Source organism: Bradyrhizobium sp. HKCCYLRH2015 (assembly GCF_051168215.1).
GTDB lineage: Bacteria > Pseudomonadota > Alphaproteobacteria > Rhizobiales > Xanthobacteraceae > Bradyrhizobium.
In genome coordinates this window covers 1-56,398 of sequence record NZ_JBNPUO010000017.1, presented here as the reverse complement: position 1 = coordinate 56,398, position 56,398 = coordinate 1, and the positions used below count along the sequence as shown (strand labels likewise).

The window sequence follows — 56,398 nt, the reverse complement described above, 5'->3', positions numbered from 1 at the left end:
CAATCCTTCCAGCCGGGCATAGTGCCGCTCGGAGATGATCGACGTGTAGTCGGCATTGGCCGAGTTGGTGCCGAACATCCGCAGCATGTGCCGGTGCAGCTTGCTCGCGAATGCGTCCGCGTGCTGCTCGGGCACGAACACGTAGTCCGGCGCGATGCAGGTCTGGCCGGCGTTGAGCAGCTTGGCATAGGCGATGCGCTCGGCGGCTTCGTCGATGTCGGCGGAGACGTCGACGATGGTCGGCGACTTGCCGCCGAGCTCGAGCGTCACCGGGGTCAGGTTGCGTCCGGCGGCCTCGGCGACGATGCGACCGACGCGGGTCGAGCCGGTGAAGACCAGATGATCGAAAGGCAGCGCGGCGAAGGCCTCCGCGACGCCGTCCTCGATGCCGGTGACGATGAACTGGGTCGGGTCGAAATTCGCCGCGATGAGCTCCTTCAGCAGCGCCGAGAACTGCGGCGTCAGCTCGCTCGGCTTGATCATGACCCGGTTGCCGGCGGCGAGCGCGCCGATTGCCGGGGCCAGAGTCAGTTGCAGCGGGTAGTTCCAGGGCGCGATGATGCCGACCACGCCGAGCGGCTGCGGCATCAGGCGGTTGCGCGCCGGCCAGAACTGCAGCGCGGTGGCGATGCGTCGCGGCGCCATCCAGCGCGGCAGCGCCTTGAGCGTGTGCCTGATCTCAGCCTGCAGGAACAGCGTCTCGGCAATCGTCGTCTCGACCGCGCAGCGGTGGCCGAAATCGGCTGAGATCGCCTGCTCCAGGCGGGTCTCATTCTCCGACAGCATGGCCCGCAGCCGCTTCAGGTCGTCCAGCCGTGCTGCGAGGGCGGGCGGAGGCGCATTGCGTGAGGCTTCGACCTGCGTGTGGAACGCGTTGTCGAGCGCCGAGAGGGCGGGGCTCTTCAGGGACTGGTCCATGGACGTCTCCTCGCGTGTAGCGCGGCCGCGTGCAGGGCCGTCATTCTGGTTGGCTTAAAGCTGCCGCGTTGCGGAACCCTTGGCAAGCGCGGCGTCGGTTTCGCGCCGCCTGGCGCGCGCGTGGAGCCGATCCATTTCGCGGGCGAGTGTCGTCGGTCCCTGCCGCCGCCCTTCGAGGAACTTTTTCCTTGTCCCCAGCCCGCGCCGTGCCCCTGGTCCCGGCCGGCAAACAGGCCGCCACATAAGCGTCTGTCATATCGATGTAATTTCTGAAATGAGTCCCGCGACAAGCGGTGTCACAATCCGGCAAAAAAACTTCCCGAAAGCCCTTTCCAAACCGGCCTCGCATTGGTACATACCGCCCGCACCCGACGGCCGGCTAGGCCAACGGGCTCAAGCCTTCTCAGGAAGCCTTTGGGATGGATCGGCAGCGCCTCAGGTGTCTGCCAGGACCGCCCGGCACTTCCCTGAAGGTGACGCACAAGTTAACGCGGGGTGGAGCAGCCCGGTAGCTCGTCAGGCTCATAACCTGAAGGTCATAGGTTCAAATCCTATCCCCGCAACCATTGAGACCGACACTCCCGTAGCCGATGAGGCTGCGGGAGTTTTGGTTTGTGCCTCTGCATCCCTGTTTCATCCCCGTAAGCTGCTGTGCAGCTGAGGAGGACGGTGCCGCCTCGTGAAGCGTGGCGTCGGACGATCCGAGGATTATCAGGGGGACTGCGCTCCAGACGGCCACTGGGAGTGGGCAGTCAATTTGCGAAGCTTGCGTTGAACTGAAAATGTCGAGGGAACGGACGAAATCCACGGTCCGCTTGCCTGCGGCACAGCGTCATTGGCCAGGCGTGGGAGCAAGTTCGCACATTGCGCGAGCGTAGCCGCCCGTCACGACGTCAGACGCAGCAGGTTGCGCACGGCAGGGCGCCATTCGCCGGTCATGGTGTATTCGAGGCCGAGACGTGCGCCGCAGGTGATCGCCAGCATCGTCAGCGGTGCCGAGACCGCCAGCGTCGAGAAGGCCGAGAGGCCCTGTCCGATCGTGCAGCCCATCGACATGATGCCGCCGGTGCCCATCAGCAGTGCGCCGGTCATGTGACGCTTCAGCTCGCGCGCGTCGTCGCAGGCTTCCCAGCGGAAAACGCGCGAAAACATCGCCGCGACGAACGAGCCCAGGATCACGCCGGCGACCGAGCCGATCGCGAAGTCGGCGTGCGTGCCCGAAAGCGTGGCGATGTAGAGCACGGTGTTGCCGAGCGGGGCAACGAAGGTGAGGGATGCCACGCGCGCCGGATCGAAATCGTCATTGCCGAGCCAGCTGGTGGCGAACCAGCCGAACGCCACCGCGAAGCCCACGGCGAGGCCGGATAGCAGCAGGCGCGGCGATCTCACGAGGCGCCCGTCGGCCAGTGCCCAGGCCGCGAGCGCAACTGCTGCGACGGATACGGTCAGCGGCCGCGCATATGAGCCGAGTGCGGACGACAGCAGCGCATCCATGCCCTGGGTCATGGTCTCGGGCAGGCGGATGGAGAGCGGCTCGATCAGCGAGATGCGCAGGAATCCCGTGAGCCCGCGCATCGCGGCTAGGGCCGACACGCCCAGCACCAGGAACACGACGATGGCGCGCAGGTCGCCGCCGCCGATCCGGACCAGCGTGCCGAAGCCGCAGGTGCCGACGAGGGCCATCCCGATTCCGAACAACAAGCCGCCGATGATGGCGCCGCCGAGCGGAATCGAGGATGTCAAATAGATCGAGCGCGACAGGTCGATCAGGCCGAAGCTGGCGAGCAACTGGGTTGCGACCAGCGCCACCGCGGCCGCGAGCGCGAACGATTTGAGCCGGCGGGTATCGGCGCCGAAGAACGCGTCCTCCAGCATCGCGAGCGTACAGAAGCGGCCGGCGCGGCCGGCGACGCCGAGGACGGCGCCCGCGAGCAGCCCACACATGAACGTCAGTGCTGACGGGCCGAGCATTCCTCTCCGACGTCCTCGTTGGTTTCCCGGTATTGTGCTCCAGGAACGGCGGGGACGCCAGACCTCTTGCGCCGCTACAGGGCGCGCCGATGCGAAGCCCGAGACCGCGAGGGCGAACCTGTCAGCGGCGGCGCTTGCGGACCGGCTCGCAATAGACGTCGTAGATCGCCGTCAGGATCTTGCGGACATCTTCGCTCGCAAGGCTGTAGTAGATCGTCTTGCCGTCGCGCCGCGTCGTGACCAGCCGGTCGAGCCTGAGACGGGCGAGCTGCTGCGAGACGGTCGACTGCCGCTCGCCCAGGAACTGCTCGAGCTCGGTGACGGATTTTTCGCCTTCGGCGAGGATACAGAGCAGCAAAAGCCGGGACTCGTGGGACAGCGCCTTCAGCATCTCGCTGGCTTCCCGCGCCTTCTCGATCATCTGCTCGAGCTCGGCAGAGGTTTCGATGTCCTTCAAGTTCGGCAGCGGCATGAATTCGGGATCCCTCGGTTGGCGTCAGGAGCGGGCCGGCGCCCCGCTTGTAGCATTCATTATACGACCCAGCATCCCAAAGAAAAACGCGTCGCCGGGATAGCCGCGGATGCGTCCGATCTCGCGGCCCTGATCGACCACCACGAAGGTCGGGGTGAACGCTCCCGGATCGATACCGGACAGGTCCGTCGGCAGCGGCTTGGCAAGGTCGACCCGTCGCAGCGGCAGCGCGCGCCCCTCGTCGGTCTTGTCGTAGATCGGACCGATTTCCGCGTTGAAGCGGGCGCACCAGCCGCAGCCCGGACGTTCGAACATCACGAGCTCGGAGGCGAAAGCCGGCGACGAGAGGCAGATGCCGGTCACCACTGCTCCTGCGAGCGTTGCGAATCCGCGCGATGCAGTTCTGCCGGTCATGCCGAGATCCTCTCTGGACTTGTCGGCCAATCTATCATTAAATTCGAATATGTACTAGTGCGCGATTTCCGAATCCTGCCCGGCAGGCCGGGCACGCAGCGCTGGCCGACCGGGAGGAAAGATGGATCTCGACGTCACGCTGGGCGCCGCGCTGGCCGCGGGTCTGTTGTCGTTTCTGTCACCGTGCATTCTGCCGCTGGTCCCGCCGTTCCTGTGCTACATGGCCGGCGTCTCGGCGGCCGACGCGATCGGCGAAACCAGCATGGCCCAGCGGCGGCGGACGGTGCTGACGGCGCTGTGCTTCGTCGGCGGTTTTTCGCTGGTGTTCGTCGGTCTCGGCGCCACCGCCTCGGTGTTCGGACGGTTCATCGCCGGCCATCTCAGCCAGCTCGGCATCCTCGCCGGCCTCGTCATCATCATGATGGGGCTGCACTTCCTCGGGGTGCTCCGGATTCCGCTGCTGTACCGGAGCGCGACGATCGACGTCGGACGCAAGCCGGCCGGCCTGCTCGGTGCGTTCGTGATGGGACTGGCCTTCGCCTTCGGCTGGACGCCGTGCGCGGGGCCGGTCCTGGCCGCCGTGCTGATGATGGCCGGCGCGGAGGCGACGGTGGGGAAGGGCGCGCTGCTGCTCGCCGCCTACTCGGTCGGGACCGGCATCCCGTTCCTGATCGCCGCTGCCTTTACGGGGCAGTTCATGACCATGCTCAAGGGCATCAAGCCGCATCTCCCCCTGGTCGAGAAGACGATGGGCGGCTTTCTCGTCCTGACCGGCGCTGCCTTTCTCGCCGGCGTGATCCCACGGATGTCGGAATGGATCTTCGAGCGCTTTCCGTCGCTCGCCACCATCGGCTGATCAGCCGAAGCGGAAGTCCAATAGATTGACGAAGGACTGCAGTTCGATCTCATAGCGATGCACCAGGCCGGCGTCGCTCTCGCGCGCAGCGCGGCCGATCTCGTTGGCACTCGTCGTGGCGCCGTCGATCAGGCGGCGGAATTCGGCCTGGCTCGCCACGTCGGGCGTGGCGAGGCCGTTGCAGCGTTGCAGCCGGTCGCGCAGCGCTGTGCCGGCCTGGACGACCTCGCCAGGCTCGGCCTTGCCCGCTGCGAACCGCGCCGCGGCGTTGCGCAACGCGTCCATGACGGGTGACAGGTCGAACACGCAATCACTGAGCTCGACCACGCCGGCGTCCTGCCTCAGGGCGTGAAGCGACCGGCGCAACGCGGCAATGGCCGCCGCAGCGCGTGCCCCGTCACCTGCGGTCAGCGCTTCGTCCGCCTGCTTCAGGCGATCGTTGCCGGTGGCGATCAGCTCTGCAAAGGATCTGGCCGAATAGGGCGCATGGGAGCGCTCGGCGAGCCGGCTGAGCCTGCCCCAGGCGATCCGGGCGTCGTCGAGCTCGATCTGCGCCAGGCCCACATTGCCGGTGCGGCCATAGCTCGCGGCTGTGCGCAGGCTGGCCATCGCCGAGTGCATGAAGGCAGCAACATCCGCGTTCCCTTCGGCGTGCCCACGGACGCCATGCGTGAGGCATGACAGCACGAGCGACAGCATGATGACGCGGCGCAGCATCGAATGTCCTTTTCACATTCTGTTATTCGAATATCATGTATCGAAATTCCGTGGACTTGGCAAAGTGGACTTGGTGCCAGTGACTTGGCAAAGCGCGCGAGCAGGCTGATGACGACGAACCGGACGATGACACGGCGCAATCTGGTTGCGCTGCTGCCTGCCGCGGCGGCCGTCGGCCTGGCCTCAGCGCCGGCGCAGGCCGACGCGGTGCTGGGCGACGACGGGCTCTATCACCAGTCCTGGTTTCTCAACAGCTTCCTGGACCTGCGCGAGGATCTCGAAAGCGCGGCGTCGGAAGGCAAACGGCTTGCGATCATGTGGGAGCTGCGCGGCTGCCCGTATTGCCGCGAGACGCATCTGGTGAACTTTGCCGATCAAGAGATCACGGACTACATCCGTGCCAATTTCGAAGTGCTGCAGCTCAACCTGCTCGGCGCGCGCAAGGTGATCGACTTCGACGGCAAGGAGCTCACCGAGAAGGAGCTCGCCGAGCGCTACGCGATCCGCTTCACGCCGACGTTCCAGTTCTTTCCGCCATCGGCCGAGGGCGTCTCTGCGAAGGAGCCGCTCGCGCGCGAGGTGGCGCGCGCGCCGGGCTATCTCAAGCCGCCGCATTTCCTCGCAATGTTCCGCTTCGTGCGCGAGAGGGCCTATGAGCGCGGCACATTCCGCGACTATCTCGCTTCGACCAAGGGTTGAGTGCACTGCGGCATCGAAATACGCTTGACATCAATCACATTATCAAATCATAATTCTTGAATATGATGGATCGTAAGTCCGTCGTGTCATCGTAAGGCGAGGGGACGCCTCGTCGGTCAGGGTGGAAACATGCGCCGTTTGATTCCGGCCGCCTTGCTGTGCGTGTTGCTGTCGGCAACCGCGCGAGGTGACGAGCCGATCAGGCTCGATGTCGTCGACTATGCCATTCCGAAATCGCTGACGGGCGCGCCCGGCAATGCCGATGCCGGCAAGAAGGTGTTCTTGACGCGGACGCTGGGCAATTGCCTCGCCTGCCATCAGGTGTCGTCGCTGAAGTCGGAAGAGTTTCACGGCGAGTTCGGTCCGTCGCTCGACGGCGTCGCGACCCGCTACAACACGGCGCAACTGCGCCTGATCGTCGCCGATCCCAAGCGCATCTTCACCGACACGGTGATGCCCGCCTTCTACAAGAACGACGGACTCAATCGCGTCAGGCCTGAGTTCGTCGGCAAACCCGTCCTCACCGCCGCGCAGGTCGAGGACGTCGTCGCCTATCTCGAAACATTGAAATAACCGCCTCTGGAGGATGATGCATGGGCGCAATCAACAGACGACAGGCGTTCCTTCTCGGCGGCGGTTTCGTCGCTTTGACGGTGCTGCCGATGGCCGCCAACGCCGAGCCGAGCAACGACGCGGCCGAGATGATCAAGAAGTTCACCGGCGGCAAGGAAGCGGCCAAGGGCAAGATCACGCTCGATCTGCCTGAGATCGCCGAGAACGGCAACACCGTGCCGCTCGCGCTCTCGGTCGAAAGCCCGATGACCGCCGAGAACTACGTCAAGGAAGTGCTGTTCGTGGCCGACGGCAATCCGAACGGCGGCGTCGCCACGCTGATGTTCACGCCGATGTCCGGCAAGGCCGAGGCGTCGATCCGTATCCGTCTGGCGCAGACCCAGAACGTGATCGCGGTCGCGAAGATGAGTGACGGTTCGCTCTTCACAGAGCGCAAGACCGTCAAGGTCACCATCGGCGGCTGCGGCGGCTGAGACAGGGAGAGACGAACATGGCAGACAAGCCGCGCATCAAGCTTCCGAAGGAAGCCAAGAAGGGCGAGATCATCCAGATCAAGACGCTGGTCTCGCATCTGATGGAATCGGGTCAGCGCAAGGATGCGCAGGGCAAGCCGATCCCACGCAAGATCATCAACAAGTTCACCTGCGAGTTCAACGGCAAGCCGGTGTTCTCCTGCGCGCTGGAGCCGGCGATCTCCGCCAACCCGTACATCCAGTTCGACGCAAGGATCGACGAGGAAGGCACGTTCAAGTTCGCATGGACGGATGACGATGGCTCCGTCGTGACGGCCGAAGAGAAGATCGCGTTGAAGGCCTGATCGGCAGCGTGTGATCGCTAGGAGGAGTGACGGATGTCCATTCGCTACGGTTCTCTCGCCGTCCTGGCGTCGGCCGCGCTGGCCCTGTCGGCAGTCGCGACGTTCGGCCAGGAGGCCGAACGGAAGGGCATTCCGGCGCCTCCCGGCCACGTCTTCAAGACCATCATCTCGGGCTATCAGTTCCGCACCAAGGAAACGCGCGCGCTCCAGGATGACGATCTGGAGAATCCCGGCTTCCTCGCGGTGGAGCGGGCCGCCGACGTCTGGAAGACGGTCGACGGCGGCGAAGGCAAGTCGTGCATGAGCTGCCACGGCGAGGCGGAAAAGACCATGAAGGGCGTCGGCGCGGCCATGCCCAAATGGAGCGAGAAGCTCAACAAGCCGGTCAATCTTGAGCAGCAGATCAACATCTGCCGCACCGAGCACATGAAGGCGCAGCCCTGGCCGTTCAAGTCCAAGGAGCTGACGGACATGACGACCTTCGTCCGCTATCAGTCGCGCGGCATGCCTGTGGCGGTGAAGACCGACGGCCCGATGTCGCCGTGGTTCGAGAAGGGCAAGGAGATCTACTACACGCGGGTCGGCCAGCTCGATCTCGCCTGCGCCTCCTGCCACGAGAAGAACAACGGCAAGTTCATGCGCGCCGATTTTCTGAGCCAAGGCCAGACCAACGGCTTTCCGACCTACCGGCTGCGCGATCAGCGCCTGGTCCCGCTGCACGAACGGTTCGAGGGCTGCATGTTCGACGTTCGCGGCGTGCCCTACAAGCCGCTGTCGGACGAGTTCCTCGCGCTCGAAATCTACGTCGCCTGGCGCGGCATCGGGCTTCCCGTCGAGACACCGTCGGTCCGCAACTAGCCGCGGCCACAAGGAAGACACATCATGATATCGCGTCGCGAATTCGTTCAGGTCGCATTGGCGGCGGCTGCCTTGACGGGTGGCTCCGGTCTTGCGGGTGCGACCCGCGCCTTTGCTCAGCAGAAGCTGACCGAGAAGGAGCTGCTGGCGTTCGATCCGGTCGGCAACGTCACCTTGGTGCATGTCACCGACATCCACGGCCAGCTGATGCCGCTGTATTTCCGCGAGCCGTCGACCAATCTCGGCGTCGGTGACGCCAAGGGCCAGCCGCCGCATGTCACCGGCAAGGATTTCCTCACCCGCTTCGGCATCGCGCCGGGCTCGTCGTCGGCCTATGCGCTGACCTCGGAGGATTTCGAGGCGCTCGCCAAGACGTACGGGCGGATCGGCGGGCTCGACCGCGCCGCCACCGTCATCAAGGCCATCCGCGCCGAGCGCGGCGACAAGGTCGTGCTGCTCGACGGCGGCGATACCTGGCAGGGATCCTGGACGTCGCTGAAGACCCGCGGCCAGGACATGATCGACTGCATGGCGCTGCTGAAGCCGGATGCGATGACCGGGCATTGGGAGTTCACCTACGGCACCGAGCGCGTCAAGCAGGCGGTCGATGGTTTGGGCTTCCCCTTCCTCGGCCTCAACATCCGCGACACCGAATGGAACGAGCCGGCGTTCGAAGCCTCGACGATGATCGAGCGCGGCGGCGTCAAGATCGCGGTGCTCGGCCAGGCCTTCCCGTACACGCCGGTCGCCAATCCCCGCTGGATGATTCCGAACTGGTCGTTCGGCGTGCGCGAGGAGGATGTTCAGACCCAGGTCGACAAGGCGCGCAAGGACGGCGCCGGCCTCGTGGTGCTGCTGTCACACAACGGCTTCGACGTCGACCGCAAGCTGGCCAGCCGCGTCAAGGGTCTCGACGTCATTCTCACGGGTCACACCCATGATGCATTGCCTGAAGCGGTCAAGGTCGGCAAGACGCTGCTGATCGCGTCGGGGTCGTCCGGCAAGTTCGTCTCGCGGCTCGATCTCGACGTCAAGGACGGCGAGGTGAAGGGCTATCGTTACAAGCTGATCCCGCTGTTCTCCGACGTGATCACGCCGGACCCGGCGATGGCGGCGAAGATCGCCGAGGTGCGCAAGCCGTTTGCCGCCGATCTTGCCCGCCCGCTGGGACGGACCGAGACGCTGCTGTATCGCCGCGGCAATTTCAACGGCACGTTCGACGACCTGATCTGCCAGGCGCTGCTGCAGGAACGCGATGCCGAGATCGCGCTGTCGCCGGGCTTCCGCTGGGGTACAAGCGTGATGCCGGGCCAGGACATCACCTTCGAGGACGTCACCAACGCCACCGCGATCACCTATCCCGCCGTCTATCGCATGGGCATGACCGGCACGCGGCTGAAGGAGATCATCGAGGACGTCGCCGACAACCTGTTCAACGTCGATCCCTACTACCAGCAGGGCGGCGACATGGTCCGCATCGGCGGCATGTCCTATGCCATCGACGTCAACAAGCCGCAGGGACAGCGCATCTCCGACATGCGCCTGATCAAGACCGGCGCCGCGATCGATCCGGCGCGCGAGTATCAGGTCGCGGGCTGGGCCAGCGTCAACGAAGGCACGCAGGGGCCGCCGATCTGGGAGGTCGTGTCGAGCTATCTGCAGCGCCAGAAAACCGTTCGTCTCGAGCCCAACCGGGCCGTCAAAGTCTCCGGAGTGTGACGACGATGTCCAAGGACAAATCACTTCCCTCAGCCCCACGCGCCTCGCGTCGTGGTTTCCTGACTGCGGCCGGCGGTCTCGCCGCCACCGCGCTGGCCTCGCAGGCGCGAGCCGGCGCCGGCAATCCCGCCAACCAGCCGCCGAACGTGCCGGAATGGACGCGCACCCTCGGCGAGGGCGTCGCCGTCCGGCCCTACGGCAAGCCGTCGAAGTTCGAGAAGGACGTCGTCCGCCGCGACGTCGAATGGCTGACGGCTTCGCGCGAATCCTCGGTCAGCTTCACGCCGCTGCACGAGCTGGAAGGCATCATCACGCCGAACGGACTGTGCTTCGAACGCCATCACGGCGGCGTGGCCGACGTGGATCCGGCCGATCACCGGCTGATGATCCACGGCCTGGTCGAGCGGCCGCTGCTGCTGTCGCTCGACGAGCTCAAGCGCTATCCGCGCGTCAACCGCATCCACTTCATGGAATGCGCTGCCAACTCCGGCATGGAGTGGCGCGGCGCCCAGCTCAATGGCTGCCAGTTCACGCATGGCATGATCCACTGCGTGCAATATACCGGCGTCTCGCTGCGCACCCTGCTCGAAGAGGCCGGCGTCAAGACCAACGGCAAATGGCTGCTGGTGGAGGGCGCCGACTCCGCGTCGATGGATCGCAGCCTGCCGATCGAGAAGGCGCTCGACGACTGCATCATCGCCTATAAGATGAACGGCGAGGCGCTGTATCCCGAGCAGGGCTATCCGATGCGCCTGGTCGTACCCGGATGGCAGGGCAATCTCTGGGTCAAATGGCTGCGCCGCATCAAGGTCGGCGACCAGCCCTGGCACACCCGCGAGGAGACCTCGAAGTACACGGATCTCTTGCCGAACGGCAAGGCGCGACGCTTCACCTGGGCGATGGATGCGAAGTCGGTGATCACGAGCCCGAGCCCGCAGGCGCCGATCAAGCATGGCAAGGGCTTTACGATCGTGTCGGGCCTGGCGTGGTCGGGCAACGGCAAGGTCAAGCGCGTCGACGTCTCGCTCGATGGCGGCCGCAACTGGTGGCCGGCGCGGATCGACGGCCCGGTGCTCGACAAGGCGCTGACGCGCTTCTACTACGAGTTCGACTGGAACGGCGAGCCGCTGCTCTTGCAGTCGCGGGTCCAGGACGAGACCGGCTACGTCCAGCCCTCCAAGGCCGAACTGCGCAAGGTGCGCGGCTACAATTCCATCTATCACAACAATGGCATCCAGACCTGGCACGTGCAGGCAAACGGTGAGGTCGAGAATGTCGAGGTCGCCTAAGCTCATCATTGCCGCCGCAGCGCTCGCAACCCTTGCGGGCTCGGTGGCATTCGCCGGCGGTCCGAGCGAGAAGACAGAGGCCAAGATTGATGTAAAGGCGCCGCAGCGCTTCAACATCGGCCGCGCGCCGAGCGCCGAGGAGATCCGCGGCTGGGACATCGATGTGCGTCCGGACGGACAGGGGCTGCCCGTCGGCAAGGGCACCGTCGCCCAGGGCGAGAAGCTGTTCATGGACAATTGCGCCAGTTGCCATGGCGAATTCGGCGAGGGCGCCGGCCGCTGGCCGGTGCTTGCCGGCGGCAAGGGATCGCTGACATCAGACAATCCGGTCAAGACGGTCGGCTCCTACTGGCCCTATGCCTCGACGCTGTTCGACTACGTCCGCCACGCGATGCCGTTCGGCAGCCCGCAGTCGCTGAAGGTCGACGAGTACTATGCGCTGGTCGCCTATGTGCTCTATCTGAACGACGTGATCACCGATCAGAACTTCGAGCTGAGCAACAGCAATCTCGCCACGATCAAGATGCCGAACGAGGGCGGGTTCATCATGGATGACCGGGCCACGAGCGAGAAGGCGTTCTGGCAGAAGGATCCCTGCATGAAGAACTGCATCGCGCCGGTCAAGATCACCGGACGCGCGACGGCGGTCGACGTCACGCCGGAAGAAAAGGACGGCAAGCCGCGAGGCGTCGAGTGAGGATTGCCGGATGCAGCCGCCGCGAGATGCTGTTGGCGGCCGCATCCGTCGCCCTGGCCGGAAGCGGGGTTGCATCCATCGCCGCTGCAGCCGAGCCACATAGGCTCGCGTTGCAGATCAGCGACGAGGATCCGGCCAAGATGCGCGCGGTGCTCGACGTCGCCGCGAATGTCTCCCGCCACTATTCGGGCGAGGGCGCGGAGGTCGAGATCGTGATCGTCGCGTTCAATGGCGGCCTCGACATGCTGCTGGCCGACCGCTCGCCGGTGAAGGAGCGGGTGCTCGGCTTCGCCAAGTCGATGCCCAATGTGAGCTTCATCGCCTGCGGCAATACCTTGGAGACGCTCGCGAGCAAGGAGGGACGGCGGCCGCCTCTGCTCGATGGTGTCACGGTCGTCAAGACCGGGGTCGCGACCCTGCTGGAGCTGTCCGAGAAGAACTGGACGATCGTGCGTCCCTGAGGAATTTGCGATGCGGTGGTGGCTCGCTCTTGTCGTCTCGTTCATTGCGTCGATCGCATTCGCGGCCGAGGAGCCGCGCGAACTCACGATCGGCGGGCGTACGGCGCTCGGCACGCTCCGACTGCCGGCGCAGTCTGGACCGGATGTGCCGCTGGTGCTGATGACGCACGGCACGCTCGCGCACAAGGACATGGAGACCATCCAGGGCCTGTCCAAGGCGTTGGCCGAGCGGGGCATCGCCTCGCTCGCGCACAATCTCGTGCTCGGTCTCGATCGCCGCACCGGCATGTACGATTGTGCCAAACCCCATGACTATGTGACGGACGATGCGGTCGTGGAGATCACCGCCTGGCTGAGCGAAGCGCGCAAGACGTCGTCGCACGTCTTCGTCCTCGGACATTCGCGCGGCGCCAATCAGGTCGCGCGCTATCTAGCCGCCAATCCCAAGGCCGCGGTCGACGGTGCGATCCTCCTGGCGCCGGCGACGGCGAGCATCGAGACCGGCTTGAGAGACGCCTATGCGGAGAGCTACGGCCAGCGATTGGCGCCGCTGCTCGACAAGGCCGAGGCTGCGATCGCCGCCGGGCGCGGCGGTGATTGGATGTCGGTGCCGGGCTTCATCTATTGCCGCGGTGCCAAGGTGACGGCGCGCGCATTCGCAGCATTCTATCGCGCCGACCGGCGCCAGGATACGGCGGCGCTGATCGCCGATGTGAGCCTGCCGGTTCTGGTGCTTGCGGCAGCGCAAGACAAGACGGTGCCGGACGTGGCAGCGTCGTTCGCGCCGCTGGCCTCACGCGCCGGCAGCCGTGTCCGACTGGAGACGATTGACGACGCAGATCACTTCTTTCGCGATCTCGCCGCCGAGGATGCCGCTGATCGCATCGCAGGATTCATTGCAGCCGCGCGCTAGGAGCCACCATGGAACGTCGATCTTTGATGCAAGCTGGTCTTGCCAGCCTGTTTGGAATCTTCGGTGTCAGCAGCGCACGCGCGGCGACGGAATCTCCGCGCCAGCGCGTCGCCTATCATCTCGCCGATCAGGACCGCGCCCTGTTCGTTCTCGGCAACCTCCAGAACCACGTCGATGGCACCGGAGGACCTGGACGCGCAGACATTCGCCTGGTGATCCACGGTCCGGGCTTGCGGGCCTTTCATGCGATTTCGGCCGACCAGACCATCTCGGCTCTGGCCGAGCGCCTCATGAAGGCCGGCGTCGGCTTCGAGGCCTGTGCGAACACCATGAAGGCGCAAGGCGTGAAGCTCGACGATCTCTTGCCAGGCTTCGCGGTGGCGGAGAAGGGCGGCGTCGTGCGCCTCACCGAGCTGCAGCAGAGTGGATACGCCTACCTGCGCCCGTGACGGGCACATGCGTCCTTGCCGATGCCGCCCGGCAGGTTGAGCGGCAGGCCTGAACGACGGGAGCGCCTGTGCTCACCGCATTGATCGACCTTCTGGGTGAGGAGCTGGTGTCGCTGCTGTGCGGGCTCGCGGCCGGCGGCGCGTTCGGCTTCTTCGCCCAGCGCAGCCGCTTCTGCCTCCGGGCGGCCACGATCGAGTTCGCGCGCGGGCAGGGCGGTCCGCGGCTGGCGGTGTGGCTCCTCACCTTCGCCTCGGCGCTGCTGGGCACCCAGGCGCTGGTGGCAATGGGCCTGCTCGACGTCTCCGAAGCGCGCCAGCTGGCGCAGCAGGGCAGCATTTCCGGCGCGATGATCGGCGGCACGCTGTTCGGCTGCGGCATGATCCTGGCGAGAGGCTGTGCCAGCCGTCTGCTGGTGCTCTCGGCCAACGGCAATCTGCGGGCGCTGCTGTCCGGCCTCATCTTCGCGGTGACGGCGCAGTCCGCCTATCGCGGCCTGCTCGCGCCGGCACGCGAGTGGCTCACCAATCTTTGGCTCGTCGACGGCGGACCGTCGCGCGACGTCATGAGCCTGTTCGGCGGCGGTACGCCCGAGAAGCTCGGCTTCGGCATGCTGTGGTTCCTGGCCGGGCTCGCCGCCGTGTCGAAGTTTCAGGTTGGCCCGAAGATCCTGCGCTCGGCGGTGGCCGCGGGCGCGGCGGTCGCCGGGGGCTGGCTCCTCACCTATCAGCTCGGCCAGGCCTCGTTCTCGCCGGTGCCGCTGAAGAGCCTGACATTCAGCGGTCCTTCGGCGGAGCTGCTGATGCAGGTGCTCGCCAGCCCGCAACTGAAGCCGGGCTTCGATCTCGGCATCATTCCGGGTGTGTTCATCGGCTCGTTCGTTGCGGCCGCGCTGGCGCGCGAACTCAATCTCGAAGGCTTCTCGGATGGGCGCGGCATGCGCCGTTACATGATCGGCGCCGTCCTGATGGGATTCGGCGCGATGCTGGCGGGCGGCTGCGCCGTTGGCGCCGGCGTGACCGGGGCATCGGTGTTCGCGCTCACAGCGTGGATCGTGCTTGGTGGCATGTGGTTGGGTGCGGCCGTCACCGATTTTGTCGTCGACCGCTGGCTGTTCGCCACCAAGCCGGCGCAGAGCCCGGTTCAGTCGCCCTCCGCCATGCCTTCTTGAGGCATCCTGCGGAAGCGAGCCTGCTTCTACCGAGCGGCATTGAAAATGCAGCATCAAAGAGCAGCATCCATGAATCTCCGGTCACAGGCTCGTCGGTGCCTGGCGTGTCGGCGCACTTCCAGCCTCTGACGAAAAATACTGTCTGATCAGATCGAACCTGAAGACACGCGTCTTTGCATCGTCACGCCGGCGCGCAGATCGCGTAGTCCGCGGTTGGCTACAGGAGATGCGTGCCGAACACGGCATTCGGACCATCACGCCCGAACATCACGTTGGTAGATCCCGGTCTGGAGATCCCGCATGTTAACCAATTTGCGAAGGTCGGGTGTTACCGTCGCGCGGGGGACGGCGCAATCATGCGGCGGACCGATACGAATCGCCGGGACGACGAAAGGCACGCGAGATGTCGCAACTCTCCATTCGAGCAAAGATGGCGGCCGTCATTGCGCTGCTGCTGGTGGCGATGTCCATCGTCGGATTGCTGGCCGTCCGCGGCATGCAGACAATCAATACGCATACCGAAATGATCGCCAAGAACTGGCTGCCAAGCGTGCGCGTGCTCGGCGAGTTGCGTTCGGCGATCAACCTCAATCGGGCGCAGCTCCGGGCCTACATGACGGCTGATACGACTGAGGAGAAGGACAATCTCGACCGCAACATGAAGGCAACGCTCGTCGTCATCGCGACGGCGCGCCGCTCCTATGAGGCGATGATCTCGTCGGCCGAGGAGCGCAGCCTGTTCGAGAGCTGGTCGCGGGGCTGGGAGCAATACGTCAAGGCTGCCGATGGTGTGCTCGAGGTGCTGCGCGCAGGGAACGGCAATACGACCAAGCAGGCGAGCGATCTGTTCAACAAGACGGTCCGGAGCGTCGCCAATCAGTCGGACGAATTTCTTCGAAAGCTGATTGACCTCAACAATCGTGGCGCCGACGCCGAAACCAGGATCGCCGCGGATGGCTATGCGGAGGCGTTTGAATTGATGTCGACGGTCATCGTCCTTGCCGTTCTCGCCGGCATCGGCATCGGAAGCTGGTTCGTTCGCGACATTTCCCGGTGCATCGCTTCCATCATCAGGCCGATGCAGGCGCTCGGTGAGGGCAACCTGGCGATGGAGATCCCCTATCGCGGCCAGAAGACCGAAGTAGGCATGATGGCCGACGCCCTGGAGGTCTTCAAGACCGCCCTGATTGCGAAGAAGCAGGCCGACGACATCGCTTCGAAAGAGGCGGAGGTGAAACTGGAACGCAGCCGGCGGCTCGACGAGATCACTGGCCGCTTCGAGGCCGTGGTCGGCGAGATCGTCGACACCGTGTCCACGGCATCGAGCACTCTGGAGGGTCACGCCGGCGGGCTCAGCAACACGGCGAGCCGAGCCCAGAACCTCGCCACGTCCGTCACCGCGGCTTCCGAGGAAGCCTGCACCAATGTGCAGTCGGTGGCATCTGCGACCGAGGAGCTCTCCGCGTCCGTCAACGAGATCAGCAGGCAAGTCCAGGATTCCGCCCGGATGGCCAATGAGGCGGTGGCACAGGCCCGCAAGACCAATGAACAGGTCAGCGAGCTTTCGAAGTCCGCTGCCCGCATCGGCGACGTCGTCGAGCTGATCAATACGATTGCCGGACAGACCAATCTGCTCGCGCTGAATGCAACGATCGAGGCCGCACGCGCCGGCGAGGCCGGCCGCGGATTTGCGGTGGTCGCATCCGAGGTCAAGGCGCTGGCCGAGCAGACGGCGAAGGCCACGGGCGAGATCGGCCAGCAGATCTCCGGCATCCAGTCCGCCACCCAGCAATCGGTCGGTGCCATCCGCGACATCAGCATCACCATCGAGAAATTGCAGGAGATTTCGTCGACGATCGCATCGGCCGTGGAGCAGCAGGGCGCCGCGACGCAGGAGATCTCGCGCAACGTCCAGCACGCGGCGGCGGGAACGCAGCAGGTCTCGGCCAACGTTGCGGATGTGCAGCGCGGCGCCGTCGATACCGGAACCGCCGCGTCCCAGGTGCTGTCCGCCGCGAAATCGCTGGCCGACGACAGTGCCAGACTGAGCATGGAAGTGAAGAAGTTCATCGCCGGCGTGAGAGCCGCCTAGGAGCTCGCAGCGACCGAGAGCCGCAGAGATCCGATCTCGCCGCCATTCGCCGGGCCGCGTCGGGGGTGCTGGACAGGTGCGCAGGCCCCGGCCACCCCTCGCCGGCCATCGCTTCTGCGTTGGCCTGCGAGCCCAATCTCGATGACTTCTCCCTGCGGCCGCGGCAAGCTGCGCGACCGAGTCGCGTGGTGACGATGGGCTTGCGAGGCCCGCGCCGACATGAATAGAGCGCGTGGGGCCGCGGCGGATCAAGCTCCGCCGCGGCTTGCGCGGGGCTGCCGTTCCCGAAGTCGTCAGTGCCGCTGTTTCCTCACCGTCACGCTGCCGCAGAGCCCCGCCTCTTCACCTATCGGCACCCGCTGAATTATAATTGCATAAATTCGAATATATGCATATAGTGGCGTACGTCGGTCGCGGCGCTGGGCCGCGTCAGCAGGAGGACCCGTCGTGGCAATGATGAACGACGTCATGGTCAAGGATCTGGGCACGTCCCGGGGGATCGACTGGTCGCCTTATCTGGTCGGCGCCGGCATCGGCATCCTCAGCTGGGTGGCCTTTGCCGGGTTCGGCGACCCGCTCGGCGTGACGACGGCGTTCTCGCGCATCGCGGCGCTGTTCGCCGCGCCGGTGATCGGATCCGACGCCGTCGCCGCCAACAGCTATTGGAAGTCGATGCCGCTGAAATGGGACTATGGCGTCTGGTTTCTGGTCGGCATTCCGCTCGGCGCATTCCTGTCGGCGGTCATCTCCGGCACGTGGCGCCTCGAGCTGGTGCCGGAGGTCTGGAGGGAGCGCTTTGGTCCGTCGGTGTTCAAGCGCTTCGTCGCTGCGTTTCTCGGCGGCATCGTCATCATGTATGGCGCGCGTCTGGCCGGCGGCTGCACCAGCGGACACGGCATTTCAGGCGGTCTGCAACTGGCGCTGTCGAGCTGGCTGTTCCTCGCCGTGATGTTCGCGACCGGCCTTTTCGTGTCGCGCCTCATGTTCCGCAAAGCGTAGGAGAAGGGCCATGACGTCGCTGATGAGCATCGCCGGCCCGATGTTGATGGGCGCCGTGTTCGGCTATCTGCTACAGCAGGGCAAGGTCACGAGCTGCAACGTGATCGAGAATCAGTTCCGGCTGCGCGACTTCACCGTCTTGAAGGTGATGGGCACCGCGATCGTCGTCGGCGGCATCGGCGTGCTGCTGCTGGTCGACACCGGCAACACCAAATACTACGTCAAGGACGCCAACATGCTCGCGGTCGCGCTCGGCGCGGCGCTTTTCGGCATCGGCATGGTGGTCTACGGCTACTGCCCGGGCACCGCGCTCGGCGCCATCGCCAGCGGCAGCGTGCATGCCGCAGTCGGCGCTTTCGGCATGATCGTCGGCGCGATCCTCTACGCGCTGAGCTTCGACTGGGTGAAGGCCCACGTCCTGAATGTTTGGGCGCTCGGCAAGGTGCGGCTGCCCGACATCACCGGCGTGCCGGATGGCGTCTGGTTCGCCGCGCTCGCGATCGGCGCAGGTGCGTTCTTCTTCTGGGTCGAAGCGTCCGGGGCCAAGGCGAAGCGGACGCAGGGCTAGACTGAGTCGCCCGAGTGCCCCTACGTCAAACAGTGAGAGGTTCCTCCCATGCTATCAGGACTGTTCAGCAGGTTGACCGGGTCGACCAGCGTGCCGGCGATCGAGCATGATGAGCTGGTGCGGGCGCATCAGCAGCGAAGCTGCGTCATCGTCGACGTGCGCGAGCCGCATGAGTTCAAGGGCGGCCACATCCCGGGCGCCGTCAATCACCCGCTGTCGCGTTTCGACCCGGGCAACCTCGTGCACGACAAGCCGGTGGTTCTGATCTGTCAGGCCGGCGGCCGCTCGGCCACCGCCCTGCGGCGGGCGCTGTCGGCCGGGCGGCAAGATATCCGCCACTATGCCGGCGGCATGAGCGGCTGGCGGGCGCGGGGCGGCCCTGTCGCGTAGGCTCGTACTGTCCCGACCAGCCCGACATTCAGCGATGTCATGGCCTGAGATCGAAGATATGCGAAGTTGAATGTCGGCATGGCTGCAATCAACGGGGATTGCGGCAGGTTAATAACAAGTCGGGGGACGGGAGTTTCGCTAGCAACGTCGCGCCGCCCCGTCGCGAGAGTTTGCTGTTAGTCCGCTACAATGGCTGACTCGTTCAGGAATAATTAGTTGCAGCGCTGCAATACTCGGACACCAGTCGACGTTCGAGGATCGCATGTTGAAGTTTGTTGGCTTGAGAACCCGGATCACCCTTTCTCTGGTGATCGGTGCGGCAGCGACGGCCCTCTTCGTGCTGCTGGTCGCCATGTGGATCATCGGCGGCATCATCGACCGCGCCAATGAGCGCGAACTCCACGCCCAATATGACGCCTTCAATTCGCGCCTGCAGCTGGAGTCGACCCGCGCGGAAGCGATGAGCGCGGTGGTCGCCAAGATCCCCGCGGTCCAGGACGCCATGGCGCAGAACGACCGCGACGCCTTGATGCGGCTGTTCGGTGCGGGCATGGCCAGCCTGAAAGCCGATTACGGTGTCGACCAGTTTCAGTTTCACACGCCGCCGGCGATGTCCTTCCTGCGGGTGCACCAGCCGGCCAAGTTCGGCGACGATCTGTCGGGATTCCGCAAGACGGTGGTGGCCGCCAACACCGACCGCAAGCCGATCGTCGGGCTGGAGGGCGGCGTTGCCGGCCTCGGCCTCCGCGGCGTCGTACCGATCGTTTCCGCCGGCAAACATCTGGGCTCAGTCGAGTTCGGCCTGACCTTTGGCCAAAACTTCTTCGACGAGTTCAAGCGCAGCCGCAGTGTCGACGTCGCGTTCCGCCTGGCTGGCGACACCGGCTTCAAGCTGTTCGCGACGACGATCGGGGAGACCTCCTTCTTCGCAAGCGGCGACTATCGGGAGGCGTCGGCCGGCGGCTTCCTGTCGCGCCAAGGACAGCTCAAAGGTGTTCCGGTCGTCGCGTTGCTGGGCCCGATCAAGGATTTCTCCGGCAAGCCGATCGGTGCCGTCGAGATCGTCATGGACAACAGCGAGTTCATCCAGGCTCGCAATCGCGCCGGGGCGTTGGCAATCGGGATGACGCTGGCCGGCCTCGTGCTGATCGCGCTCGCCGGGCTGTTGATCGCGCGCAGCATCTCCCGTCCGATCGTCCAGATGACGAGCGCGATGCGCGAGCTCGCCGACGGCAACCTGGACGTTCGCGTCCCGGCCGACTGGCGCAAGGACGAGGTCGGACAGATGGCACGCGCCGTTTCGATTTTCAGGGACAACGCCGTCCGGATGAGGGATCTGCAGGCGGAGCAGGAGAAGGCCCAGGCTCGTGCCGAGGAGGACCGGCGCCGCATGCTGATGGAGGTGGCCGATGGCTTCGAGGCCAGCGTCCGCGGCGTCGTCGACGCAGTGTCGGCTGCGGCCATCGAAATGGAGGCGACCGCCCGTTCGATGTCGGTGACGATCGATCAGTCGAAACAGCAGGCCCTGACGGTATCGCAGGCGTGCGGCTCCGCATCGGACAATGTCAACACCGTTGCCTCGGCGGCCGAAGAGCTGTCATCCTCGATGAACGAGATCAGCAAGACGCTCGAGCGTGCGTCGTCCGTGGTTCGCAAGGCGGCGGACGAAGGGCAGCAATCCAACGACAAGGTGCAGCGGCTCAACCTCGCGGCCGGCAAGATCGGCGAGGTCGTCGCGCTCATCACCCAGATCGCCAGCCAGACCAATCTGCTGGCGCTGAATGCGACGATCGAGGCCGCGCGCGCCGGCGAGTCGGGCAGGGGATTCGCCGTCGTGGCCAGCGAGGTGAAGACGCTGGCGACCCAAACGGCCAAGGCAACGGAAGAGATCGGGGCTCAGATCGCCGCGGTTCAGGCCGAAACCGCCGCTGCCGTCCACAGCATCGGCATGATTTGCGCCACGATCCAGGAGGTCGATGAGATCTCGACCATCATCGCCTCATCGATCGCGCAGCAGGACGCGGCGACCCGCGAGATCGCCGGCAGTGTGAACGTCGTTGCCGGCAAGACCCAGGACGTCACGCGCAACATCGCGGGCGTCACGTCCGGCGTCGTGCAGACCGGCCATGCCGCCAACGAGGTGCTGTCGGCGGCCGGCGAACTCGCGCAGCAGTCGACCCGGCTGCGCAGCGAGGTCAACCAGTTCCTGGCCCATATCAGAGCGGCCTGACCGCTCGTTGGGCGGCTGACGTATCAAGGTTGCCGACACGCCGATCGCTCCGGCGTATCCGCCACGGGCGCGAGCCGGGGCGGGGCCTCCTGTCCCGTGGCTCACGCCTGCTTCGCGGCCGCCTTCTCGAGCCGCTTCGCCATCACGCGCCAATAGGTGCCCGGCATGAACCGCTGCAGGAGATCCATGAAGCGGGCATCGCTGCCGATCAGGATGCGGGGCTCATTGCGCTCGATGCCCTGGATGATCCGCAACGCGGCGTCGCGTGGGCTGGTCCTGGCGAGCCGCTCGAACCGCTCGATGGCCTGCACGCGGCGCGCATTGTCGGTCATGCCGTGGCCAGCGCGAGCATTGCGCGCAATCGCCGTGGCGATCCCGCCGGGATGCACGACCGACAGCCGCACCGGACTGCCGGCGGCTGTGAACTCGTGGCGCAGGCTCTCGGAAAATCCCCTTACCGCGAACTTTGCCGCGGCGTAGGCCGATTGGCCGGGCGGAGCGATGATGCCGAAGATCGAGGACAGGTTGACGACATGCGCTTCGCGCCGGCGCGAAAGATGCGGCAGGAACGCGCGCGTGCCGTGCACGACGCCCCAGAAATTGATGTTGAACAGCCAGTCCATCTCCGCCTGATCGATCTCGGCGAAGCTGCCGAACAGTGCCACGCCGGCATTGTTGACGACGATGTTGAGGCCGGGATGCGCGCGGGTCGCGTCCTCGGCGAACTGCGTGACCGCAGCCACATCGCTGACGTCCAGCCGGTGCGTGGTCACCTTGCGGCCGCTTGCGGTGAGCTCGGCGGCGAGGCTTGCGAGGCCCGCCTCATCGCGATCGGCAAGTGCGAGATCGCAGCCGCGCGCCGCCAGCTCCTGCGCCAGCGCACGGCCAATACCGCTGGCTGCGCCTGTCACGGCGGCAGCTGCGCCTCGAATGATCGTCATTGTCGCTTCACTCCCCTGATGGACCGGTTCCACGTGCCTGGTTGAATTGCAGCTGGGTTTTCTGCCACTTTTTCTGATTGGAACCGAACCATCCGGCGGTTCAGCTTTTAACTCACATTACTTTACGAGCACACATTCGTGGAGGACCTGCATGGGACAGTCGCAACCTTTTCGCGCCACCGCACTGATCGTGGAAGACGATCTGGCGCAGCGCGAGATGATCACGCTGCTGCTCGAAGAGAGCGAGTACGACGTGATCGCGTGTGAGAGCGCGGAGGCCGCCGAACTCGTCCTGAACAAGCCGGGGCATCGCATCGTGCTGCTGATGACCGACGTCAATCTGGCGGGCCGCATGAACGGGGTCGAGCTTGCCCATGTCGCCAAGGCGCGTCACCCCCACATCAATGTGGTCGTCACGTCTGGCCGCCCGTTGTCGCAGCCGCTGCCGGGCGGCACAAAGTTCTGGAGCAAGCCGTGGGCGCCGCTGGACGTGCTGCGCGAGGCCGAGGTGACGCTCGAGCGCACGCCCGATATCGGATGAGGCAAGGTCTCGCGCCGCCAGCGTTGCTCAAAGGGTGATGCGTGGCAAACGCCGACCGGTGGAGACGTAGTAGAATCGGCTAGCGGTCGAGCCAACTGAGAGCCGGGTGGAAGCCGCGCTCCCACCCGGGAAGTGCAACTACTTCTTCTTGGCAGCCTTCTTGGTCTTCTTCGCAGCTTTCTTGGTGGCCTTTGCGGCCTTCTTCGCCTTCTTCGCCATGGAATCCTCGTCAGGAGTTTGATGGATTGCAACGCGACTTCGAGGCTTGCTGGCGCACGCCAGCCATGCATCAGCCTCGGGTGTCGATCCCAGCAGATTCGCGAAGCTCTGCCTCACGCCGTCACCAGCGCCGTTGCGCTTATCCACAGCTCGATGCATTCGCCGGCCAGTTGCGCCGCTGGCGCTCGGGTCCCGACAAGGTTAGCGGATCGTAAAAAGTGTTTTCATTGATTCAAAACCAAGGCGCAATCTTGGTTGCGCCCTTGAGGAACCGTTAACTGCGCCGCGCCCATGTTGCCCCGAACAACAGGGTAGCTCATGAGCGTGGCGTTATTGAACATCGAGGACAGGGCCTGCGGCGTCCTGCTGTCGGGATGCTGAACGTTCCGACGCTGTGGACCGCCTTCGTGGTCAATTTCCTCGCGTTGGGCCTGATCTGGGCCTACGTGATGCGCAGCTATCCCAATCTGGATTCGGCGCGGTACTGGACGGCATCTGCGTTCATGTGCGCGCCGGCGGCGACATTCGCGCTGACCCGGTTCTATTTCGGCTCGTTCGTTCCGCTGCTGGCCGGCGGCTCGCTGATGACCTTCGCGATCTGCCTCGCGGCGATGGGCGTGGAGCGCTTCTACGGCTACAGGGCGTCGTGGCAGCTGAGCTTGACCGTCGTCGCCATGACCTGCGCGTCGATCGCATTTTTCCAATACGCATACGACCACGGTCCGCTGAGGATCCTGTGCTACTCGATCGGGCAGGCGGTCCCCATGGCGATCATCGCGCGACTGGTGCTGGATGCGAGGCGCGGGCCCGTCAATCCGGGAGCGCGGCTGGCCGGCCTGCTGTCCGTTCTGATCATCGCGGTGTTTGCTGCGCGGTCGATCGGGGCGTTCATCGGCGCCGATTTCAATTTCAGCCACTCCACCAGCGGCCAGGCCGCCGCGGTGCTGCTGCTGATCTTCCTGTCGATGTCGCTCAATTTCGGCTTCCTGCTGATGGCGGTGGACCGGCTGCGCAACGAGGTCGCCGATCTCGCGCTGCTCGACGATCTCACCGGCGTCGCCAACCGCCGTCACCTGATGCAGCGCCTGAGCGAGGAGTGCGCGCGCGCCGAGCGCTCGCGACGGCCGTTCGCGCTGTTGGTGATCGACCTCGACGGCTTCAAGATCATCAACGACACCCATGGCCATGCCGCCGGCGATGCCTGCCTGCAGCACTTCACGCTGATGGCCCAGACCCGGCTGCGCCCCGGCGACATGCTGGCCCGCACCGGCGGCGACGAATTCTGCATCGTGCTGCCGGCGTCCTCGCTGCGCGAGGGCGCGATGATCGCGCGGCGCATCCTGCAGGTCTGCCGCGACGATGCCGAGGCCTGTGCCGGCGCCGAGGTCCCGATCGAGGTCTCGATCGGCGTCGCCGAATGGACCGAGGATGTCGGCGCATTCCCCGACCGGCTGATGGCGCGGGCGGACCAGGCGCTGTATGTCGCCAAGAAGGACGGCAAGAACCGCTATGCCGTCGTCACTCCTGACCACGAGACGCCGGCGCTCGCCCCGGACCAGATCGAGCCGCTGGTGGCAAACCCGCGCCGCCAGGATGCCGCCGCCGGGTAGCGGGTGCTATCATGGCCGGCCATGAGGCCGGTCCTGTTCTCCCTCCGCGCAGCGCTCGCGCTGCTTTTCAATCTTCTCCCTCCGCCGGCCTCGGCCAAGGAGCTCGCCGCACTGGCCCGATCATCCGGCACGCCGGAGATCCCGGGGCTCAGAATCGTCTGGCTGGCGCCGTGGGGCGATCCGTACCAGGCTCATCCCTGGACCAACATCATCGTCCACCAGACCAAGGGGCCGGCCGGGTCGGCGCGGGCGGGGGCGCTGGCGCAGGCCAAGAACCCGAAACGGCGTGGCGTCACCATCTGGGTGGAAACCGACGGCACGGTGTACTGGGCGGTGCCGGAAACGATGGTGACGCTGCATGGCGACGGCGCCAACCGCAACGACAACCGCTATATCGACAACGGCCCGACCTATCGCAAGGTCGTGCGCGACAATTCCATCGGCGTGGAGTTTGCCGGCAACTATCCCGACGTCACCACGCCGCCCACCGAGGCCCAGATCGCCGCGTGGCGCATCCTCTCGAAGCTGCTCCGGCTGCGCTACAATATCCCGCGGGAGCGGATCTATGCGCACAACTGGATCGACTACAAGGACGCCCGCTATTGCGAGGGCTGTGCGCTCGCCAGGCTCGCCCGCGCCGCGCCGGACTGATCGCACCTGACAAAGAAGCCGGCGTCTCCGCCGGCTCCGATCGCATCCAAAGACCACCTTCAAGCAAGCCGCGCGCGCCTAGTGCGCGGCCTCCAGCGCCGCCGCCTCCTGCTTGGCGATGGCGCCCTTGACGGCGGACTGCACCTTCTCGAACGCGCGCACCTCGATCTGGCGGACGCGCTCGCGCGACACGCCGAACTCGGCAGCGAGGTCCTCGAGCGTCATCGGCTCGTCGGCCAGACGCCGCGCCTCGAAGATGCGGCGCTCCCTGGCGTTGAGCACGCCGATCGCGCCGTTCAGCGCCTGCCTGCGGTGGTCGTACTCCTCGTGCTCGGCCATGATGGCTTCCTGGTTGGGCGAGTTGTCGACCAGCCAGTCCTGCCATTCGCCCGCTTCGCCGTCGTCGCGGATCGGCGCGTTCAGCGAGGCGTCGCCGCCGAGGCGGCGGTTCATGTCGACCACGTCCTGATCGGTCACGCCGAGGCGCTTCGCGATCAGCTTGACCTGATCCGGATGCAGATCGCCTTCATCCAGCGCGTTGATCCGGCTCTTGGCCTTGCGCAGGTTGAAGAACAGCTTCTTCTGGTTCGCGGTCGTGCCCATCTTCACGAGCGACCACGATCTCAGGATGTACTCTTGTATCGACGCCTTGATCCACCACATGGCGTAGGTGGCAAGGCGAAAGCCCTTCTCGGGCTCGAACCTTTTCACCGCCTGCATCAGGCCGACATTGCCTTCCGAAACGACTTCGGATATCGGCAGGCCGTAGCCGCGATAGCCCATGGCGATCTTGGCCACGAGCCTGAGGTGGCTGGTCACGAGTTTATGCGCTGCGTCGCTGTCGTCATGCTCGCGCCAACGCTTGGCGAGCATGTACTCCTCCTGCGGTTCCAGCATCGGGAACTTGCGGATCTCGGCGAGGTAGCGTGAAAGTCCCGATTCTCCGTTGAGAACCGGCAGAGTAGCTGTACGGGCCATCGAGCGCCCTCCAGTTGGTTCAGGCCCCCGATAGCGGCGGGCCAGGCAAAGCGGTCGCTTGGTTAAAGCCGGCCGGTTTGCGACGTTCCATGCGTCGACCATTCGACGCAGGCGCAACATACACCATTTTCGCCCCCCGGTGGAAGGATTCCGGGGGTCACGACCCCGTGTGGCTCCATTAAGTTTTTGACATGCTTGCGTTTTTCTGAAGGTCCTGCGTCATAGCGCCGCTCGCAGGGCGCGCCCCAAAAGAGAAAGATCCTCCGGAAGCTCCGATTCCCAGCGCATTATTTCTCCCGTCCGGGGGTGCTCGATCACCAGCAGATAGGCGTGCAGCGCCTGCCGCCCGAGCGCCTCGAGCACCGCCCGCGCCCCTGGCGCGAGCTGGTTGGCCTTGGTCTTGAAATGCGGGCCATAGACGGCGTCGCCCATCAGCGGGTGCCCGAGATGGGCGAGATGCACGCGGATCTGGTGGGTGCGTCCAGTCTCGAGATGACAGGCGATCAGCGAGGCCACCGGCTTGCCGTCGCGGCCGGCAAAACTCTCCTGCACCTCGTAATGGGTAATCGCCTCGCGCCCCTTGGGCCGCACCGCCATCTTGTCGCGGGCATGCGGATGGCGGTCGATGGCCGCGTTGATGGTGCCATGCGGCCGGTGCGGCACGCCCCAGGCGAAAGCGAGATAGCCGCGCTCCATCGCGCCGGTGCGGCCGTGATCGGCGAACTGCGCGCTCAGCGAGGCGTGGGCGTGATCGTTCTTCGCGACCACCATCAGGCCGGTGGTGTCCTTGTCCAGCCGGTGCACGATGCCCGGCCGCTTGACCCCGCCGATCCCCGAAAGACTGGCGCCGCAATGCGCGATCAGCGCGTTGACCAGCGTGCCGGTCTCGTGCCCGGCGGCGGGATGCACGACCAGGCCGGCCGGCTTGTCGATGACGATGATGTCGTCGTCCTCGTAGATGATTTTCAGCGGGATCGCCTCGGCCGCAGGCTCGGCCGGGACGGCCTCCGGAACGTCGATTGTGATCGTGTCGCCGGCTGTGACGTGATAAGCGGGGTCCCGCACCGCCGCCGCGCGGAGCGACACCTGTCCGGCCAGGATCAGCGCCTTCAGCCGCGACCGCGACAGCTCCGGCAGCCTGGCTGCCAGCACGCGATCGAGCCGCGGCGAGCCTTCGTCGCCGGCGACAATGACCGTCATCAGACCGTGGGATTGTGAAGTCGAGATGTCCATGAACTCTACCGTTGCGCCCGAGCCGTCCTCGCCCGAGCAGGCCCAGCTGATGGCGCGGCTGCGGCGCATGATGATGATCGCGGGCGTGACCACCTCGATCGCGATCGCCGTGCTCCTGGTCGCCATCGGCTACCGCCTTTTCCGCGGCGAGGGAAGCACAGCTTCGGGCCCGGACCTCACCGCCATGCTCCCGAAGGGCGCCCGCATCGTCGCCACCGGCACCGCCGGCGACCGCCTCGCGGTGACCCTGGATGTGGGGGGCACCACGGAGATCCGCACCTTCGACGCCAAGACCCTGAAACCCACCGGCCGCCTCCGCTTCGCGGTGGAACCGTAAGGGCAGGGCGGTTTCGCCCGCCCGTTTCGGCCCCTCTCTCTTTTGGCCCCACCTCCGACGACACGGGCAGTCAGCGCCTCCCCCGCCTGCGGGGCGAGACGAGCGAAGCTCGCTCTGAGAGCTTGCATCGCATCTTCAGTGCGATGCGAGTGGGGGGAACTCTCTCCATTGGCACCAGCGCCCGCGGCGCCCCCACCCCAACCCTCCCCCGCAAGCGGGAGAGGGAGCCCACAGCCTTCGCGGCCGGCTGCTTTCATCCCATGATGGCCGAATGAGCGATCCTCGCCACCCGGGGCAGTCCGTTCCCCTCCCCCTTGTGGGGAGGGGCTAGGGGAGGGGGCCCACACGGGGAAAGACCCTTGGGGCACGGACACCGCACCCCCACAAATTCTGCATCCGCCGTCTTGCGGCGCGGCGCGTTCAAGGCTATGCGGTTCACCTCACGCTCCCTTCGTCTAGCGGTTAGGACGCGGCCCTCTCAAGGCTGAAACAGGGGTTCGATTCCCCTAGGGAGCGCCAGTTCTGCCTTTCCCCCGCTGATTTTCTTGAGGTTTTGGTCGGTATTCCCAAACCGGCGGATTGCGTTTGGGGAAAGTCGTTCGCCTTGTGTCCTTCGAGGCGCGCCAGAGCATCGACCGCAAGGCTCGCCTGATCAGCCTCCTCAGTGTATCGCTCGGCCTCTGCAAGAGTGGTGTGGCCAAGGACGGACATGATCATCTTTGCCGTCGCGCCAGCCTCAGCCAGACGACGGCCGGTCGCCTTCCGCAGGCCGTGCGGCTGACAATCAAGCGGCAGGCCTGCGTCCGTAATGGCATCGCGTATCCATTGGCTGAAGCCGTCAACACTGAAGGACTGGCCATAGGCGGTCGTGATGATCGTCACGTGGTCACGCTTTGCGACGGCCAAGGCCGAAAGCAGGTCCCGGTGGAGCGGAATCAACAATCGCCGTCCTGTCTTCTGCTGCGCGACGGCGATTCTGTTTTCTGGCGTGATGTGGGACCACGCCATGCGGACCACGTCCGATCGTCGCTGGCCCGTGTTCAGGAACAGTTCGAAGGCCAGCCGCTGTTTGGTCTCCAAATGCCATTTCTTGCGGAAGAGCTCGATCTCGTCCTCTGTCCAAGATCTGATGCGCTGAAGCTTGGGTCGCTTTATCCCGAGCGACGGATCGTGCTTGATCCAGCCGATGTTGATGGCGTGACGGATCAGAATGCGAAGCTTCTTGAGTGTATCGAGAGCCGCGCCCGGCCGGTCGGCGAACGGCTGAAGAATGCCGGTGATGATGCGCTCGCGAGAAAGTCCAGCGACGGTCCGCTGCCCGTGCTCGATTCTGAGGGCCTCGAGCCGTCTGCCGTACCCCTCCTTGCTCGTCTTTCGAAGGCCGACGTACTCCGAGCTTCGCATGTAAGAGGCGATCAGCGCAGAGATTGTGCCCTGAACGGGAGGGCGGATTTCGGGTCTAGACGTTGTCACCTGACCGAGAAGGGCGCTTTGGTAGGCTGACATGAACTCAGGGCTGGTCGGGTCATCTGGCAGGCGAATGCGCCGACCCTTGCCTCGCCGAAATGACAGGTATGTATGCCCCTTGACGTGATTGCGCTCAACGTATGGCGGCAACCTTCGAGGCATCGACATCGCTCCACGTCTCGTCAAGGCCAGGATCATTGCCATCTGAAGGCAGCAGATCAATGGCAGTGTCCAGTTCTCGGACGTCCCATGCTTTCCGGCGCTCACCTAGGAGCTTGGGCTTCGGCATGGTGCCTAATCGCACCATCTGATCAAAGACGTTGGCGGACACGCAGATGTATGCGGCTGCCGCCTCGCGAGTAATGAGCCGCGGCTTGAGTGATGACGGGAGAGCCGTCTGCCTTGGCATCGATCGGATACCCTTTCCCGAAGCCCTGCGCACCTGCCGGAAAAACGCCGGAGGACGTGTCTAGGCTCTGGATCAGGTAACAGTGAAGGCCTTTGCGTCCTTCGGAAGTGTCATCGCGCTATCGGACGCAAAAGGGTCGGTTCACGGGCTCTATCGCGGGTGCTCATCGTCTGCTTGCGGGGCGTCATCCTGCTCGGACACGAGGAGCTTGGAAACGCGAGATACAGCGTCCGAGTGACTGCGAATCATCCCGCTCCACGTTCTGCTCTTCCGCGTCTCGCCGCGAAGTGGACCTCCTAAAATCGTGGTGATGAAGCCGCAGACCGGGGCGGCGGCCACGGTGCGCTCGCACGCTAAGCTTGCGACTGTAATGACCACTTTGCCATGTTCTATCGCGGTCACTGCCACGGCACGACCCTGCGAATTTGGTTCGGCGAAACGACCTTGCGACACAGAACCTCCTCTTAGGCCGATCAGGCGTTACATACTTTAGTGGATACATACTATAGTTGATAAAAACCATGCGCGCAATGGGCTGACTTCTGCCCATGGACATGCGTCGGTTGGTTGGCCGCAACGTTCTGCGGATCCGAAAAAGCAAAGAAATGACTCAGGAGAAGCTGGCGGAGGTTTCTGGCTTCAGCCAGCAGTACATAAGCGGCCTGGAGAAGGGGCAGCGCAACCCAACTGTCGTGACGATCTACGAACTGTCGGTCGCCCTCGATGTGGATTATCTCGAGTTACTGAAGCCCGACGCCCGGTCGAAGATTGCGAGGGAATAGCGCGCTCAGCAACCGCTCGCGGACGCCGATATGCGAAAACCCCTCATAGGCGCCGTATTGGACTCGCTCACCTGGCCGCGGCAAGGAACAGGGACGGGGTTGCCTTCAAGAAACGGGAATGCGGCATCGAGCCGCGTGACAGTCTGCGGCGACGGCATGACGACCTACTCCTTCTTGACGTACGCTGTCGGCTCGCCTTTCAAAATGTTCGCCTTTCCCGAGCTATAAAATTCCTCGGCCTCCCCGCAACTAATGTCAGAAAGCTCGACGATTGTGCACCTGGAGCAGCTTCTTTGAAGGCATCAATTAACGTCGCCACGTGTGATCGCACTTTCCTTAGATCTTAGCTTTCGGCCCTCCCATTATTGGCTATCAATTGCGCCTGGTTTGTTGGTTGGCCTGGTCTTTCCTCTCCGAAGGGAAACGATCGAAGGCGGCAAATACCCCTTCGGATAGATCTCGATCCGCGCTGCTCGCCGGCGCCGACGCTTTCCGGTCGCGAACGCGCCTATATCGCGTTCTAGCGACAGCAAGAATTTCAAAAAGCTTATGTCCATGACTCGACACGACTGAAAAAGGCTAAGTAACAACAAATACTCTGATAGACCTTCTGCTTTAATGCTTCGGCGAACGTTATCTCTGTAGGTGCTGACGTGCTTAATGGCATTCTCGGCCAAATTGTTGTTCCATGAAACTCCATCATGGCGCAAGAATGTGAAGAGGCGTTCGCGGTTTCGCAGAAGTCGTTGCTGGAGGGCTTTAGAGGCCTCAGAATCGTAAACTCGCTCCGCAACTGCATCAAAAAAGCTATCTGCGGCTTTGATGTGCGTCTGTAGGTGACGCTGTTTGAGACCGCGCTGGTCAATGGTAGTGACAATTGATCTCAACAAGACGCCGAATGGCGTCGTAATGGACTGAACTTCCTGGTCGAACGGATTGTCGAGAATGGCCCGGTTCAAATCCCGCATCAGGTGAATAAGGCAACGCTGCTGCACGCAGGGGAGTCCGTCGTAGGCAGAAAAGAAATCGGAGACAAGCACGCCTTTGAAATCTCGCAGTAGCGGCCGCAGAAAGCCACCCTCGCGCGAGGGGCGGAACATGTATATTGTTGCTGAGTTGCTTGCGAGCACCCATACGTACCCCTCGCCGTCCTTCAGCTTGATCTCGGTTTCGTCGATGTACAAGACTGGCCCATCAAGGAGTTGCTTCAGAAGCTTGTTGTATGTCTCACGGTATTTGCAGACGAGAAGATGCCGGAAGTCGGCAAATTCCCAAAAGTTTATCCGGACGCCGAATGTCTCATAAAATAGTGCTGCCAGCGATTTGATCCCAAGCCTGTGGGTAATGTGCTGATACGCAAACCAGCACATTAAGCCATGAAAGTAACGCTTCAAGCGATCGTAGCGCTCTGGGACGAAGCACTTATGACAGCCCTCGCAGCGATAGGCCGCGGTTTTGAACTCGATTACCTTCCGGCGAATGGCCCCCGGAGTGAAGACGAGATCGATTGCGCGCTTCCGTCTTCTTTGTAGTCCTTTTGGCCGCTGCTTCGGGGAGAGCGATGTGATGTGTGTGCTTTTGCAGTGCGGGCAGCGGGCGGCCGAAATCTTAATCCGGTGCGTGACTCGCAAGTCTCGGTTCTGCCATCGTCGTCGCTTTTCAGTCGGCCCACGCTTGCGGGAGCTCTTTTGCTTTTCTCGGACAAACACGTGGCGTTGCTGGTAGTCGAAGTAAGCGCGCTTGTTTACGAATTCAAAGTCAGGATTTGCAAGCTTCGACCAGCTTGTGGTACGTGATAGTTTGTCCAGCTCTGCAACCGACCTCACCCTATGTTTGCCCCCAGACTTGTGTTCCATTTCCGAGGGTGGCGGCTGGCTGATAAAGTTGCAAACTCGGCGCAGCGCTTCGCAATCTTCTAGATTATACTGGATCAGCCTCAACTTCCATGCTGCGTCGCCGGTTATCTCCCAATGTCTGCGCCAGACGATACTCATGATGCCAGATGCGTCTGGATCGCTCCAATGGTGGCCCAGATAAACCGCGATCTCCTTCAGGCCGTTCGAGTAGGTGGGGAAGTAGAAGTGCGGGTAGATGATCTTAAGAACGTTGGTGAGCGCCGACAGAATTCTGTCGATAGGGTTCTTGCGTCGAGCCTTACGTCTCATGCGTTCTAAAAATGTTCGCTCGAAGTGTCCGTAAGAGTACAGGCAAGGAGCATCATATCGGGAAACAACTTCCAAGAAGCGCGCAAAGATTTCGTCTTCTGCCTTCTCGTTATCTGCCCAGAATGAGTGCCGCTCGACGCGCTCACGTTCGCAAACGACCAAGCCAATCAGGTAGATAAATTGTTTATCAGGATCACCCTCCATATCTACGAAGATGCGCACTTCTGCCGTTCTGAGTTCCGGTGAGCCCAGAACGTAGACCGTCTTGTCACGGATCGCGAGTGCATGCAGCGCATGATCTCGCTGAGTGAAAGGGTGGTCGGACCGTTTACCGCGGCGTCGTGGCCGGAAGGTGTGCGCCAGTTGCGTGAGCGTGAGTATCCCGCTGCGGGCATACCGCTTGATGGTCTTGTCCCCGAGGCCGCGCAAGAGAGTTAAATTGTCCTCACGAACGGCTTGAGCGTGGCAACGTTCGCGAAATGCGCAAATGCGACAATGATCATTCAACACTAGTTTCGGTGGGACTTCGGCGCGCTGTATCCGTTCAGCATCTCGTAGGAGGGCCTCTGCTTTGGCCAGCATCGATCCGAACCGAATGCTCGTTCTCAAGCAGCGGGGTCCGAAGTAAGCGGTTCCCCCATTTGGAAAAGCGCCCTGAAATCTCGCTAATAGAACTGCGCGCACTGCAAGCCGTTGGCGATCGGAAGCGGTGACACGCGGCGTTGCGCAGAAGATTGCCGGCTCATACTGAAATGAACCAAGGGCCGACGGTTCATCTATCTTGCGAAGAGCGTCGAAATGGACAGCGTAGCGGTCATCTACTTGGGAAGCGCCAAGGATGAATGCGGCACCCTTCCGCAGATCGGCAGACGTGATACTAAGGTCGGTGAGTAGTTTGGCGTCGCCGCAGTCGCTCCGAATTCTTTCGAAGGCCTTGGGCAACAAACGGCCTCGCTGCTCGATCTGCAGCTTCTCATACTCCGACGGGGTTCCGCGCTCACCACGCAGTTGGAAGTGCGCTTTCAACCGGCAGTGAAGCAGGGCGTCGATGATATCGCCAGTGATCCTGGAGGACATCGCGTCCAACCTTTGTCACCGAAAGCACTTACATCATACGCCTCGCGTAAAATCGGGCAAGTCTGATTTGAACGGCCGTGATTAGACCTCGTACTCGATCACTTCGCTCAGAAAACGTCAGGTCTAGGAAAACCGGATGAGGTCATGGTTAGATGAATTGGAGTCGGGCGTCGTAACTCCCATGGAAGTGCGGGTCTGGGGCGGTCGTATCGGCAAAAAACGAAAACGGTATCCCTAGCCCATTGATATCGCTATCGGGCATCTCGAGCGCAAGCCTGCAACTAGAACGTTATGAGCGGGCCTGCTTGCTCGAAGGTCTCGGAGAACATTGACGTTTTTCGTGGCGTTGTTGGACGATCTACCGCGTTCGTTCACGGTGTATCGGTGGTCAATCGGTGGTTGACGAAGATGCCGCTCTTGCTGAGCTAGACCGGCGGTCCTTTCTTAGGGGTGAAATGGCGGATTTTGGCCCTTCCCGACCAAATCCGCCCGTCGCCTGCATGTCGACTCTGAGAGGTAGACCGCACCTGATGGAGATCGAGCACGACCGTCGCAATTGACCCTAACCTGAGTTGGTGCTGCCTGGGCTACGAGGCGCAGCTCTCCACGAGAGCACGGCCCCGACGGCAGCGCAGGATGTCCCGGCCGTTCGTGGGGCATTCCAGCCGAAACAAACAAACCGGTGGCCGGTCTTTGCTTCAACGCCAGCCCCGCCGTTTTAGCTCCGCTTCTAGGCGTCGTCGGCTGCGACATAGCTGTGCCGCCAGAGCCGCATAGTATCAGAGCTATTGACGAGATGACGAGAGATCCGAATGCTGCAGCGGGCCGGTACATCGCGACGCGTCAGCCGAGTTCCTGCTGTCGCCAATCCGGGCGAAGCTCGACGCGACCAGAGTTGTGAGTCAGACGCCCTCAGAAGGCGGAAGGCGCAAACCCGCGACAGGCAAGTTTTGCTTGAGCTGTTTTCCACCGAATTTAGCCGCTTTTTAGGCTCCCTTCGCATAGGTGAAGCCACACCTCTGTAGCTCCACCAGGAAGGCTACTACGCTCGGTACCAAAATGGTGCCGGAGACGAGATGATTTGTCAGGTCGGCTGCAGTGAGTCCGCGTCGGCTATATTTCCGCGGTCTAAACGGTTGAGATTGCGGGCAATGGCATGGATTGAGTCGTGGCACGCGATGAAAACGATGCCTCCGTCCTGCAACGTCGAGAAGTTGTTGTTTTCCGAACCATAGAATCCCATCGGATCCTGCAAATTATCCGCCCGAGACACTTTCCTCCTCGATTCGAAGTAGGAATTTGTCGTGGCGACGCCTCCCGTAAGCCGTCCCAATCCGTGTGTCTCCCACGCAGTTTGGTCAAAAAGTGCCAGGTGTGCCGATCCGTGAACAGCAGCTGCTGCTAGGAATCCAGGATTTCCGTGTGCAAATCTGCCCATTGAGCGCTTCTCTCATGAGGTTGAGCCACGGCGCGCCGAGTTCGGTGCACTCCCAGACCTGCCGAGCTCGGTTGCGATAGGCGAGTAGAAGGTCTGCTGCCTCGTGGTCCCACTGCTCACCAGAGGTAACCACCAAGGGCACTGAACCGAAGTTTCGTTGGCGCGGCGCGGCCGCGACCCTCTTCTTGAATAGTTCGAAATCGGCATCAATTTCCTGATTGCCCGTCGCCCCTGCATTTCTCGCGGCCGTAAATAGCGCCGCTTGGCCCAATAAGCCTAGGGCAGCTCGCCTGTTCAAAAAGTTGAGTGCGAAAGACATGCGACTTTTCCTTATTGGTTTGATCGAGATGCACGCGTATCCGCCCTCTACGAGGTGACCCGAGCAGTTTTCTTTGATATTCCGGCTCTTGATAAGCTGACGTCAGCCGCGTCTCCAAAATGTCAGCCATCTCACGAACTCGACTCAACGAGCCGAGCTCGCCGAAGTCGCTGCCGAGACAACTGCCTCGATGGCGGCGCTCATTGCTCGCACCGCCTCCGGTGCATTCGCTCGGTGTCTCTCCGCCGACCAAGCCGGAGTATTGTAGGATACCCAAGTGACTCCCGCCTCGTCTTGCCAGACCAGCGCCTTGAGGGGTAGATCGATTCCGATGGTTTGAACGAATTGCATGAGCGGCGTGCCACCTTTCGGGCTACCGAAAATGAGCAAATCTGTAGGCCGCAACGACATTCCGACCTCCTTCGCCCCCGCCGCGTGGTCGATCTGGGCGAAGATCGTCATGCCCTTGGAGCGAACAGCGTCCTTTAGTCGTTCCATTGTCTCCGACGCGCCATGCGCACTCTTCAACGTCGTCAATCCTTCGGTAGCCATCTCAGTCTCTCCTGCCATACCTATCGAATATAGGGCCACTATCGACCAGGCGATCACGACGGCCCTCAGCCATCGCATGCTCTTCCGGGCCATCGTCATTTCCTTTTCTTGCGCAGATCGAACTCGGGATCCGGGACGAATCCGTCGCGATTGGGCATTTTTATTTTCGGTAACGAGTCCCTGTCGACCTTGCCATCCGCCGGAACGATGCCGTTGAGACTCAGAATGTAGGCGGTGACGGCATAGGTCTCATCGGTGCTGAGCGAGCCCGGCGTCGGATAGGGCATCGCGCGATGGATGTAGTCGAACAACGTCGTTGCATAGGGCCAGAAGCTGCCGACCGTCTTAACCGGCATGTTGGAGGCGAGCGTTCCCTGTCCGCCAGCGAGACGATCCTTGATCCCACCCTGGCCGTTCTCGCCATGACAGGCCGCGCAATTGTCGGCAAAGATCTGCTTGCCCTGCACGGCAGTGCCGCTGCCGTCAGGCAGGCCCTTTCCGTCGGGACTGACATCAATGTCCCATAGCTTGATCTCCTGCGGCGTGGCCGGACGGCCGAAATCTAAGGCAAGCGCGGGGGCTGTGAGCAGACCGACGGCTAGGATCCCGATGCCAAGGAGTTTTTTATGCGAGGACATTGCGAACCCTCCCGGCCTCGTCGATGCTCCAGGTCTGCTGGGCGTTGTAGTGAAACAGCGCGTTGGTCCCCGTTGCGGCGATGAAGGATGCGCGGTCAGGCTGGACGTTGCCGTTCTCGTCGGTCGAGCGGCTCACGATTTTGGTCGGCTTGCCGTCCCAGACCCAGTCCATCTGGAACCGCACTTGCGCCTTAGACAGCACCGGCAGGGCCAATTCCGCCTGCCTCCACGACGTGGCGCCGTCGGTCGAGATATCAACCTTGGCGATCTTGCCGTGGCCGCTCCAGGCGAGTCCGGAGATTCGGTTGTAGCCGGGCTTGATCTGCATCATTCCCGACGGTTGCGTGATGACGGAGTTGGTTTCCATCCGCAGCTGGAACTGCCGCGCCTTGCCGTCGGCCAGGAGTTGCGTGTATCGCGCCGTCTCCCAGCGGGTCATCCACGGCGCCGCACCGAACTTGAGGCGGCGCAACCATTTGATGTTGAGATTGCCCTCGAAGCCCGGCATCAGCAGGCGCATCGGAAAGCCGTGCGCCGGGCGCAGCGGTTCGCCATTCTGGCCATAGGCGACGAACGCCTCGTTCATGATCTCGTCGGTCAGCGGGATGCTGCGGTCGACCCCGGCGCCGTCGCCGCCCTCCGCCAGCATCCAGGTGGCTCCCTTGTCCTTGGCGACGAGGTCGATCAGGAACTTCAGGGGTACGCCGGTCCATTCGTTGGTACTGACGAGACCGTGAGTGTTCTGCACGGTTACGTCGGAATCGGCCTTCTTCCAGTTTTCCCAGCCATTGCCAGTGCATTCGATAAAGACGATGCGCGTGACCGACGGCATGCGCTTGAGATCGTCGACGCTGAACACCAGCGGCTCGCCGACCATGCCATGGATCAGCAGGCGGTGCTGCGCCGGATCGATGTCGGGCACGCCCGAGTGGCTGCGCTCGTAGTGCAGATCCGTGGGCGTGATGTTCCCGACCAGTTTCTGGTGGGGCGTCTTGGAATTGATGGCGTCGCTGGGGTCGACGTTCCGCTTGCCGGGTGTAGACTCCGGGATACGGTCGAGCTTCACGAAACGGGAGCGTTCGCTATGCGCGCTCAGATCGGCGCCGGGGCCGCGATCGGGCACGTCGGCCAACGTTTCAGCCGAGGCGGCACCAGCGATGGCCGCTCCGGCAGCCCCGGCCGTCGCCGTCAAGAACCATCGGCGTGAGAGCACCTCGTCTCTATAATCTTCCGGCATTGCCAGAGTCTCCCTCAAGGTGGATGAGTTTTCTCTTGTCAGCGGGTCAGTCGAAGACCTGGTAGGTCGCGACGGCCGCGACGAGCAGAATGAGCAGCGCAGAAACGACAGAACCCGTCCGAGCAGCCCTCAGCGCATGCCGTTCGGTGTCGCCCAGCAGATGGCTGTTACGTGCGAAGCGCAGTGTCTGGATCGCTATAAGCGCGACCCCGGCGGCGATGAGGGCGATGCTCTCGTGGGGACCCAGATGACTGGATATTCGGTCCAGTTGCGCTCTGCGCAGGACGTCGGTGGTTTCGGAAATCGCAAGCGTCCGAATGAACAGGTCGAATTTCTCCACCAGGATGCCGAACGACATGATGGCAATTCCGGTCCGGACCCACGCGAGGAAGGTTCGCTCGTCGGCCGCATGATCGCTGTAGGCCGGGATCATGATCATTCCCTCTCCTTGGCGGCCGACGGCTTTATCGTGGCGCTTGCCGCGATGACGTCGAGTTCTGGTGCCATGGTGCCCATTTCCGTTCCAACGCTCTCGTTGTCGTCTGGCTCTTCCGCAAGCAGCAGCGAGGGCGGTTCGTCGTATCCTCTGCGGCTGCTGTAGAAGAGAAGTCCCATGAGGCCGAACCCGACGGCCAAGGAGAACAAGACCCCGAGAGCGAGCGCGACATACCCCGAAGCCGGAACGTCGGCCCCGCTTCCTGACGACCAGCCGATGACTGCGACGACCAGGGTCGCGGCAAGCAGCAGCAGGAGCACGATCACGATGGTCCAGCTACCAGCCGACATCGCTGTCGGGTTGAGTTCGTCGTGCGAGTTGGTCTGGCTTTCCGGTGTCATGACGCATTTTCCTTCGGAGTTCGCGGGTGTCATGGTGCGTGCCTCGTGAAGACGAAGTCGTGCTCCTTCACGTTGGCCCGGTCACAGCCGAAACAGGTCTCGTACTGAGCTCTGCCCACTGGCTCGCCGTCTACCAATCGGCCAAAGCTCCACCCTCCAGTGGCTACACGTCGGCCTTTTCGAAAACGCATTGCGGAAGAAAGCTCTATGGACTGACTTCGTCGCAGGCGTTCTACACGCCGTGGTATACGAGCCTGGTGAAGAAGCTCGGATCTATGAGGAACTGGCCGTAACGGTCGTCGTAGGCGGCCGTTGGCTTCGCCGCGACAACCTCGTCGCGGGACATTCCCTTCTTCTTGAGTCTGGCGACCGCATCGCGGATCGCTACGAGCATGTCTCGCCAATCCTGCAGTTCGGCGCGGTTGCTAACGGGTCTCCCGTGGCCGGTGATGATGATCGTGTCCTTTGTCGCCAACGCGAGATTGGCATCGGATGCGGCGATCATTCCATCGATGTTGCCCCCAGTCGAATAGTCGATGAACGGGTAGATGTCGCTCCAGAAGGTATCCGCGGCATGAATGACGTCGGCCTCGCCGAAGATGGTGCAGATGTCGCTGTCGGTATGCGCGCGCCCGTAGTATTTCAGCAGAATGGAGGCGCCATTGAGCTTCAAGGTCCTTTCCGTCGCGAACACCTCAGTCGGAACGCCGCCCTCCGGCATCGGAGGAAAATTGTAGTCCCAGTCTTCGACGCGCTGGAGCTCCGCGAGATGTTTGCGTGTGTTTTCGTGGGCGATGATCCGAGCACCGCTCTCGTTCAGCCAGGTATTGCCGTCTGTGTGGTCGAAATGCCAATGGGAGTTGACCAAGTGCGTGATGGGTGCGTCGCCGACGGTTGCGAGGGCCTTGGTCAACTGCGGTCGCGACACGCCGATGCCGGCATCGATCAGCAATTTGCCGTCCTTCCCGGTGAGTACGGCGATGTTGCCGCCGGATCCCTCGAGAACACTAATGTTGCCGCGCACCTTGTGGATGACGATCGGCGATGTCGCCGCGCTATCCTTGATGAGGCTGACGATGCCTCTCGCCTCGGCGAACGCCTGCCGCGGCGTCAACCATCCGCCCGCCGCCATCGCAGCGCCGCCCAAGCAGCACAGGCAGAACCCGCGCCGGGACATGGTCTTCTGAGTCCGGTGTTCCATGATCGTCCTCGCTTGCATCTTGCAGCCAAGATTTCCTGTCGACCGCGATCTTGCGGTCTTCAGCGGCGGGCCGGTTCGCCCGTCGCTGTCGCTTGAGGGGCTTCAGCCCTGAATGAACGCCAGCAGATCGCTGTTCAGCTGGTCCTTGTGCGTAGCGAAGAGCCCATGCGGCGCACCGGGATAGACCTTCAAGGTCGCGCTCTTGATGAGCTTCGAGGACAGCAGCGCCGAATCCGCGATCGGGACGATCTGATCGTCGTCGCCATGCAGCACCAAGGTCGGGACGTCGATCTTCTTGAGGTCGGCCGTAAGATCCGTTTCCGAAAAAGCCTTGATGCAGTCGTACGCACCTTTTTCTCCGGCCTGCATCGACCACAGCCAGAAACTGTCCTTGATGCCGCGCGACACCTTCGAATCGGGGCGGTTCGCGCCGTAGAACGGAAGGCTGAGGTCCTGGTAATACTGCGATCGGTCGCCCTTCACGCCGTCACGGATCTGATCGAACACCTCGATCGGCAGTCCTCCCGGATTATTCGGCGTCTTGAGCATCAACGGCGGGATGGCGGACACCAGCACGGCCTTGGCGACGCGCTTCGTCCCATGACGGCCGATATAGCGGGTCACCTCGCCGCCCCCCGTCGAGTGGCCGATCATGATGGTCTGCTTGAGATCGAGCGCATCCATGAGCTCGGCCAGATCATCGGCGTAGGTGTCGAGATTGTTGCCTTCCCACGATTGTCCCGAGCGGCCGTGCCCTCGGCGGTCGTGAGCGATGCAGCGAAAGCCGTGGGAAGCCAGGAAGAGCATCTGGTCGTCCCACGCATCCGCGTTGAGCGGCCATCCGTGCGAGAAGGTGATCGGCTGGCCCTTGCCCCAGTCCTTGTAGTGGATCGTCGTGCCGTCTTTGGTCGTGATCGTGCTCATCGTCGTCGTCCTCGTTTGGGTTGCGGGGTGTAGTCGGCGTTCCCTCAGCTCATATCCTTCATGAAGCCGAGGAGATCGCCGTTGAACTGGTCCTTGTGGGTGAGCGTCAGCCCATGCGGCGCGCCCGGATAGATCTTCAGGCTCGCCTTTCCGATCATCTTCGATGAGAGCAGGGCCGAGGTTGCGATCGGAACGTTTTGATCGTCCTCGCCATGGACGATGAGCGTCGGAACGTCGAACCTCTTCAGGTCGCTCGTGAAATCGGTCTCAGAGAAAGCCTTGATGCCCTCGTAAGACGCCCGCAGTCCGACCTGCATACAGCTGAGCCAAAATGCGTCCCTGGCCCCTTGCGAGACCTTCGAGCCCGGCCTGTTAGCCCCATAGAATGGCCCTTCGCCGAGATCTCGGTAGAATTGAGCGCGGTCGGTGACGACGGCCGACCGGATGTTGTCGAACACCTCGATCGGCACGCCACCCGGGTTGGCGGAAGTCTTCAGCATCAAAGGCGGGATGGCCGAGACCAGCACCGCTTTCGCGACACGACCCGTTCCGAACCGACCGATGTAGCGTGCGATGTCGCCGCCGCCCGCCGAGTGCCCAACCAGGGTGACCTGCTCGAGGCGCAGCGAGTCGATGAGATCGGCCAGGTCGCTGGCGAACGTGTCGTAGTCATTTCCGCTCCATGGTTGGCCCGATCGACCATGCCCGCGCCGGTCGTACGCGATGCAACGGAAGCCATGCGAAGCCATGAAGAACATCTGGTCGTCCCAGGCGTCCGCATTGAGCGGCCACCCGTGACTGAAGATCACGGTCGGACCCCGTCCCCAATCCTTGTAGAAGATCTCGGTGCCGTCCTTCGTCTTGATGGCGCGCCCCGCGTGGCGGTGAACTGAATGGATCTCTCGCGGCCGAGCCGCGAGCGGCGCAGGTCCAATCAGCGCCAGCGCCGATGCTCCGGCCACTCCCCCGATCAGGACGCTGCGACGGGAGGCAAGATGCGACCCGATCGTCCGGTTGTTCGGATGTGTCATGTCGAATACTCCTGTGCTGCTTGGCTCATGCGATGGGGACGTAGCGGTAGGAATTGCCGCGGGCCTCGACGAACCCAAGCCCTGGATAGGCCCAGTGGAATCCCAGAAGCTTTGTCTTGTCGGTCGATGCCCGATCGAGCAGCCGCCGCCTGTTCCGGACGGCTAGTTCGGGAACGCTGTCGTAACCGAAGTGCCAGTCGGGGTGCTCGACCCCGACGATCTCACTGGTCGCCGCGTCCGCAGCGATGATGAGCCCGACGTCCCCTGCGAGCTCGAATGACAGGTGCCCGGGCGTATGACCGGCGGTGTCGATCGCACGTATGCCGCTGATCACGTCGTCCCCGGGCTTGAGCATGACCGCCCGGTCCCGGACGGCGCTCAGATCACGCTGCGCGCCCCTGCCGAAATCGTGAATTCCCTCGGGGGCCTTGCTGAAGAAGTCCGGATCCATCCAGTAGTCCCACTCCGTCGCGCCGACGAAGTAAGCGGCGTTCGGAAACAGGAGCGAGCCGTCCGAGGCGAGAGTGGCGCCCGTGTGATCCGGATGCGCGTGCGTGAAGACCACTTTGGTGACCGCGGCCGGATGGAAGCCGGCGGCCTGCAGATTATCGACGAGCCGACCGTCGGTTGCCTGGTATCTCTGGCCGCCACCGACATCGAACAGGATCACTTCGTCACGATAGCGCAGCACGGGGACATTAGTCGGCGCGCGGACGATCTCTCCCGCCGTGTCGAGACGCTGGACGACCTCACTCTGCTCCCTAAGCGCCATTGAGGGCACGAAAATCTCTTCCGGGATCTCGAGGTATCCGTCGCTTATGATGCTGATCTCGAAGTCGCCGTGCTCGAACGCAAAGAACGACGTGCCGGGACCAACTTCGCACGGAATGTTCGATTCTCGCGAAGATGCGTCCCATTTGGGGCGATCTAAACTCTGAATGGCAACGCGCATCGTCGATCTCCGACTATCGTTCTCGATCGCTGCGATTGTGCGACCGACGATGCGAAGATGATCGGACGTCCGGCGATGATCTATTGCACGAAGGTGTCGGTGATACCTTCGGATTGGTCGATGCCGTTCGATTTTGAAAAACGAACGACGAGCGCCGCGCCGATACCATCGTGCAATGGATTCGGAGCAATTCGCTCGGCAGTAATGACGCAGTACGTCGATCGTCGTGGCCTGCTCCACGACCGATCAGCCAGAAGCCTTTCAAGGAGGCGACCTTGTCGGAGGATGGGATGTCAATGAATTTGGAGATGGGCACCGCCAGGCAAAGCCTGGCTTTGCCGCCGAACTACGATGAGATGGTGCTCCTGCGGGAGACCAATCATCGTTTCGCCAACACTATGATGGTCCTTGCATTCGCTCTTCGGCGCGAATTCGCCGGTTCGGTCTCCGCTGAGACCCGGCGCTCTTTCGAGCGTTGCGAAGCCAGGATCGCGGCGTTCGGAATGCTGCACAGGTCTCTGGTCGTCGGTGGACTCCAAGGAAAGATCTCGCTTTCCGACTACATGGAGCAATTGTGCAGGTCCCTTTCCGAGGCACTACTCAGGCCGATGGGCGTCAGGTGCGAGCTGGTCACGGAAGCCGGTGATATGCCGGCCGAACGCTGCGAGAGGTTGGGGCTGGTCATCGCGGAACTCGTGACGAATGCCGCCCGCCACGCCTTCGGCGAGCGAGACAGCGGCACTGTTCGCGTAAGTATCCTCGAAGACGGCGCCTCCCTGGTCTGCATCGTATCGGACGATGGACGGGGAATGGGCATCGCCTTGGGGGGCGCGGGCTCGCGGATTCTGGATCAGTTGGTGCACGCGATGGGCGGCGAAATGGTCGTCAGGTCCGGACCGACGGGAACATCGGTCGTCGTGACGTGCAGGTGCGTCTGAGATTGAAGGGGTAAGCGGTGGACTGCGCTCGTTCGCCGACTACCGCAAAATGCACGAGTTTCAAAAGGAGAAGACCATGGGAAGATTGACTGGCAAGGTTGCCGTGATAACGGGCGGCAATAGCGGCATCGGATTGGCGACCGCCAAGCAGTTTGCTCTTGAAGGAGCACGCGTTTTCATCACTGCACGGCGCAGGAAGGAGCTCGACGAAGCGACATCGGTCATCGGTAGCGGGGCTCGAGGCATCCAGGCTGACATCTCGAAGCTCAGCGACCTGGACACGCTCTATGAAACCGTCGCCGCTGAAGCCGGCACCATCGACGTGTTGTTCGCCAATGCCGGCGTCGGAGACTTCGCGCCGATAGGCGCCATCACCGAACAACACTTCGATCGCATATTCTCCATCAACGTACGGGGCACGCTCTTCACCGTTCAGAAGGCCCTACCTTTCCTGCGCGATGGCGCGTCGATCATTTTGACCGGGTCGACGACCGGCACGAAGGGCACTCCTGCTTTCAGCGTGTACAGCGCCAGCAAGGCGGCCATAAGAAATTTCGCGCGTACGTGGGTTCTGGATCTGGCCGACCGTGCGATCCGCGTCAACGTGCTGGTGCCTGGCGCGACGTCTACTCCTGGATTGCACGGGCTTGCGCCTTCGGACGATGTGCACACCGACATGATCAAGGGGCTGGAGGCGACGACACCGCTAAGAAGGCTCGGAGATGCCAACGAGGTTGCCTTGGCCGCCGTCTTCCTGGCTTCGGACGACAGCAGCTTTGTGACGGGCAGCGAACTGTTCGTCGACGGCGGATCCGCCCAGATCTAGCTGAGGCGGTATGTCTTCGCCTCGGTGTCTGGAAACGCTTCGGCGCGCCGTGAGCCCTGCTGGCCGGTTCTACCCTCGAGTCTCCGTCGCTAAGGCCTAAGTCGCAGGCTACGATGAAGCCTAGTTCTGCGACTTCGCCTGCCGTAGCTTGGCGCCCATGATCACGAGGTCCGCCAAGGATCGCGCTCTCATTTTCCGCATCATCTTGCCTCGGTGAGCCTTCACGGTGATCTCGCTGATCCCGAGCTCGTAGCCTACTTGCTTGTTCAACAAGCCCTTGACCACCAACGCCATCACTTCCTGCTCGCGTCGACTGAGCGAGCCATGGCGTTCATGCAATTCGCGCAATTCCGCGTCGCCACCTATGGCGGAATGGCTGCGCGCGAGGGCGAGTTCGATCGCTCCGAATAGCTCTCCGTGACCGAACGGCTTGGTCAGAAACTCCATCGCGCCGGCCTTCATCGCTTTGACGGTCATGGGTACGTCGCCGTGGCCCGTGATGAAGATGATGGGAATGCTGATGCCTTGGCTTACCAGGTGATTCTGAAGCTCCAGACCACTGAGCCCCGGGAGACTTACGTCGAGCACCAGGCAGCTCGGAACGAAGTCCTGTGGCCGAGAGAGGAACTCTTGCGCCGTGGCAAACGTCTCCGTTTCCCAGCCTCTGGTGCTGATCAGCTCTTCGAGAGACTCTCGAACGGATGGATCATCGTCGACTACGAAAACCTTAGATCTGGAGGGGAGCACCAAGGAGCCCGCGTCAACCGCGCTTGATGTCGTCATGTCTCTTCCCTTTGGACTTCGATTCCGCTGACGAAGCAAGCGGTCCCTAGCTCATCAGGCCACAGACCGCGTCGTCTGGCTTTCCAAAAGACACGATGTTCGACGGCCTTGCGAGCCATGATGCGTCCGATCGTCATTGATCCTGCAAGCGGCATTATGTGCTTTCAGGGGCTCGGGAGCAACAAACATCGAAGCGCAGCAACGCCACCGATACCTTGGTGCCATAGAGCCGGCCGGGGTCTCTTGGTACTCCTTCACAAGGTCATCGTCGCAGGAAAGCTCGTTATGCAGTTCCGCTGCCAGAAAGGTTGCGCCGAGTCGGTCGACGAAGCGGAACCAGACGGAGCGGCCCCAAGTGGCCTTTCCGTCCATGTACTTCAAATCATTGGAGAAGATGACGATTTTACGCTGTTGAGGGGGCGCCGGTCCTCGGATGGTCGCCAAGTTCTGGTTCGGAAGCCCGGCAGCACCGGGCACAATCTCGGCTTGATGCAGCGGCTGGAGAACGAGTTCTCCATCGCCGGCGACCTCGATGCCGCCTGGGCGGTGCGTCCCATCGACTTGGCTCGTGGCGAGGGAGGACCGGCACTCATTCTCGACGACCCCGGCGGAATGCCTCTCAAGGACAGGGTCGGCCATGCTCTCGGAATCTCGGCTTTTCTTCGGATGTCGGTGAGCCTGGCGGAAGCGCTTCGGCAAATACACCTAGCCGGCATCATCCATAAGAACATCAATCCCGGAAGCCTGCTGGTGGACGAAAAGGATATCGTTCGCGTCATGGGCTTCGGTATCGCTTCGCGTTTGACGCGCGAGCGACAAGTCGTCCCCTCGATCGACGCATACGCGGGCACGTTCGCCTATATGGCCCCGGAACAGACGGGTCGGATGAACCGGTCGATCGATGTCCGGAGCGATCTGTACTCCATGGGTGTCACCCTTTACGAGATGCTCACGGGACGACTTCCGTTCGAGGCGGCCGACGCCGTCGAATGGATGCACTGTCATATCGCACGACAGCCCCTCCGACCTGAGGCCCAGATGGATGGCGTGCCCGCCCCTGTCGGCGACGTCATTATGAAGCTCCTCGCCAAGAACGCCGAGGACCGATACCAGACCGCTTCTGGCGTTCTCGCCGACTTGCGGCGTTGCCAAGACGATTGGCAGACCCACCAGAGGATCGAGGCCTTTTCGCCCGGTGAGAACGATGGTTTGGATCGTCTTCTCATTCCCGAACGGCTCTACGGTCGGAAATCAGACCTCGATTTTCTGCTCAACGCCTTCGCGAGGGTCGCCAATGGCGGCTCGACAGAAATGATCCTGGTGTCGGGCGGTGCAGGCGTCGGTAAATCGTCGGCCGTGAACGAGCTAAACCGAGCCATCGCGGCCCGCCGGGGATCCTTCGCGCGGGTCAAGTTCGACCAGTATAAGCGCGATGTTCCGTACGCCGCTCTGACGCAGGCGCTGCGGGACCTTGTCCAGGGCGTCCTGGGTGAAAACGACGACGAATTGTTGCGCTGGCGGGACCGGCTGATGGAGGCTCTCGGCCAAAGCGCACAATCCATCGTCAGCCTCGTCCCTCAGCTCGAGCTCGTCATCGGTAGGCAACCACAAGCCCCGGAACTGTCGCCGGACGACGCACGGCTCCGCTTCCAGACATTGATCGGCCGGTTGATCGGCGCCTTCGCGCGATCCGAGCGTCCTCTAGTCATCTTTTTCGACGATCTCCATTGGAGCGATCCGGACACCCTCGACCTGCTCAGAAACCTCTGCAAGCGCAACGAATCGGGGCACCTGCTTCTCGTGGGTGCTTATCGGGACGAAGAAGTCGGCTCCGGGCATCCTCTGATGACGACGCTTGCGGATATCCAGGAATCGAAGGTCTCGCTGCACCGCCTCTCGCTGGCAAACCTCTCGCTCGGAGAGCTTACCGAGTTGGTAGCCGGCGCGTTGCGGTGCCGTCTGGACCGCGCACGGCCGTTGGCGCAGTTGGTGCACGCGAAAACCGGAGGCAATCCCTTTTTTGTCATCCAGTTCCTCACCTCGCTGGAGCACGATGGATTGCTCGTGTTCGCGACCGAGAAGGAGGGTTGGACGTGGGACATCGAACAGATCGCGCGCAGGAAGTTCACCGACAATGTCGTGGACCTCATGGTGGCACGTTTGAATCGGCTGCCCAGTCACGTGCAGAAGGCCTTGAAGCACTTGGCCTGCGTCGGCAACGGCGCGCGTACGGCTACCCTAGCCGCGCTCTACGGAGAGACGCGCGAAGCGCTTGAAAAGGCGCTTTGGGAGGGGGTCCGTCTGGAGCTCGTGTCTGCGAGTGCCGACGAATACTCCTTTGCCCACGATCGGATTCAAGAAGCTGCCTATTCGTGGATTCCCGACGATGAGCGCGCCGATCAGCATCTCCGGACGGCGAGAGTGCTCGCGCAAACACTTCCGGCGAAGGAAGTCGACGAGCAGATCTTCGATATCGTGGAGCAGTACAATCGTTCCATACACCTCATTGAAACGCCTTTGGAGCGGGAGCAGGTCGCCCGCTTCAACCTGACGGCGGGGGCTCGTGCCAAAGCATCCACCGCCTATGCAGCAGCATTGCAATACTTCGCTGCAGGAGCGCTGGCGCTTCAAGTGACCGAACCCGGGCCGCAAAGCTACCGACTGAGCTTGGAACTCGAATTGAACCGGGCGGAATGCGAGTTGCTGACGGGCACTCACGAGGAGGCGGAGGCGCGATTGGACCGTCTCGCGGACGCCGCCCTGTCAGCGGTCGATCGGGCAGCGGTCACTCGCTTGCGCATGACCCTGTACACCACCACCGACAGGATGGATCGCGCGATCGCCGTAGGCCTCGAATACCTGCGCCAAGCCGGCTTGGAATGGTCTTCCCATCCCCCGGACGAGGAAGTGGACCGGGAACTGTCGAGCATGTGGCGTCTGCTGGGCGAGCGGACGATCGAGGCGATGATCGATCTCCCTCTGCTGCAAGAAGCCGAACTGCTCGCGACGATCGACGTGCTTACGGACTTCCTCGCTCCGGCTTCCTTTACCGACAACAACCTCTTCTATCTGGCGGTCATTCGGATGACCAATCTCAGTCTGGTGCACGGCAATTGCGACGCTTCCGCTTGCGCCTACGCGCTGCTCAGCATCGTGTTGGGATTGCGTCAAGACGATTATGAAGCGGCATTGAGATTCGGCCAGCTCGGCTGCGACCTGGTGGACAAGCGCGGCTTGGATCGCTTCAAGGCCAAAGTCCATACCTTCTTCGGAGCTCTCGTGCTTCCTTGGGCGCGGCCTTATTCGTCTGGCCGGGAGATGCTCAAACGCGCCGTCGAAGAGGCTTACGCTTCGGGCGACCTGACGTACGCGGCCTACAGCGTCAGGAGCCTTGTGGCCAATCTGTTGGCCTCGGGAACTCCCCTTGCGGAAGTTGAATGGGAGCTCGAAGCGTCGCTGTCGTCGATGCGGGGCGCGAAATTCGGACTCGCGATCGACTCTCTCGTCGCACAATTGCTTCTCGTTCGTTCGCTTCGCGGCGAACGGACCGATGTCGGTCTGTTTCCTGAGGCGGACGGCGGCGAAGTCGCGTTCGAGCGGCGCCTGATGCAGGCCGACGCCCGTTCCGCCGTCGGAGCGGCTAGATATCACATCTGCAAGCTGCAGCAGCATTTCATGGCAGGGCAAATTCCGGAGGCCCTCGCGGCGGCGCGGAACGCTAAAGACCTGGTCTGGTCGACCGAGCACTTTCTGGAGATCGGAGAATACCATTTCTTTGGCGCTCTCGCGCTGGCCGCCGCCTGCCAAGAAATCCCGTCGTCTATGCGTCAAGATTACCTTGAGGCAATCGAGACGCATCGGCAGCGGATCGCGAGGTGGTCGAAAGGGTGCCAGGAAAACCAGGCACACCGCGAGGCGCTGCTGGCCGCCGAAGTCGCGCGCCTTCGCGGAAAAGCGGGTGAGGCGATCAATTTGTACGAGGTCGCCATCCGGTCTGCTCATGAGAACGGCTTCGTTCAGAACGAGGCGATCGCCGCCGAGCTGGCCGGTAAATTCTATCGGGCATTGGGAGCCGACACCGCGGCGGAGGGATATTTGAGGAGGGCCCGGGCGTGCTACCAGCAATGGGGCGCAATGCCGAAGGTTCGGCAGCTCGAAGAGCTCGATCTGGACGCGACAAAGCGACAATCTGCCGAGGAGGCGCGATCCGGCCATACGCCGGAGCATCTTGACTTGGCGGCGATCATGAAGACGTCGCTTGCGGTCTCGGGCGAGATCGTTCTCGATCGCCTGATCGAGCGCATCATGGCAATCGCCCTCGAACATGCCGGCGCCGACCGGGGGCTATTGATCCTGTCGGGCAGCGCGGATGCGCGAATCGAGGCGGAGGCCCGAGTTGTGGGCGGGGTCGTAAGGGTCGAGCTTCGGAGCGAGACTTCCTCTCCGAGCGAATTTTGCCAGCCGATCCTGCGCTATGTCCTGAGGACTCAGCAGACTGTCCTGTTGGACGACGCCATGGAGGGTCAATTCGCCGCCGACGCCTACATTCGCGGCGAGCGCATTCGCGCGTTGATGTGCCTCCCTCTGACGAAGCAATCGAATCTGGTCGGGGCGTTATACCTGGAAAACCGCCTGACGACGCACGCGTTCACGCCGGAACGCACCGCGGTACTTCGCGCATTGGCCTCGCAAGCCGCCAACGCACTCGAGAACGCCCGCTTGTATGCCGATCTCAAGACCACCCAGGACCGTCTCCAGGCATCTCACGACCAGATGCAGATGCTGGTCTCGGTGGTCGAAAACAGCAGCGACTTCATAGGCTATCTGCCGACAAAGGGGCGTGATGGATACATCAACGCGGGTGGAAGGCGCATGGTGGGTATCGAACTGGATGCCGACGTCTCCAGAGTTCAGATCAGCGACCTGAGGCCGGCCGACGAAGACGACAGATATTCGAGAGAGATTCTCCCGGCCCTGGAGCGAGACGGCCGGTGGACCGGAGAAAGGAATCTGAGACATTTCAAGACGAATGCGCCGATTCCCGTCTTGCAGAATTTATTCTATATCGTCGACAGCAGGACCGGAGAAAGACGGGGAACGGCATCGATCTGCAAGGATCTGACGGAGCAACGGCGGACGGATGAGGCCTTGCGAAAGGCCCAGGCGGATCTGGAGAATATCGCCCGGCGCATGACGATGGGCGAATTCGCAGCTTCCGTCGCACACGAGCTCAATCAGCCCTTGATGGCGATCGTCGCGAGCGGCGAAACCTGCCTGCTTCGGCTCGAGAAAAGCCCACCCGAAGTCGAAAAGGCGCGCGCAGCCGCGCAGCGCGTCGTACGAGACGGCCACCGGGCAAGCGAAGTGATCAAGAGCATTCGCGCGCTGCTCAAGAATGCCCCCTCTGAAAACCTTGAGTTCGACCCTTACCGCGCAATCCGTGAGGTCATCGACCTGACGCAGGGCAGAATCCGCAAGGAAGGCATAATTTTGGACGTCGACCTTCGGGGGGCCGTTGGCGTAGTCGGTGATCGCGGCCAGTTTCAGCAGGTCGTGCTCAACCTTGTCGCGAATGCGATCGACGCAATGGTCGATGTCAGCGGCAAAACCAGATTGCTGCGGATCGAGACGCGGGATATCGCGGGAAATCTGATGGTCAGCGTAGAAGACACGGGTCGGGGTCTCGACCCGGTCAGTTCGGGCAAAATTTTTGACGCCTTCTTCACCACGAAGCCGGACGGCATGGGTATGGGCTTGGCGATCTGCAGATCGATCGTCGAGATACATGGTGGACGTCTGTGGGCCGAGCCGAGGCACTCCGGCGGCACCAAGTTCATTGTTCAAATCCCGGTAGTGGCCGGTGTCGCGCCTATCGATTCTCTCGATCAGGCTATCGTTGAAGGCGGCTTGCCCGGTGGCCTGCCGAAGTTTTGAAGGAAACGCTCGTGACCGAACCAACTTTGATCTCGTGCGTGGATGACGACCCGACGGTTCTGGAGGCATTGCAGGATTTGCTCGACGCTTCGGGTTTCGAGGTGGACGGATTTTCGTCGGCAGAAGAGTTCCTATCTCGCGGGCGGCTCGATGCGACGACTTGCCTGATCACCGATGTCAGGCTGGGAGGCATATCTGGGCTTGAGCTGCAGAGCCGTCTCGCCAGGACGGGCTTCAAGATTCCGGTTATCGTCATCTCGGCGTTCGCGGACGATCAGACCCGAGCACGAGCTATGAAAGCGGGGGCCGTTTGTGTTCTTGGCAAGCCGGTCAGCCGAGAGAACCTCATAAATTGCATCCGTCTCGCTGTGCATCCTACGTGAGTGACCCATGTCATCTGGCATGCAAGATTCACCTCCCTAAGCCGTGCGGTTTGGTGTTCAAGAAGTGAGCGCCCGAAATCTAAATGCCGTCATCGGCCGCTCTTGCGCTGGCCTTCGGTGCCAGGATCTCTCGTGTCGCCCTCCGACCTGGCGGCGCGCTGGCGGGAGCGCACGGCGGTGGAAGTCCCTTGTCGCCTTCGATGCCCTTCTGCCGATTGGCATCCGCCTTGATCAGGCTTGCGTCGACTGCGAACCCTTCGCAGCGCCGCATTCGACCGTTGTAGATGGCTCCAATCTTGGCCCTTGGAGGGCGGGGTCTCTTGGCCTAGCGGCCCCGGATTGGGGACGATCGACACCGGCACCAACTGCAGCCGGTCTGTAGCGGCATTGCCGAGAGATACTCGTCGACGCACAGCCGTGAAAGCAGTTCCGTGTATTTGTCTGCAAGGGGGACTGCACGAATTTCCGCAATCGGATATCAGCGATCTCGCAAGCTTTACAGAGACCTTGTCGACTCGCCGATTGCCGGGCCGATGCATTGGCGTTTGAGATGGCGTTGGATCAGAAGGTGGGCAAGAAAGCGAGAAATCAAGCGAAGACTCAGGGAAGAGAAGCAAAGGGATTTTTCACGCCGTAGGCGCCACTGGTGCAAGCCAGAGGGCGAACTGTGCTCATCAATGGCGAAGGTCGCGACGGCTGATCGCGATGGGCTCTCACGCTGACGGTCGAGCGGCCGCGTGTTAGCTGCAACTCTATTGGCAGCTGGAGTGCAATGATCTGAGTGGTTGATTGCATCGAAGGGCTACATGAGGAAGAGGGGGAGCAAGCGTCCGGCCGTTGCACATGCCTCAGGTCTTGACATGATCAGTCAGCTTCCAGCTCCACGGCAGCAACTCGTCGAGGCGGTTGACGGGGTGTCCGTCGATCATCCGCTGCAGGATGTCTCGCGGATAGGCGTAGGGCTCGACGTCGTTCAGCTTGCATGTCGTGCTCAGCGAGCTGACGACCGCCCAGCGATGCCCGCCACCGTCGCTGCCAGCGAAGGGGTGGTTCTTGCGGCCCAGCGTGACCGGGCGGATCGCGCGCTCGACCGGATTGGTATCTCGACGCGGCCATCGTTCAGGAAGCGGGTCAGTCCGTGCCAGCGCGAGAGCGCATAGCGGATTGCTTCGGCAAGCGTGCTGCGGCCGGAGACCAGGCGGGGCCGGGCATCGAGCCAGACGTTCAGCGCGTTGACGATCGGCTTGGAGAACGTCCTGCGTTCGGCAAGACGGTAGTTAGGCGATTGGCCGCGGATGCGCGCCTCGATGGCATAGAGCTCGCCGATCCGACGCAGGGCTTCTGTGGCCACAGGCGATGCTGTGGCTTCTGCCACGTCGTAGAACTTACGTCGCGAGTGGCTCCAACATGCCGCGAGCGTATTGCCCTCCTTGTCGGCCAGCTGCTCGAAGCCGGCGTATCCGTCGACATGCAGGATGTCCTTGAAGGCGGCAAGATGTGCGATTGGTCGTTCGGCCTTGCGGCCGGGTGCGAACAGGTAGATGGCGGCAAGAGGTTCGGGGCCGCCCCACGGCCGTTGCTCGCGGGCGTACACCCAAAGCCGTCCCGTCTTGGTTCGTTCGCGGCCAGGATCAAGCACCGAGATCGGCGTGTCATCAGCAAAGAACGAACACGTTCTTGCAAAGCCGTTCGTGCGAGGCCTCGAGCCACCAGCATGCGCCGCCAACGCAGCCGGCGAGCGTCGAGCGGCAGAGATCAACGCCATGACGGTCGAAGATCTGCGACTGCCGATAGAGCGGAAGGTGATCGCAGTATTTGCTGATCAACACGTGCGCGAGCAGCGTCGGCGTCGCCGGACCGCCAGCGATCAATCGCTCCGGCGCGCCGGCTTGCACGACCTTGTTGCAGGCGCGGCAGGCGTATTTGGGTCTGCTCGGCGCACGACGCGAAGCTGCGCCGGGACCCGATCCAGCATTTCGCCGACGCTCTCACCGATCAAATGGAGAGCACCGCCACAGCAGCCGCAGACCCGGTCTTGTACGTCAAGCAGAACGTCTTCGCGTGGCAGATGATCGGGCAGCGCACGACGACGCAGCGGAAATTTGGGTTCCGGTGTGACCTTCGGTTGCGCTTCTTCGACGCGCCCGATGTCGCTGTCGAGATCCTCCAGACCGAGTGCAAGCTGGTCGGGATCGATGCGTTCGGAGCTGCGGCCGAACTGCATTCTCTGCAGCTGTTTGATGATGGATTTGAGCCGTTCGATCTCGGTGTCGCGATGGTCGATCGCAGCGGCAATGTCGCGCACCAGGCGCTGACGGCAGAAACCTTGGCGCCCGATAGCTCGGTTTCCCTGGCAATCGCGAGCTTCTCCTCGTCGCTGAAGAAGCGGCGGGCCGGCATTTTGGGCGCGGCCGGATCGCCGATCTCGGCGGCTGTCAAGCGGCGTTCTGGCTGTGAGTTCCTAGCACTAGTGCTAACGGCTGGACGGGCGGAGGGATGAAGATGCGTGCGCCAGTTGATCGTGACCTCCCCGGTGGCCAGTCGGTCGCGCCATTTGCGCAGCGAATGCGGCGACGGCTACATCGCCGCGGCGTAAGCGCGGAGCTCCATTCCGCTCCAATTCAGCGCCTCGACATGCATCGCCCAGAACGCCTGGGACGCTCGATTGCGTACATCCGAGGTGATCGTGAACCTGCGCTGCTTCTGCTTTCGGAGCGCCTTTTCTCGCTCTTCCCGGGCGCGCTCACGGCGCAATTCCGTCTGATATTTCTCGAGCTTGAGCGCAGTCTCGTCGCCGGCCAGCCGCTTCAGCCAACGGCGCAGAGTGTTCTCAGTCAGACGTTGTTGCTGGCAGTATTTACGGATCCCGAGACCGCTGCGACGCCACGCTTCGATGTGCAGCGACCACCATTCGCGGCGCGCTCCGTTCTCGAAATATTTGGATCCCACCGGAGATTCTCCACAGCAGCAGAGAACTCGAAATGGAACGATAACACACGAGGGGGAAGGTGTGCAGGGACCGGACGCTTACCGCCCGATTGCCCGATTACTCCCTGCCGTCCGTAATCGGCCTGACCGTCCCGCTGCTGACGCGGCAGTGGCGGCTGTGCAGAATGAGCGCTCTCGCCAACACAGGAGGCGCGCCATGGAGTTCTTCTGCGGACTGGATGTCGGCATGGATCAGACCGCGATCTGTGTGGTCGACGACAAGGGCGGCGTGCTGCTGGAGGTCGCGGTGATGACCGACCCGGACACGATCAAGGGCGCACTGTCGCCGTATCTCGGGCGGCTGCGGCGGGTCGGCCACGAGGCCGGCGCGCTGTCGCCGTGGCTGCACCCAGAATTGCTCCGTCTCGGCCTGCCGGCGATCTGTCTGGAGACCCAGCACGTGCGCGCCGCGCTGCATGCGCAGCGCAACAAGACCGACCGTGCGGACGCGCTCGGGATCGCGCACATCATGCGCACTGGCTGGTTCCGGCGCGCGCACATCAAGACCGCGCCGTGCTACCGGCTGCGCCTGCTGCTGACGCATCGACGCAATCTCAAGCGCAAATTCCTCGATCTCGAGAACGCGATCCGGCACTCCTTGAAGGCGTTTGGGATCCGGCTCAACCGCGTCGGCCGCGGCGCCTTTGCGCAGGCCGTGCGCGACGCGGTGGCCGGCGACGCGCTGATCAGCGAGCTGATCGATGCCATGCTGAACGCCCGCGCGGCGCTGTGGAAGGAGTACTGTCGGCTGCACCGCCTGGTCGTCAAGCTGGTCGCCGGACACGAGCTGTGCCGGCGCTTCATGCAGATTCCAGGCGTCGGGCCGATCGCCGCGCTGAGCTTCATGACGGCGATCGATGATCCATCGCGATTTAGGCGTTCACGCGACGTCGCGGCGTATTTTGGCCTGACGTCGCGGCGCTGGCAGTCGGGCACCTCGATCGATGTGCAGGGGCCGATCAGCAAGGCGGGCGACTCCGACGTGCGGCGCACACTCCACGAGGCAGCGAGCGCGCTGCTGACGCGCTTCAAGCGTCGCGACAAGGTGAAGACCTGGGGACTGGCGGTTGCGAAGCGGTCTGGACACCGCAAGGCGGTGGTCGCGGTGGCGCGCAAACTCGCGGTGATCATGCACGCGATGTGGTGCGACGGCACGGCGTATTGCGGCGATCAGGCCGTCAGGGCCACTGATGCGGCCGCGCATGCCAAGCGCAAGGACCGCAGGCTACTGGGAGCGCTGGCATGAACCGTAGCAACAGCCCGGCAACAACGAACAGGCGTCGCGGACGACGCGCGAATTGATGGAGCTCCGCTGTCAGCGGATGAGGACCGGTGCAGATCCAAGACGACGGAACGCACGCTATCTTGCCTGCGAGGCGGTGTCCGAAGGGACGGCGCGATCGCGCAAAATTGCCTGTGACGTGGCTCCGTCAGACCGATGGAAAATTGCGCCGCGACGGCTATGCTGCTGCCATCGTGCAGGAGCGCCACGCCGTCGCTGAGCGCGGAAAGCTGCACGGCGCACTGGGACTCCTCGCTGTCAACGAGCTGCAGATCAGGCTGCGCTGCAGACGCGTTTTTGACGATGAAGATGGAGAGCACCGATGGCGAAAGCGACGAAGACGATCGTGTCAGAGAGGCAGAACACCCGGCCGATTAAAGTGTCGGCGTAATCGGGCGCGCGCAAGACGAGACAGTGTTGGCGGCAAAGGCGCAGCATTGCGGTGAATCAACAT

The 56,398-nt window shown here is 62.9% G+C and carries 50 protein-coding genes, 2 tRNA genes and 2 pseudogenes (1 of these 54 cut by a window edge); 30 read left to right on the top strand and 24 right to left on the bottom strand.

The window, feature by feature from the left end:
* A protein-coding gene (locus tag ACQR1H_RS32545; RefSeq protein WP_434908767.1) for a coniferyl aldehyde dehydrogenase crosses the window boundary here: on the bottom strand, window positions 1-918 show its 5' portion. The gene continues 516 nt to the left of window position 1, outside the view; the window shows 918 of its 1,434 coding nt (coding positions 1-918); the start codon lies at window positions 916-918; its stop codon lies beyond the left edge, outside the window.
* Between the two features lie 489 nt (window positions 919-1,407).
* Between ACQR1H_RS32545 and ACQR1H_RS32540 the strand changes: the two genes are divergently transcribed.
* Window positions 1,408-1,484: transfer RNA gene (locus ACQR1H_RS32540), tRNA-Met, on the top strand.
* Between the two features lie 319 nt (window positions 1,485-1,803).
* Here the strand turns inward: ACQR1H_RS32540 and ACQR1H_RS32535 are convergent.
* The 3 genes from ACQR1H_RS32535 to ACQR1H_RS32525 all read right to left on the bottom strand — a co-directional run bounded on the left by ACQR1H_RS32535 (window position 1,804) and on the right by ACQR1H_RS32525 (window position 3,775).
* Window positions 1,804-2,889, bottom strand: a complete 1,086-nt coding sequence (locus tag ACQR1H_RS32535) for a YeeE/YedE family protein (protein ID WP_315805489.1) — start codon at window positions 2,887-2,889, stop codon at window positions 1,804-1,806.
* A 121-nt stretch (window positions 2,890-3,010) separates the two neighbouring features.
* Complete coding sequence (locus tag ACQR1H_RS32530; protein ID WP_315805488.1) at window positions 3,011-3,361, bottom strand: ArsR/SmtB family transcription factor; 351 nt, start codon at window positions 3,359-3,361, stop codon at window positions 3,011-3,013.
* A gap of 24 nt (window positions 3,362-3,385) precedes the next feature.
* On the bottom strand, window positions 3,386-3,775 hold the full coding sequence (locus tag ACQR1H_RS32525) for a thioredoxin (RefSeq protein ID WP_315805523.1): 390 nt from the start codon (window positions 3,773-3,775) through the stop codon (window positions 3,386-3,388).
* Window positions 3,776-3,896: 121 nt separating this feature from the next.
* On the opposite strand from ACQR1H_RS32525, the gene ACQR1H_RS32520 reads away from it, so the two are divergent.
* Window positions 3,897-4,631, top strand: a complete 735-nt coding sequence (locus tag ACQR1H_RS32520; protein WP_316237062.1) for a cytochrome c biogenesis CcdA family protein — start codon at window positions 3,897-3,899, stop codon at window positions 4,629-4,631.
* On the opposite strand, the gene ACQR1H_RS32515 is transcribed toward ACQR1H_RS32520, so the two are convergent.
* The gene (locus ACQR1H_RS32515; RefSeq protein ID WP_434893460.1) at window positions 4,632-5,348 is read right to left on the bottom strand and encodes a hypothetical protein; all 717 of its coding nucleotides are present in this window, start codon (window positions 5,346-5,348) and stop codon (window positions 4,632-4,634) included.
* A 108-nt stretch (window positions 5,349-5,456) separates the two neighbouring features.
* On the opposite strand from ACQR1H_RS32515, the gene ACQR1H_RS32510 reads away from it, so the two are divergent.
* The 17 genes from ACQR1H_RS32510 to ACQR1H_RS32430 all read left to right on the top strand — a co-directional run bounded on the left by ACQR1H_RS32510 (window position 5,457) and on the right by ACQR1H_RS32430 (window position 21,271).
* On the top strand, window positions 5,457-6,047 hold the full coding sequence (locus ACQR1H_RS32510) for a thioredoxin family protein (protein WP_434837964.1): 591 nt from the start codon (window positions 5,457-5,459) through the stop codon (window positions 6,045-6,047).
* A 129-nt stretch (window positions 6,048-6,176) separates the two neighbouring features.
* Window positions 6,177-6,620, top strand: a complete 444-nt coding sequence (soxX, locus tag ACQR1H_RS32505) for a sulfur oxidation c-type cytochrome SoxX (protein WP_315805484.1) — start codon at window positions 6,177-6,179, stop codon at window positions 6,618-6,620.
* Window positions 6,621-6,640: 20 nt separating this feature from the next.
* A complete protein-coding gene (gene soxY / locus ACQR1H_RS32500) occupies window positions 6,641-7,093 on the top strand; it encodes a thiosulfate oxidation carrier protein SoxY (RefSeq protein WP_315805483.1) in 453 nt (150 codons plus the stop codon).
* Between the two features lie 17 nt (window positions 7,094-7,110).
* Entirely contained in the window at window positions 7,111-7,437 is a 327-nt protein-coding gene (gene soxZ / locus ACQR1H_RS32495; protein WP_315718309.1) for a thiosulfate oxidation carrier complex protein SoxZ, read from the top strand.
* Between the two features lie 33 nt (window positions 7,438-7,470).
* Window positions 7,471-8,295 (top strand): sulfur oxidation c-type cytochrome SoxA, encoded by an 825-nt coding sequence (gene soxA, locus ACQR1H_RS32490; RefSeq protein ID WP_316217968.1) that lies wholly within the window; start codon window positions 7,471-7,473, stop codon window positions 8,293-8,295.
* Between the two features lie 24 nt (window positions 8,296-8,319).
* Complete coding sequence (gene soxB, locus ACQR1H_RS32485) at window positions 8,320-10,014, top strand: thiosulfohydrolase SoxB (RefSeq protein WP_316183586.1); 1,695 nt, start codon at window positions 8,320-8,322, stop codon at window positions 10,012-10,014.
* 5 nt (window positions 10,015-10,019) lie between these two features.
* On the top strand, window positions 10,020-11,303 hold the full coding sequence (gene soxC, locus ACQR1H_RS32480) for a sulfite dehydrogenase (protein ID WP_316217966.1): 1,284 nt from the start codon (window positions 10,020-10,022) through the stop codon (window positions 11,301-11,303).
* Window positions 11,242-12,000: a c-type cytochrome gene (locus ACQR1H_RS32475; RefSeq protein ID WP_434837962.1), complete on the top strand. Its 759-nt coding sequence runs from the start codon at window positions 11,242-11,244 to the stop codon at window positions 11,998-12,000. The genes soxC (ACQR1H_RS32480) and ACQR1H_RS32475 overlap by 62 nt, the downstream gene beginning before the upstream one ends.
* A 26-nt stretch (window positions 12,001-12,026) precedes the next feature.
* A complete protein-coding gene (locus tag ACQR1H_RS32470) occupies window positions 12,027-12,461 on the top strand; it encodes a DsrE family protein (protein WP_315805522.1) in 435 nt (144 codons plus the stop codon).
* A 10-nt stretch (window positions 12,462-12,471) separates the two neighbouring features.
* Window positions 12,472-13,374, top strand: coding sequence for an alpha/beta hydrolase (locus ACQR1H_RS32465; protein WP_434889624.1), 903 nt, complete (start codon window positions 12,472-12,474; stop codon window positions 13,372-13,374).
* Window positions 13,375-13,382: 8 nt separating this feature from the next.
* Complete coding sequence (locus ACQR1H_RS32460; protein WP_409997992.1) at window positions 13,383-13,823, top strand: DsrE family protein; 441 nt, start codon at window positions 13,383-13,385, stop codon at window positions 13,821-13,823.
* Window positions 13,824-13,891: 68 nt separating this feature from the next.
* Window positions 13,892-14,992, top strand: a complete 1,101-nt coding sequence (locus tag ACQR1H_RS32455; RefSeq protein ID WP_434908766.1) for a YeeE/YedE family protein — start codon at window positions 13,892-13,894, stop codon at window positions 14,990-14,992.
* Window positions 14,993-15,395: 403 nt separating this feature from the next.
* Window positions 15,396-17,084, top strand: a complete 1,689-nt coding sequence (locus ACQR1H_RS32450) for a methyl-accepting chemotaxis protein (RefSeq protein WP_316183583.1) — start codon at window positions 15,396-15,398, stop codon at window positions 17,082-17,084.
* Window positions 17,085-17,540: 456 nt separating this feature from the next.
* Window positions 17,541-18,083 (top strand): YeeE/YedE thiosulfate transporter family protein, encoded by a 543-nt coding sequence (locus ACQR1H_RS32445; protein WP_315805520.1) that lies wholly within the window; start codon window positions 17,541-17,543, stop codon window positions 18,081-18,083.
* Between the two features lie 10 nt (window positions 18,084-18,093).
* Window positions 18,094-18,651 (top strand): YeeE/YedE thiosulfate transporter family protein, encoded by a 558-nt coding sequence (locus tag ACQR1H_RS32440; protein ID WP_434908765.1) that lies wholly within the window; start codon window positions 18,094-18,096, stop codon window positions 18,649-18,651.
* A 48-nt stretch (window positions 18,652-18,699) separates the two neighbouring features.
* Window positions 18,700-19,041: a rhodanese-like domain-containing protein gene (locus ACQR1H_RS32435; RefSeq protein WP_315805474.1), complete on the top strand. Its 342-nt coding sequence runs from the start codon at window positions 18,700-18,702 to the stop codon at window positions 19,039-19,041.
* 262 nt (window positions 19,042-19,303) lie between these two features.
* Window positions 19,304-21,271: a methyl-accepting chemotaxis protein gene (locus tag ACQR1H_RS32430; protein ID WP_315805473.1), complete on the top strand. Its 1,968-nt coding sequence runs from the start codon at window positions 19,304-19,306 to the stop codon at window positions 21,269-21,271.
* Window positions 21,272-21,372: 101 nt separating this feature from the next.
* Here ACQR1H_RS32430 and ACQR1H_RS32425 read toward each other — a convergent pair whose 3' ends face one another.
* Entirely contained in the window at window positions 21,373-22,212 is an 840-nt protein-coding gene (locus ACQR1H_RS32425; protein WP_315805472.1) for an SDR family NAD(P)-dependent oxidoreductase, read from the bottom strand.
* Window positions 22,213-22,363: 151 nt separating this feature from the next.
* On the opposite strand from ACQR1H_RS32425, the gene ACQR1H_RS32420 reads away from it, so the two are divergent.
* Window positions 22,364-22,753, top strand: a complete 390-nt coding sequence (locus ACQR1H_RS32420; protein WP_315805471.1) for a response regulator — start codon at window positions 22,364-22,366, stop codon at window positions 22,751-22,753.
* 138 nt (window positions 22,754-22,891) lie between these two features.
* On the opposite strand, the gene ACQR1H_RS32415 is transcribed toward ACQR1H_RS32420, so the two are convergent.
* On the bottom strand, window positions 22,892-23,119 hold the full coding sequence (locus ACQR1H_RS32415) for a hypothetical protein (protein WP_316237057.1): 228 nt from the start codon (window positions 23,117-23,119) through the stop codon (window positions 22,892-22,894).
* Window positions 23,120-23,346: 227 nt separating this feature from the next.
* Here ACQR1H_RS32415 and ACQR1H_RS32410 point away from each other — a divergent pair, with 227 nt between their 5' ends.
* Both ACQR1H_RS32410 and ACQR1H_RS32405 read left to right on the top strand, forming a co-directional pair.
* The gene (locus ACQR1H_RS32410) at window positions 23,347-24,582 is read left to right on the top strand and encodes a GGDEF domain-containing protein (RefSeq protein ID WP_434908764.1); all 1,236 of its coding nucleotides are present in this window, start codon (window positions 23,347-23,349) and stop codon (window positions 24,580-24,582) included.
* Window positions 24,583-24,603: 21 nt separating this feature from the next.
* Complete coding sequence (locus ACQR1H_RS32405; RefSeq protein WP_434908763.1) at window positions 24,604-25,233, top strand: peptidoglycan recognition protein family protein; 630 nt, start codon at window positions 24,604-24,606, stop codon at window positions 25,231-25,233.
* A gap of 78 nt (window positions 25,234-25,311) precedes the next feature.
* Here the strand turns inward: ACQR1H_RS32405 and rpoH are convergent, their stop codons facing one another.
* A complete protein-coding gene (rpoH, locus tag ACQR1H_RS32400) occupies window positions 25,312-26,211 on the bottom strand; it encodes an RNA polymerase sigma factor RpoH (protein ID WP_315805519.1) in 900 nt (299 codons plus the stop codon).
* Between the two features lie 219 nt (window positions 26,212-26,430).
* A complete protein-coding gene (locus ACQR1H_RS32395) occupies window positions 26,431-27,411 on the bottom strand; it encodes an RluA family pseudouridine synthase (protein ID WP_434899405.1) in 981 nt (326 codons plus the stop codon).
* 31 nt (window positions 27,412-27,442) lie between these two features.
* On the opposite strand from ACQR1H_RS32395, the gene ACQR1H_RS32390 reads away from it, so the two are divergent.
* The gene (locus ACQR1H_RS32390; protein WP_316183578.1) at window positions 27,443-27,781 is read left to right on the top strand and encodes a hypothetical protein; all 339 of its coding nucleotides are present in this window, start codon (window positions 27,443-27,445) and stop codon (window positions 27,779-27,781) included.
* A 444-nt stretch (window positions 27,782-28,225) separates the two neighbouring features.
* Window positions 28,226-28,300, top strand: a tRNA-Glu gene (locus tag ACQR1H_RS32385).
* Window positions 28,301-28,489: 189 nt separating this feature from the next.
* Here ACQR1H_RS32385 and ACQR1H_RS32380 read toward each other — a convergent pair.
* A pseudogene (locus ACQR1H_RS32380) lies at window positions 28,490-29,185 on the bottom strand (tyrosine-type recombinase/integrase); the annotation flags it as partial.
* Window positions 29,186-30,205: 1,020 nt separating this feature from the next.
* Here ACQR1H_RS32380 and ACQR1H_RS32375 point away from each other — a divergent pair.
* Complete coding sequence (locus tag ACQR1H_RS32375; protein WP_434908762.1) at window positions 30,206-30,439, top strand: helix-turn-helix domain-containing protein; 234 nt, start codon at window positions 30,206-30,208, stop codon at window positions 30,437-30,439.
* Between the two features lie 362 nt (window positions 30,440-30,801).
* Here ACQR1H_RS32375 and ACQR1H_RS32370 read toward each other — a convergent pair whose 3' ends face one another.
* The 11 genes from ACQR1H_RS32370 to ACQR1H_RS32320 all read right to left on the bottom strand — a co-directional run bounded on the left by ACQR1H_RS32370 (window position 30,802) and on the right by ACQR1H_RS32320 (window position 42,810).
* A complete protein-coding gene (locus tag ACQR1H_RS32370) occupies window positions 30,802-33,681 on the bottom strand; it encodes a TM0106 family RecB-like putative nuclease (protein WP_434908761.1) in 2,880 nt (959 codons plus the stop codon).
* A gap of 1,358 nt (window positions 33,682-35,039) precedes the next feature.
* Window positions 35,040-35,438, bottom strand: a complete 399-nt coding sequence (locus tag ACQR1H_RS32365) for a hypothetical protein (RefSeq protein WP_434908760.1) — start codon at window positions 35,436-35,438, stop codon at window positions 35,040-35,042.
* Window positions 35,439-35,582: 144 nt separating this feature from the next.
* Window positions 35,583-35,990: a DUF302 domain-containing protein gene (locus ACQR1H_RS32360; RefSeq protein ID WP_434908759.1), complete on the bottom strand. Its 408-nt coding sequence runs from the start codon at window positions 35,988-35,990 to the stop codon at window positions 35,583-35,585.
* A 95-nt stretch (window positions 35,991-36,085) separates the two neighbouring features.
* Window positions 36,086-36,628, bottom strand: coding sequence for a c-type cytochrome (locus ACQR1H_RS32355; protein WP_434908758.1), 543 nt, complete (start codon window positions 36,626-36,628; stop codon window positions 36,086-36,088).
* Window positions 36,615-37,865 carry a sulfite dehydrogenase gene (soxC, locus tag ACQR1H_RS32350; protein ID WP_434908757.1) on the bottom strand — a complete coding sequence of 417 codons (1,251 nt, stop codon included), beginning with the start codon at window positions 37,863-37,865 and terminating at the stop codon, window positions 36,615-36,617. Before soxC (ACQR1H_RS32350) ends, ACQR1H_RS32355 begins: the two co-directional genes overlap by 14 nt.
* 46 nt (window positions 37,866-37,911) lie before the next feature.
* A complete protein-coding gene (locus tag ACQR1H_RS32345; protein ID WP_434908756.1) occupies window positions 37,912-38,304 on the bottom strand; it encodes a YidH family protein in 393 nt (130 codons plus the stop codon).
* The gene (locus ACQR1H_RS32340) at window positions 38,301-38,702 is read right to left on the bottom strand and encodes a hypothetical protein (protein ID WP_434908755.1); all 402 of its coding nucleotides are present in this window, start codon (window positions 38,700-38,702) and stop codon (window positions 38,301-38,303) included. The genes ACQR1H_RS32345 and ACQR1H_RS32340 overlap by 4 nt, the downstream gene beginning before the upstream one ends.
* 232 nt (window positions 38,703-38,934) lie before the next feature.
* The gene (locus ACQR1H_RS32335; RefSeq protein ID WP_434908754.1) at window positions 38,935-39,903 is read right to left on the bottom strand and encodes an MBL fold metallo-hydrolase; all 969 of its coding nucleotides are present in this window, start codon (window positions 39,901-39,903) and stop codon (window positions 38,935-38,937) included.
* 102 nt (window positions 39,904-40,005) lie between these two features.
* Complete coding sequence (locus ACQR1H_RS32330) at window positions 40,006-40,827, bottom strand: alpha/beta fold hydrolase (RefSeq protein WP_434908753.1); 822 nt, start codon at window positions 40,825-40,827, stop codon at window positions 40,006-40,008.
* 44 nt (window positions 40,828-40,871) lie between these two features.
* Window positions 40,872-41,858 (bottom strand): alpha/beta fold hydrolase, encoded by a 987-nt coding sequence (locus tag ACQR1H_RS32325; protein ID WP_434908773.1) that lies wholly within the window; start codon window positions 41,856-41,858, stop codon window positions 40,872-40,874.
* Window positions 41,859-41,883: 25 nt separating this feature from the next.
* The gene (locus tag ACQR1H_RS32320) at window positions 41,884-42,810 is read right to left on the bottom strand and encodes an MBL fold metallo-hydrolase (protein WP_434908752.1); all 927 of its coding nucleotides are present in this window, start codon (window positions 42,808-42,810) and stop codon (window positions 41,884-41,886) included.
* Window positions 42,811-43,106: 296 nt separating this feature from the next.
* Between ACQR1H_RS32320 and ACQR1H_RS32315 the strand changes: the two genes are divergently transcribed.
* Complete coding sequence (locus ACQR1H_RS32315; protein WP_434908751.1) at window positions 43,107-43,748, top strand: sensor histidine kinase; 642 nt, start codon at window positions 43,107-43,109, stop codon at window positions 43,746-43,748.
* Window positions 43,749-43,824: 76 nt separating this feature from the next.
* A complete protein-coding gene (locus ACQR1H_RS32310; protein ID WP_434908750.1) occupies window positions 43,825-44,574 on the top strand; it encodes an SDR family oxidoreductase in 750 nt (249 codons plus the stop codon).
* 120 nt (window positions 44,575-44,694) lie between these two features.
* Here ACQR1H_RS32310 and ACQR1H_RS32305 read toward each other — a convergent pair whose 3' ends face one another.
* Window positions 44,695-45,357, bottom strand: coding sequence for a response regulator transcription factor (locus ACQR1H_RS32305; protein ID WP_434908749.1), 663 nt, complete (start codon window positions 45,355-45,357; stop codon window positions 44,695-44,697).
* 285 nt (window positions 45,358-45,642) lie between these two features.
* Between ACQR1H_RS32305 and ACQR1H_RS32300 the strand changes: the two genes are divergently transcribed.
* Window positions 45,643-51,291, top strand: coding sequence for a trifunctional serine/threonine-protein kinase/ATP-binding protein/sensor histidine kinase (locus tag ACQR1H_RS32300; protein WP_434908748.1), 5,649 nt, complete (start codon window positions 45,643-45,645; stop codon window positions 51,289-51,291).
* 11 nt (window positions 51,292-51,302) lie between these two features.
* Window positions 51,303-51,674 carry a response regulator transcription factor gene (locus ACQR1H_RS32295; protein WP_434908747.1) on the top strand — a complete coding sequence of 124 codons (372 nt, stop codon included), beginning with the start codon at window positions 51,303-51,305 and terminating at the stop codon, window positions 51,672-51,674.
* 848 nt (window positions 51,675-52,522) lie between these two features.
* On the opposite strand, the pseudogene tnpC reads toward ACQR1H_RS32295, so the two are convergent.
* Window positions 52,523-54,012 (bottom strand): annotated as a pseudogene (gene tnpC / locus ACQR1H_RS32290) (IS66 family transposase).
* Between the two features lie 239 nt (window positions 54,013-54,251).
* The gene (gene tnpA / locus ACQR1H_RS32285; RefSeq protein ID WP_434908746.1) at window positions 54,252-54,623 is read right to left on the bottom strand and encodes an IS66 family insertion sequence element accessory protein TnpA; all 372 of its coding nucleotides are present in this window, start codon (window positions 54,621-54,623) and stop codon (window positions 54,252-54,254) included.
* A 196-nt stretch (window positions 54,624-54,819) separates the two neighbouring features.
* Between tnpA and ACQR1H_RS32280 the strand changes: the two genes are divergently transcribed.
* Complete coding sequence (locus ACQR1H_RS32280; RefSeq protein ID WP_434908745.1) at window positions 54,820-55,908, top strand: IS110 family transposase; 1,089 nt, start codon at window positions 54,820-54,822, stop codon at window positions 55,906-55,908.
* Window positions 55,909-56,398 lie beyond the last annotated feature (490 nt).

Excerpts from the sequence above, each read along its gene's own strand:
- ACQR1H_RS32475 (WP_434837962.1), top strand. The coding sequence starts at position 11,242 with ATGGCATCCAGACCTGGCACGTGCAGGCAAACGGTGAGGTCGAGAATG.
- ACQR1H_RS32330 (WP_434908753.1), bottom strand. The coding sequence starts at position 40,827 with ATGAGCACGATCACGACCAAAGACGGCACGACGATCCACTACAAGGAC.
- soxX (WP_315805484.1), top strand. The coding sequence starts at position 6,177 with ATGCGCCGTTTGATTCCGGCCGCCTTGCTGTGCGTGTTGCTGTCGGCA.
- ACQR1H_RS32360 (WP_434908759.1), bottom strand. The coding sequence starts at position 35,990 with ATGGCTACCGAAGGATTGACGACGTTGAAGAGTGCGCATGGCGCGTCG.
- soxC (WP_434908757.1), bottom strand. The coding sequence starts at position 37,865 with ATGCCGGAAGATTATAGAGACGAGGTGCTCTCACGCCGATGGTTCTTG.
- ACQR1H_RS32395 (WP_434899405.1), bottom strand. The coding sequence starts at position 27,411 with ATGACGGTCATTGTCGCCGGCGACGAAGGCTCGCCGCGGCTCGATCGC.
- ACQR1H_RS32515 (WP_434893460.1), bottom strand. The coding sequence starts at position 5,348 with ATGCTGCGCCGCGTCATCATGCTGTCGCTCGTGCTGTCATGCCTCACG.
- ACQR1H_RS32465 (WP_434889624.1), top strand. The coding sequence starts at position 12,472 with ATGCGGTGGTGGCTCGCTCTTGTCGTCTCGTTCATTGCGTCGATCGCA.
- ACQR1H_RS32365 (WP_434908760.1), bottom strand. The coding sequence starts at position 35,438 with ATGTCTTTCGCACTCAACTTTTTGAACAGGCGAGCTGCCCTAGGCTTA.
- ACQR1H_RS32440 (WP_434908765.1), top strand. The coding sequence starts at position 18,094 with ATGACGTCGCTGATGAGCATCGCCGGCCCGATGTTGATGGGCGCCGTG.
- ACQR1H_RS32390 (WP_316183578.1), top strand. The coding sequence starts at position 27,443 with ATGAACTCTACCGTTGCGCCCGAGCCGTCCTCGCCCGAGCAGGCCCAG.
- ACQR1H_RS32510 (WP_434837964.1), top strand. The coding sequence starts at position 5,457 with ATGACGACGAACCGGACGATGACACGGCGCAATCTGGTTGCGCTGCTG.
- ACQR1H_RS32410 (WP_434908764.1), top strand. The coding sequence starts at position 23,347 with ATGCTGAACGTTCCGACGCTGTGGACCGCCTTCGTGGTCAATTTCCTC.
- ACQR1H_RS32435 (WP_315805474.1), top strand. The coding sequence starts at position 18,700 with ATGCTATCAGGACTGTTCAGCAGGTTGACCGGGTCGACCAGCGTGCCG.
- ACQR1H_RS32370 (WP_434908761.1), bottom strand. The coding sequence starts at position 33,681 with ATGTCCTCCAGGATCACTGGCGATATCATCGACGCCCTGCTTCACTGC.
- ACQR1H_RS32280 (WP_434908745.1), top strand. The coding sequence starts at position 54,820 with ATGGAGTTCTTCTGCGGACTGGATGTCGGCATGGATCAGACCGCGATC.
- ACQR1H_RS32325 (WP_434908773.1), bottom strand. The coding sequence starts at position 41,858 with ATGACACATCCGAACAACCGGACGATCGGGTCGCATCTTGCCTCCCGT.
- ACQR1H_RS32450 (WP_316183583.1), top strand. The coding sequence starts at position 15,396 with ATGTCGCAACTCTCCATTCGAGCAAAGATGGCGGCCGTCATTGCGCTG.
- ACQR1H_RS32340 (WP_434908755.1), bottom strand. The coding sequence starts at position 38,702 with ATGACACCGGAAAGCCAGACCAACTCGCACGACGAACTCAACCCGACA.
- ACQR1H_RS32520 (WP_316237062.1), top strand. The coding sequence starts at position 3,897 with ATGGATCTCGACGTCACGCTGGGCGCCGCGCTGGCCGCGGGTCTGTTG.
- ACQR1H_RS32305 (WP_434908749.1), bottom strand. The coding sequence starts at position 45,357 with ATGACGACATCAAGCGCGGTTGACGCGGGCTCCTTGGTGCTCCCCTCC.
- ACQR1H_RS32405 (WP_434908763.1), top strand. The coding sequence starts at position 24,604 with ATGAGGCCGGTCCTGTTCTCCCTCCGCGCAGCGCTCGCGCTGCTTTTC.
- ACQR1H_RS32300 (WP_434908748.1), top strand. The coding sequence starts at position 45,643 with ATGCAGTTCCGCTGCCAGAAAGGTTGCGCCGAGTCGGTCGACGAAGCG.
- ACQR1H_RS32355 (WP_434908758.1), bottom strand. The coding sequence starts at position 36,628 with ATGTCCTCGCATAAAAAACTCCTTGGCATCGGGATCCTAGCCGTCGGT.
- ACQR1H_RS32345 (WP_434908756.1), bottom strand. The coding sequence starts at position 38,304 with ATGATCATGATCCCGGCCTACAGCGATCATGCGGCCGACGAGCGAACC.
- ACQR1H_RS32430 (WP_315805473.1), top strand. The coding sequence starts at position 19,304 with ATGTTGAAGTTTGTTGGCTTGAGAACCCGGATCACCCTTTCTCTGGTG.
- ACQR1H_RS32335 (WP_434908754.1), bottom strand. The coding sequence starts at position 39,903 with ATGGAACACCGGACTCAGAAGACCATGTCCCGGCGCGGGTTCTGCCTG.
- ACQR1H_RS32535 (WP_315805489.1), bottom strand. The coding sequence starts at position 2,889 with ATGCTCGGCCCGTCAGCACTGACGTTCATGTGTGGGCTGCTCGCGGGC.
- ACQR1H_RS32420 (WP_315805471.1), top strand. The coding sequence starts at position 22,364 with ATGGGACAGTCGCAACCTTTTCGCGCCACCGCACTGATCGTGGAAGAC.
- ACQR1H_RS32460 (WP_409997992.1), top strand. The coding sequence starts at position 13,383 with ATGGAACGTCGATCTTTGATGCAAGCTGGTCTTGCCAGCCTGTTTGGA.
- ACQR1H_RS32470 (WP_315805522.1), top strand. The coding sequence starts at position 12,027 with ATGCTGTTGGCGGCCGCATCCGTCGCCCTGGCCGGAAGCGGGGTTGCA.
- ACQR1H_RS32445 (WP_315805520.1), top strand. The coding sequence starts at position 17,541 with ATGAACGACGTCATGGTCAAGGATCTGGGCACGTCCCGGGGGATCGAC.
- ACQR1H_RS32375 (WP_434908762.1), top strand. The coding sequence starts at position 30,206 with ATGGACATGCGTCGGTTGGTTGGCCGCAACGTTCTGCGGATCCGAAAA.
- soxC (WP_316217966.1), top strand. The coding sequence starts at position 10,020 with ATGTCCAAGGACAAATCACTTCCCTCAGCCCCACGCGCCTCGCGTCGT.
- ACQR1H_RS32320 (WP_434908752.1), bottom strand. The coding sequence starts at position 42,810 with ATGCGCGTTGCCATTCAGAGTTTAGATCGCCCCAAATGGGACGCATCT.
- soxB (WP_316183586.1), top strand. The coding sequence starts at position 8,320 with ATGATATCGCGTCGCGAATTCGTTCAGGTCGCATTGGCGGCGGCTGCC.
- soxY (WP_315805483.1), top strand. The coding sequence starts at position 6,641 with ATGGGCGCAATCAACAGACGACAGGCGTTCCTTCTCGGCGGCGGTTTC.
- rpoH (WP_315805519.1), bottom strand. The coding sequence starts at position 26,211 with ATGGCCCGTACAGCTACTCTGCCGGTTCTCAACGGAGAATCGGGACTT.
- soxZ (WP_315718309.1), top strand. The coding sequence starts at position 7,111 with ATGGCAGACAAGCCGCGCATCAAGCTTCCGAAGGAAGCCAAGAAGGGC.
- soxA (WP_316217968.1), top strand. The coding sequence starts at position 7,471 with ATGTCCATTCGCTACGGTTCTCTCGCCGTCCTGGCGTCGGCCGCGCTG.
- ACQR1H_RS32425 (WP_315805472.1), bottom strand. The coding sequence starts at position 22,212 with ATGACGATCATTCGAGGCGCAGCTGCCGCCGTGACAGGCGCAGCCAGC.
- ACQR1H_RS32530 (WP_315805488.1), bottom strand. The coding sequence starts at position 3,361 with ATGCCGCTGCCGAACTTGAAGGACATCGAAACCTCTGCCGAGCTCGAG.
- ACQR1H_RS32315 (WP_434908751.1), top strand. The coding sequence starts at position 43,107 with ATGAATTTGGAGATGGGCACCGCCAGGCAAAGCCTGGCTTTGCCGCCG.
- ACQR1H_RS32525 (WP_315805523.1), bottom strand. The coding sequence starts at position 3,775 with ATGACCGGCAGAACTGCATCGCGCGGATTCGCAACGCTCGCAGGAGCA.
- ACQR1H_RS32310 (WP_434908750.1), top strand. The coding sequence starts at position 43,825 with ATGGGAAGATTGACTGGCAAGGTTGCCGTGATAACGGGCGGCAATAGC.